The sequence below is a fragment of the Rugamonas brunnea genome, assembly GCF_014042345.1.
Lineage (GTDB): Bacteria > Pseudomonadota > Gammaproteobacteria > Burkholderiales > Burkholderiaceae_D > Rugamonas > Rugamonas brunnea.
In genome coordinates, this window is record NZ_JACEZT010000018.1 from 1 (window position 1) to 57,006 (window position 57,006).

49 protein-coding genes are annotated in these 57,006 nt (G+C 65.9%); 16 read left to right on the plus strand and 33 right to left on the minus strand.

All coding sequences use genetic code 11. The features are described 5' to 3' along the window. Window positions 1-207: 207 nt before the first annotated feature. The 9 genes from bamC to H3H37_RS21565 form a co-directional block, all read right to left on the minus strand. Window positions 208-1,305 carry an NlpB/DapX family lipoprotein gene (gene bamC, locus H3H37_RS21525; protein WP_182166370.1) on the minus strand — a complete coding sequence of 366 codons (1,098 nt, stop codon included), beginning with the start codon at window positions 1,303-1,305 and terminating at the stop codon, window positions 208-210. A gap of 152 nt (window positions 1,306-1,457) precedes the next feature. Beyond that, the gene (gene dapA / locus H3H37_RS21530; RefSeq protein WP_182166372.1) at window positions 1,458-2,336 is read right to left on the minus strand and encodes a 4-hydroxy-tetrahydrodipicolinate synthase; all 879 of its coding nucleotides are present in this window, start codon (window positions 2,334-2,336) and stop codon (window positions 1,458-1,460) included. A gap of 85 nt (window positions 2,337-2,421) precedes the next feature. Next, window positions 2,422-2,970: a class I SAM-dependent methyltransferase gene (locus tag H3H37_RS21535; protein WP_182166374.1), complete on the minus strand. Its 549-nt coding sequence runs from the start codon at window positions 2,968-2,970 to the stop codon at window positions 2,422-2,424. Then, the gene (locus tag H3H37_RS21540; protein WP_182166376.1) at window positions 2,967-4,169 is read right to left on the minus strand and encodes a tryptophan--tRNA ligase; all 1,203 of its coding nucleotides are present in this window, start codon (window positions 4,167-4,169) and stop codon (window positions 2,967-2,969) included. The genes H3H37_RS21535 and H3H37_RS21540 overlap by 4 nt, the downstream gene beginning before the upstream one ends. A 6-nt stretch (window positions 4,170-4,175) precedes the next feature. Continuing rightward, entirely contained in the window at window positions 4,176-4,832 is a 657-nt protein-coding gene (locus tag H3H37_RS21545; protein WP_182166378.1) for a site-2 protease family protein, read from the minus strand. Window positions 4,833-4,939: 107 nt separating this feature from the next. After that, window positions 4,940-5,566: an L-threonylcarbamoyladenylate synthase gene (locus H3H37_RS21550; RefSeq protein ID WP_182166380.1), complete on the minus strand. Its 627-nt coding sequence runs from the start codon at window positions 5,564-5,566 to the stop codon at window positions 4,940-4,942. 41 nt (window positions 5,567-5,607) lie between these two features. Further along, window positions 5,608-6,489, minus strand: a complete 882-nt coding sequence (gene htpX, locus H3H37_RS21555) for a protease HtpX (protein WP_182166382.1) — start codon at window positions 6,487-6,489, stop codon at window positions 5,608-5,610. A gap of 93 nt (window positions 6,490-6,582) precedes the next feature. Then, window positions 6,583-7,416: a 3',5'-nucleoside bisphosphate phosphatase gene (locus H3H37_RS21560; protein WP_182166384.1), complete on the minus strand. Its 834-nt coding sequence runs from the start codon at window positions 7,414-7,416 to the stop codon at window positions 6,583-6,585. 99 nt (window positions 7,417-7,515) lie between these two features. Continuing rightward, window positions 7,516-8,394 (minus strand): alpha/beta fold hydrolase, encoded by an 879-nt coding sequence (locus H3H37_RS21565; RefSeq protein WP_182166386.1) that lies wholly within the window; start codon window positions 8,392-8,394, stop codon window positions 7,516-7,518. A 192-nt stretch (window positions 8,395-8,586) separates the two neighbouring features. Here H3H37_RS21565 and H3H37_RS21570 point away from each other — a divergent pair, with 192 nt between their 5' ends. Continuing rightward, window positions 8,587-9,111 carry a gamma carbonic anhydrase family protein gene (locus H3H37_RS21570; protein WP_182166388.1) on the plus strand — a complete coding sequence of 175 codons (525 nt, stop codon included), beginning with the start codon at window positions 8,587-8,589 and terminating at the stop codon, window positions 9,109-9,111. Between the two features lie 3 nt (window positions 9,112-9,114). Then, complete coding sequence (gene hslO / locus H3H37_RS21575) at window positions 9,115-10,077, plus strand: Hsp33 family molecular chaperone HslO (protein WP_182166390.1); 963 nt, start codon at window positions 9,115-9,117, stop codon at window positions 10,075-10,077. 78 nt (window positions 10,078-10,155) lie between these two features. On the opposite strand, the gene H3H37_RS21580 is transcribed toward hslO, so the two are convergent. Beyond that, window positions 10,156-10,470 (minus strand): hypothetical protein, encoded by a 315-nt coding sequence (locus tag H3H37_RS21580; RefSeq protein ID WP_229218958.1) that lies wholly within the window; start codon window positions 10,468-10,470, stop codon window positions 10,156-10,158. A 182-nt stretch (window positions 10,471-10,652) separates the two neighbouring features. Here H3H37_RS21580 and H3H37_RS21585 point away from each other — a divergent pair, with 182 nt between their 5' ends. After that, a complete protein-coding gene (locus H3H37_RS21585; RefSeq protein ID WP_229218959.1) occupies window positions 10,653-13,088 on the plus strand; it encodes a TonB-dependent receptor in 2,436 nt (811 codons plus the stop codon). Beyond that, entirely contained in the window at window positions 13,088-14,221 is a 1,134-nt protein-coding gene (locus tag H3H37_RS21590; RefSeq protein ID WP_182166392.1) for a glycerophosphodiester phosphodiesterase family protein, read from the plus strand. The genes H3H37_RS21585 and H3H37_RS21590 overlap by 1 nt, the downstream gene beginning before the upstream one ends. A 76-nt stretch (window positions 14,222-14,297) precedes the next feature. On the opposite strand, the gene H3H37_RS21595 is transcribed toward H3H37_RS21590, so the two are convergent. The 8 genes from H3H37_RS21595 to pyrG form a co-directional block, all read right to left on the minus strand. After that, window positions 14,298-16,181, minus strand: a complete 1,884-nt coding sequence (locus tag H3H37_RS21595; RefSeq protein ID WP_182166394.1) for a methyl-accepting chemotaxis protein — start codon at window positions 16,179-16,181, stop codon at window positions 14,298-14,300. Window positions 16,182-16,339: 158 nt separating this feature from the next. Continuing rightward, on the minus strand, window positions 16,340-16,765 hold the full coding sequence (locus tag H3H37_RS21600) for a GFA family protein (RefSeq protein WP_182166396.1): 426 nt from the start codon (window positions 16,763-16,765) through the stop codon (window positions 16,340-16,342). An 81-nt stretch (window positions 16,766-16,846) separates the two neighbouring features. Continuing rightward, window positions 16,847-17,140, minus strand: a complete 294-nt coding sequence (locus tag H3H37_RS21605; RefSeq protein ID WP_182166398.1) for a type II toxin-antitoxin system RelE/ParE family toxin — start codon at window positions 17,138-17,140, stop codon at window positions 16,847-16,849. Next, a complete protein-coding gene (locus H3H37_RS21610) occupies window positions 17,137-17,364 on the minus strand; it encodes an addiction module protein (RefSeq protein WP_182166400.1) in 228 nt (75 codons plus the stop codon). Before H3H37_RS21610 ends, H3H37_RS21605 begins: the two co-directional genes overlap by 4 nt. A 130-nt stretch (window positions 17,365-17,494) precedes the next feature. Next, complete coding sequence (gene ftsB, locus H3H37_RS21615; RefSeq protein WP_182166402.1) at window positions 17,495-17,815, minus strand: cell division protein FtsB; 321 nt, start codon at window positions 17,813-17,815, stop codon at window positions 17,495-17,497. Between the two features lie 43 nt (window positions 17,816-17,858). Beyond that, window positions 17,859-19,142: a phosphopyruvate hydratase gene (eno, locus tag H3H37_RS21620; RefSeq protein ID WP_182166404.1), complete on the minus strand. Its 1,284-nt coding sequence runs from the start codon at window positions 19,140-19,142 to the stop codon at window positions 17,859-17,861. 123 nt (window positions 19,143-19,265) lie between these two features. Continuing rightward, complete coding sequence (gene kdsA, locus H3H37_RS21625) at window positions 19,266-20,120, minus strand: 3-deoxy-8-phosphooctulonate synthase (protein ID WP_182166406.1); 855 nt, start codon at window positions 20,118-20,120, stop codon at window positions 19,266-19,268. Next, on the minus strand, window positions 20,117-21,811 hold the full coding sequence (gene pyrG, locus H3H37_RS21630) for a CTP synthase (protein WP_182166408.1): 1,695 nt from the start codon (window positions 21,809-21,811) through the stop codon (window positions 20,117-20,119). Before pyrG ends, kdsA begins: the two co-directional genes overlap by 4 nt. 243 nt (window positions 21,812-22,054) lie before the next feature. On the opposite strand from pyrG, the gene H3H37_RS21635 reads away from it, so the two are divergent. Further along, the gene (locus tag H3H37_RS21635; RefSeq protein WP_182166410.1) at window positions 22,055-22,474 is read left to right on the plus strand and encodes a PRC-barrel domain-containing protein; all 420 of its coding nucleotides are present in this window, start codon (window positions 22,055-22,057) and stop codon (window positions 22,472-22,474) included. 106 nt (window positions 22,475-22,580) lie between these two features. Here H3H37_RS21635 and H3H37_RS21640 read toward each other — a convergent pair whose 3' ends face one another. Then, on the minus strand, window positions 22,581-23,051 hold the full coding sequence (locus tag H3H37_RS21640; RefSeq protein ID WP_229218960.1) for a GNAT family N-acetyltransferase: 471 nt from the start codon (window positions 23,049-23,051) through the stop codon (window positions 22,581-22,583). 51 nt (window positions 23,052-23,102) lie between these two features. Further along, window positions 23,103-26,276: an error-prone DNA polymerase gene (locus H3H37_RS21645; protein WP_182166412.1), complete on the minus strand. Its 3,174-nt coding sequence runs from the start codon at window positions 26,274-26,276 to the stop codon at window positions 23,103-23,105. A gap of 218 nt (window positions 26,277-26,494) precedes the next feature. Here H3H37_RS21645 and H3H37_RS21650 point away from each other — a divergent pair, with 218 nt between their 5' ends. The 3 genes from H3H37_RS21650 to H3H37_RS21660 all read left to right on the plus strand — a co-directional run bounded on the left by H3H37_RS21650 (window position 26,495) and on the right by H3H37_RS21660 (window position 31,425). After that, window positions 26,495-28,879 carry a TonB-dependent receptor plug domain-containing protein gene (locus H3H37_RS21650; RefSeq protein WP_182166414.1) on the plus strand — a complete coding sequence of 795 codons (2,385 nt, stop codon included), beginning with the start codon at window positions 26,495-26,497 and terminating at the stop codon, window positions 28,877-28,879. A 233-nt stretch (window positions 28,880-29,112) separates the two neighbouring features. Then, on the plus strand, window positions 29,113-29,586 hold the full coding sequence (locus H3H37_RS21655; RefSeq protein WP_182166416.1) for a DUF2844 domain-containing protein: 474 nt from the start codon (window positions 29,113-29,115) through the stop codon (window positions 29,584-29,586). Window positions 29,587-29,595: 9 nt separating this feature from the next. Further along, a complete protein-coding gene (locus H3H37_RS21660; protein WP_229218961.1) occupies window positions 29,596-31,425 on the plus strand; it encodes a DUF3443 family protein in 1,830 nt (609 codons plus the stop codon). Window positions 31,426-31,515: 90 nt separating this feature from the next. Here H3H37_RS21660 and H3H37_RS21665 read toward each other — a convergent pair whose 3' ends face one another. Together H3H37_RS21665 and H3H37_RS21670 are read right to left on the minus strand one after the other, a co-directional pair. Next, on the minus strand, window positions 31,516-32,895 hold the full coding sequence (locus tag H3H37_RS21665; protein ID WP_182166418.1) for a DUF4785 domain-containing protein: 1,380 nt from the start codon (window positions 32,893-32,895) through the stop codon (window positions 31,516-31,518). Window positions 32,896-32,914: 19 nt separating this feature from the next. Next, entirely contained in the window at window positions 32,915-33,784 is an 870-nt protein-coding gene (locus H3H37_RS21670; RefSeq protein ID WP_182166420.1) for a hypothetical protein, read from the minus strand. A 275-nt stretch (window positions 33,785-34,059) separates the two neighbouring features. Here H3H37_RS21670 and H3H37_RS21675 point away from each other — a divergent pair, with 275 nt between their 5' ends. Both H3H37_RS21675 and H3H37_RS21680 read left to right on the plus strand, forming a co-directional pair. Next, window positions 34,060-36,156 carry a bifunctional 2',3'-cyclic-nucleotide 2'-phosphodiesterase/3'-nucleotidase gene (locus H3H37_RS21675; protein WP_182166422.1) on the plus strand — a complete coding sequence of 699 codons (2,097 nt, stop codon included), beginning with the start codon at window positions 34,060-34,062 and terminating at the stop codon, window positions 36,154-36,156. Between the two features lie 69 nt (window positions 36,157-36,225). Next, entirely contained in the window at window positions 36,226-36,990 is a 765-nt protein-coding gene (locus H3H37_RS21680) for a tetratricopeptide repeat protein (protein ID WP_229218962.1), read from the plus strand. 22 nt (window positions 36,991-37,012) lie between these two features. Here the strand turns inward: H3H37_RS21680 and H3H37_RS21685 are convergent, their stop codons facing one another. From H3H37_RS21685 to H3H37_RS21710, 6 genes are all read right to left on the minus strand, one after another. Then, window positions 37,013-37,423: an SRPBCC domain-containing protein gene (locus tag H3H37_RS21685; protein WP_182166424.1), complete on the minus strand. Its 411-nt coding sequence runs from the start codon at window positions 37,421-37,423 to the stop codon at window positions 37,013-37,015. A 110-nt stretch (window positions 37,424-37,533) separates the two neighbouring features. Then, complete coding sequence (coaD, locus tag H3H37_RS21690; RefSeq protein WP_182166426.1) at window positions 37,534-38,673, minus strand: pantetheine-phosphate adenylyltransferase; 1,140 nt, start codon at window positions 38,671-38,673, stop codon at window positions 37,534-37,536. A 56-nt stretch (window positions 38,674-38,729) separates the two neighbouring features. Next, complete coding sequence (locus tag H3H37_RS21695; RefSeq protein WP_182166428.1) at window positions 38,730-40,079, minus strand: ATP-binding protein; 1,350 nt, start codon at window positions 40,077-40,079, stop codon at window positions 38,730-38,732. Beyond that, window positions 40,076-40,735, minus strand: a complete 660-nt coding sequence (locus H3H37_RS21700) for a response regulator (RefSeq protein ID WP_182152158.1) — start codon at window positions 40,733-40,735, stop codon at window positions 40,076-40,078. The genes H3H37_RS21695 and H3H37_RS21700 overlap by 4 nt, the downstream gene beginning before the upstream one ends. 18 nt (window positions 40,736-40,753) lie before the next feature. After that, window positions 40,754-42,271, minus strand: a complete 1,518-nt coding sequence (locus tag H3H37_RS21705; RefSeq protein ID WP_182166430.1) for a DegQ family serine endoprotease — start codon at window positions 42,269-42,271, stop codon at window positions 40,754-40,756. A 243-nt stretch (window positions 42,272-42,514) separates the two neighbouring features. Beyond that, window positions 42,515-42,973: an Hsp20 family protein gene (locus tag H3H37_RS21710; protein WP_182166432.1), complete on the minus strand. Its 459-nt coding sequence runs from the start codon at window positions 42,971-42,973 to the stop codon at window positions 42,515-42,517. 240 nt (window positions 42,974-43,213) lie between these two features. Between H3H37_RS21710 and H3H37_RS21715 the strand changes: the two genes are divergently transcribed. Beyond that, a complete protein-coding gene (locus H3H37_RS21715) occupies window positions 43,214-45,181 on the plus strand; it encodes a M61 family metallopeptidase (RefSeq protein ID WP_229218963.1) in 1,968 nt (655 codons plus the stop codon). A gap of 63 nt (window positions 45,182-45,244) precedes the next feature. After that, entirely contained in the window at window positions 45,245-45,595 is a 351-nt protein-coding gene (locus H3H37_RS21720; RefSeq protein ID WP_182166434.1) for a hypothetical protein, read from the plus strand. Window positions 45,596-45,686: 91 nt separating this feature from the next. Here H3H37_RS21720 and H3H37_RS21725 read toward each other — a convergent pair whose 3' ends face one another. Both H3H37_RS21725 and imuA read right to left on the minus strand, forming a co-directional pair. Next, the gene (locus tag H3H37_RS21725) at window positions 45,687-47,168 is read right to left on the minus strand and encodes a Y-family DNA polymerase (RefSeq protein WP_182166436.1); all 1,482 of its coding nucleotides are present in this window, start codon (window positions 47,166-47,168) and stop codon (window positions 45,687-45,689) included. After that, window positions 47,098-47,820 carry a translesion DNA synthesis-associated protein ImuA gene (imuA, locus tag H3H37_RS21730; protein WP_182166438.1) on the minus strand — a complete coding sequence of 241 codons (723 nt, stop codon included), beginning with the start codon at window positions 47,818-47,820 and terminating at the stop codon, window positions 47,098-47,100. The genes H3H37_RS21725 and imuA overlap by 71 nt, the downstream gene beginning before the upstream one ends. Before the next feature lie 158 nt (window positions 47,821-47,978). On the opposite strand from imuA, the gene H3H37_RS21735 reads away from it, so the two are divergent. Then, window positions 47,979-49,229: a putative Na+/H+ antiporter gene (locus H3H37_RS21735; RefSeq protein WP_182166440.1), complete on the plus strand. Its 1,251-nt coding sequence runs from the start codon at window positions 47,979-47,981 to the stop codon at window positions 49,227-49,229. A gap of 123 nt (window positions 49,230-49,352) precedes the next feature. After that, entirely contained in the window at window positions 49,353-49,766 is a 414-nt protein-coding gene (locus H3H37_RS21740; protein WP_182166442.1) for a PRC-barrel domain-containing protein, read from the plus strand. A gap of 45 nt (window positions 49,767-49,811) precedes the next feature. On the opposite strand, the gene hrpA is transcribed toward H3H37_RS21740, so the two are convergent. Then, window positions 49,812-54,104 (minus strand): ATP-dependent RNA helicase HrpA, encoded by a 4,293-nt coding sequence (gene hrpA / locus H3H37_RS21745; RefSeq protein WP_182166444.1) that lies wholly within the window; start codon window positions 54,102-54,104, stop codon window positions 49,812-49,814. 56 nt (window positions 54,105-54,160) lie between these two features. Between hrpA and argA the strand changes: the two genes are divergently transcribed. Both argA and H3H37_RS21755 read left to right on the plus strand, forming a co-directional pair. Beyond that, the gene (argA, locus tag H3H37_RS21750) at window positions 54,161-55,471 is read left to right on the plus strand and encodes an amino-acid N-acetyltransferase (protein WP_182166446.1); all 1,311 of its coding nucleotides are present in this window, start codon (window positions 54,161-54,163) and stop codon (window positions 55,469-55,471) included. A gap of 35 nt (window positions 55,472-55,506) precedes the next feature. Further along, window positions 55,507-55,779 carry an oxidative damage protection protein gene (locus H3H37_RS21755; protein ID WP_182166448.1) on the plus strand — a complete coding sequence of 91 codons (273 nt, stop codon included), beginning with the start codon at window positions 55,507-55,509 and terminating at the stop codon, window positions 55,777-55,779. Window positions 55,780-55,819: 40 nt separating this feature from the next. Here the strand turns inward: H3H37_RS21755 and H3H37_RS21760 are convergent, their stop codons facing one another. Both H3H37_RS21760 and rpiA read right to left on the minus strand, forming a co-directional pair. Beyond that, window positions 55,820-56,152 (minus strand): hypothetical protein, encoded by a 333-nt coding sequence (locus H3H37_RS21760; protein WP_311197574.1) that lies wholly within the window; start codon window positions 56,150-56,152, stop codon window positions 55,820-55,822. Between the two features lie 135 nt (window positions 56,153-56,287). Then, a complete protein-coding gene (rpiA, locus tag H3H37_RS21765; protein ID WP_182166452.1) occupies window positions 56,288-56,965 on the minus strand; it encodes a ribose-5-phosphate isomerase RpiA in 678 nt (225 codons plus the stop codon). Window positions 56,966-57,006 lie beyond the last annotated feature (41 nt).

The following is a 57,006-nucleotide window of genomic DNA, read 5'->3' on the forward strand; positions in this document are numbered from 1 at the left end:
TTGCCAAGGTCGATACCGATCAACGTTACGCTGTCCATGATGGCGCCCTCCAGAAATGAAAACACCCTATAAGATTAGGACTTATAGGGTGAGGGTGACCATCTCATTAACCGGGGTCAGGTCATGCGATTATGCAAGATACGTGACCGCATCTTGCATAATCGCATGACCTGACCCCGGTTTGGTGTTGGCCGGGGGAACTGGCCGTTATTTCAGTTGCTCGTGCAGCAGGGTCAGGATCTTTTCCGCCACCGGGCCCGTTTCCGGCTTGCCGGCGTTGTTGAGCACCGTGACCAGGCTGTCGTTGCCGGCGCCAGCCTTGACGGCGATGCGGTAGCGCTGCGCTTCCTTGTCCGCCTCGGAATCGCCCCAGCTGAACAGCTTGCTGAAGAAGCCCTTGGTCTCGCCCGCTTCCTGGCTCACATAGCGCACGAAGTACATGCCCTGGGTACGGTCGCGGTCTTCCACCGTGAAGCCGGCGCGGTCCAGCGCAAGGCCCACGCGGCGCCAGGCGCGGTCGAAGCCCTCGTCCACCGACACGGCACGGTCGGCGCCCGCGCCCACCAGCGTGGCGTGCTGCGGCTGGACGATGGCGTTGGAGACGGCCGTCTTGGCCTGCGCGTCTTCCGTGCTGCCCAGCTTGGTCATCAGGCGCGCCAGGAATTGCGCTTCCAGGCCGGGATCGTTGGGACGGGCCGTCCACATCGTCGTTTCCTTCTGGGCGCCCGTCACCACTTCCTGGGCGCCGCGGTGGCTGATGTAGATCTCGGTGCTGCCGTCGGCGGCACGTTCGAGGCGGGTGCGGAACTTGTCGCGCTCACCGCTCGAATACAGCGAATCGAACACCTTGCCCACCGTGTTGCGGATGAAGTCCTGTGGAATCTTGGCCCGGTTCTCGTTCCATTCCGTTTCCATGATGCCGGCCGTCGGCATGTCCAGCGCCAGCGTGAAGCCCGAATCCTCCCAGAACTGTTTCAGTTGCGGCCACAGTTGCTCCGGCGTCTGCTTGACGACCAGCCAGCGCTGGTTGCCGGCGCGTTCCACGCGGATGTCGTTCATCGCCGTCGGCGCCACGGCCGTGCCAGCCTGCACCGAGGCGACCGGGCCATTGCCCTTCTGCGCGTTGTAGCCGGACGCGGTGGCCACGCCGTTGGCCGAATCGGGCAGCGCGTAGCGGTTATCTTTCTGCAATTGCGTCAAATCCGGCGGCACGTCGAGCGTACTGGCCTTTTTGGCGGACTTGTAGTCCACCTTGTCATTGCCGACGACGGAACCGATCATGCCGCAACCGGTCAAACTGGCCATCAAAGCACCCACGATCAGGGCGCGCTGCGAGGAAATAGAGGCTGTCTTGCGAATAGTCATGTCGTTACTGGTTAAGAAGCTGGATGACAGCTGGTATCAGGGTGGAGAGCGAACCGCGTGCGGCACGCGGTTCGCTGACGGTGAACAGCCAGTTACGGCAGGATGCCCGCTTCGCGCAGCGCCCCGCGCACGGCGTTGTGGTACTCGCCAGCCAGCGGCACCAGCGGCAGGCGTATGCCGGCCGGCATCATGCCCATTTCGGCCAGCGCCCACTTGACGGGCACCGGGTTCGGCTCGATGAACAGCTTCTGGTGCAGCGGGAACACCTTGTTGTTGATTTCCACGGCCTTGGCGATGTCGCCTTCCATGGCGGCCTTGCACATCTCGTGCATGGCGCGCGGGGCCACGTTGGCCGTCACGGAGATATTGCCCTTGCCGCCGGCCAGCATCAGGGCCATGGCCGAAGGATCGTCGCCCGAGTAGACGGCGAACGACTTCGGCGCCAGGCGCAGCAGGTCCAGGCCACGGCCGATGTTGCCGGTCGCGTCCTTGACGCCAACGATGTTGGGGATGGCGGCCAGGCGCAGGATGGTCTCGTTGCTCATGTCGGCAACGGTGCGGCCTGGCACGTTGTACAGGATGATGGGCAGGTCCACGGCTTCGGCGATGGCCTTGAAGTGCTGGTACATGCCTTCCTGGGTAGGACGGTTGTAGTACGGCACCACCAGCAGCGCGGCGTCCGCGCCCGCTTCCTTGGCGTAGCGGGTCAGCTCGATCGCCTCGGCGGTCGAGTTGCCGCCGGTGCCGGCGATGATGGGGATGCGGCCGTTGGTGTGCTCGACCGCGGCCTTGATCAGCGCGCAGTGCTCTTCCACGGTGACGGTGGCCGATTCACCGGTGGTGCCGACGATCACGATGCCGTCCGTACCTTCGGCGATGTGCCAGTCGATCAGCTTGTTCAAACCCGGGAAGTCCAGACTGCCGTCTGCGTGCATCGGGGTGACGATTGCTACTATGCTGCCCTTAATCATAGGAAACCAATTGCATAAAGGATTAAAACAACGATTGTAGACGATAGCCCGCGCCTGTGGTGCATCGCCACCTACAAATCACTGTTCAAAATGGCGGCAACAGGGCCGCCACGCGGGGAAAGTCCTGCTTGACGGCGCACAAGCGTTGCACCATCGCAGGTTTAGGCGCTTCAACCACGCCATCCTCGAACGCGACGACGCGCAACTCGTGGTCGCGCGCCAGCTCCAGCAGCTCGCCCGCCTGCAGCAAAAAGGCGGGATTGGATGGCTTGCCGAACTGGGCGTTCCCGTCGGCGAAGGTCTCGTAAATCAGCACACCGTTGGCCGCCAGGCTGTCCACCATGGACGCCAGCAGCGGGCGGTGCAAATAATTGGTCACGACGATGCCGGCGAAGCGGCCGGGGCCGAACGGCCACACGGCGTCTTCGGCCTCCAGGTCCACCTCCGAGGTGACGATGCCGGGACCGGCCGCGGCGGCCAGCGCAGCCGGATCGCGGTCGACGGCGATCACGGCATGGTCGAGCGCGGCCAGGTGGCGCGCATGGCGGCCGCTGCCGCAGGCCAGGTCCAACACTTCGCCGCCCGGTATCAGCGGGGCGTAGCGGCGCACCCAGGAGGAAATCAGTTCGCTCATGCGTAGGCCAGGCCCATCGCTTCACGCACGTCGCGCATGGTTTCCTGGGCCAGCTTGCGGGCCACGTCGTTGCCGTCGGCCACGATGGCGCGCACCAGCGAGGGGTCGTCCAGGTACTGCTGGGCACGCTCGTGCATCGGTTCCTGTTCCTTGACGATGGCGTCGATCACGGGCTGCTTGCACTCGATGCAACCGATGCCGGCCGACTTGCAGCCCTTGACCACCCATTCCTTGGTGGCCGTGTCGGAATAGACTTCGTGGAATTGCCACACCGGGCACTTGGCCGGGTCGCCCACGTCCGTGCGGCGCACACGGGCCGGGTCGGTGGGCATGGTGCGCACTTTTTTCGTGACCACGTCCTTGTCCTCGCGCAAGGCGATGGCGTTGCCGTAGCTCTTGGACATCTTGCGGCCGTCCAGCCCCGGCAGGCGCGAGGCGGCCGTCAGGCGGGCCTGCGGCTCGACCAGGATCAGCTTGCGGCTGCCTTCGAGGTAGCCGAACAGGCGCTCGCGGTCGATCATGGACAGGCTCTGGGCGTCGTCCAGCATGGCCTTGGCCTGCTCCAGCGCATCGTCCTTGCCGTCCTGCTGGTATTCGGTGCGCAGCTCGTTGTACAGCTTGGCGCGCTTGCTGCCCAGCTTCTTCACGGCTTCCTGCGCCTTTTCCTCGAAACCCTTCTCTTTGCCGTACAAATGGTTAAAACGGCGCGCAATTTCGCGCATCATCTCGATGTGCGGCACCTGGTCCTCGCCCACCGGCACCTGGCTGGCGCGGTAGATCAGCACGTCGGCCGCCTGCAGCAGCGGATAGCCGAGGAAGCCGTAGGTGGCCAGGTCGCGGTTGGACAGGTTGTCGATCTGGTCCTTGTAGGTGGGCACGCGCTCCAGCCAGCCCAGCGGCGTGGCCATCGACAGCAGCAGGTGCAGCTCGGCATGCTCGGGCACCTTGGACTGGATGAACAGCGTCGACTGCGACGGGTCGATGCCGGCCGCCAGCCAGTCCACCAGCATGTCCCAGGTGCTGCGCTCGATGATGGACGGATCGTCGTAATGGGTGGTCAGCGCATGCCAGTCCGCCACGAAGAACAGGCAAGGCAGTTCGGACTGCATCTTGATCCAGTTTTTCAGTGCACCGTGGTAGTGGCCAAGGTGCATGGCGCCAGTGGGGCGCATGCCGGAAACGACGCGATCAGGATACATAATGGGTCAACTTAAAAGAAGGGAAAGCGGCGTGAGCAGCGTACGCAGGACGAATTCCGTCAGCATGGCCAGCGGCACGACGAAGAAATTGAGAATTTTGAAGTATATCAAGGCCAATACGATGTAAAAACCATACGGCTCAATCCGGGCGAACTTGTAGGCCATCGCGTGCGGCAGCGCGCTGGTGAGGATGCGGCCGCCATCGAGCGGCGGAATCGGCACCAGGTTGAAGGCGAACATCAGGATATTGGTCAGGATGCCGGCCTGCGCCATGCGCACGAAGAACGGCTCCGTCACGCCGGCGGCCGCCTCCAGCAAGGCCAGGATCATCCAGCCCAGCGCCATCACGAAGTTGGCGGCCGGCCCGGCCAGGGCCACCCAGGCCATCTGCTTTTTCGGGTTGCGCAAGGCGGAAAAGTCCACCGGCACCGGCTTGGCGTAGCCGAACACGAATTTACCGTCGGTGGCCAGGTACAGCATGATGGGGATGATGATGGTGCCCAGCAAATCGATGTGCTTGATGGGGTTCATGCTCATGCGCCCGGCCAGGTAGGCCGTGCTGTCGCCGAAATAGCGGGCCGCGTAGGCGTGGGCCGCTTCGTGCAGCGTGATGGCGAACAGCACCGGCAACGCATACACCAGGATGGTTTGGTAATCGTTCATGGGATGGATTTTATCAGAGCGGCAAAACCGCCATTGGAGCGGGCGCCCCTTAAGGTGGGGTTAAGCCCGGCGCGGTGGCTGGGGTGGCTGTCCACTGGCTGGCCGGACTACAGGCCGAACACGGCCGCATCGCCCCTGCCCTGGCGCACCAGTTCAGGCTCGTTGCCGCTCAGGTCGATCACGGTGGTCGGCTCCAGGCTGCAGGCGCCGCCATCGACGATCAGCTCGATCTGCTTTTCCAGCTTCTCGCGGATGTGGTCGGCGTCCGTCAGCGGCGTATCGTCGTCGCCGGGCAGGATCAGCGTGGTGCCCAGCAGCGGCTGCTTGAGCTCCTCCAGCAGCGCCTGCACGATGGCGTTTTCCGGCACCCGCAGGCCGATGGTCTTGCGCGACGGGTGGCTCAGGCGGCGCGGCACGCACTTGGTCGCTTCCAGGATGAAGGTGAACGGGCCCGGCGTGGCGGCCTTGAGCAAGCGGAACTGGCGGTTGTCCACCCGGGCGTAGACGCCGATCTCGCTCAGGTCGCGGCACAGCAAGGTCAGGTGGTGCTTCTCGTCGATGCCGCGGATGCGGCGCAGCCGCTCCACGGCCGACTTGTCATCCAGATGGCACACCAGCGCGTAGCACGAATCCGTGGGCAGCGCGACGATGCCGCCGCCGTGGATGATCTGGGCGGCCTGCTTGATCAGGCGCTGCTGCGGGTTGTCGGGGTGGATCTGGAAGAATTGACTCATAAGCCGGTACGGGGACGCTCAGGCGCCACGCTGTTGATTTCTCACAATTGTACGCTACGCAAGGCCGCGATCCGCTGCTCCAGCGGCGGATGGGTGGAAAACAGCGCGCCCCAGCCGCCGCCGGCCGTGATGCCGGACGCCGACAGCGACTGCGGCAGCGCACCCGGCGCCATGCCGCCCAGGCGGGCCAGCGCGTGCTGCATGGGCAGGCTGCTGCCCAGCAGGCGGGCCGAGCCGGCGTCGGCGCGGAATTCGCGCTGGCGCGAGAACCAGGCCACGATCAGCGAGGCGGCCAGGCCGAACACGATTTCGCACACGAACACGGTGACCGTGTAGCCGATGCCGGGGCCGCGCCGCTCGTCATCGCCCTTGAGCACCACGCGGTCGACGAAATAGCCGACCACGCGCGCCAGGAACACGACGAAGGTGTTGACCACGCCCTGGATCAGGGTCATGGTCACCATGTCGCCATTGGCCACGTGGGCCATCTCGTGGCCCAGGACGGCTTCCACCTCATCGCGGTTCATGCTTTCCAGCAGGCCGGTGGAGACGGCCACCAGCGCCGAATTTTTGAATGCGCCCGTGGCGAAGGCGTTCGCTTCGCCCTCGTAGATCGCCACTTCCGGCATGGCCACGCCGGCCCGCTCGGCCAGCGCCTTGACCGTGTTGACCAGCCACAGTTCGGTGGAATTGGATGGCGTGTCGATCACGCGCGCGCCCGTGGTCCACTTGGCCATGGGCTTGCTGATCAACAGGGAGAAAATGGCGCCCGTGAAGCCCACCACCAGCGAGAACGCCAGCAGGTTGCCCATGTCCAGTCCGCCGCTAACGCCCGGACGGCCGATGCCCAGCACGGACAACACGATGGACAACACCAACATCACGGCGAGGTTGGTGGCGATAAACAGAACGATGCGTTTCATAGAGGTTTCCCCAGTGCCAATGCCGAAATCATAACGAACTTATAAAATACGGGCGATCACCGGGAAAAACAAGCTAATAGTTACAAGCTGCCGTCAGAACCAGTCATGCCAGACCGGCGTCACATTGGCCGGCAGCGGCGGCAGCAGCGCAAAATCGATGCGCGCCTCGCCCGGCGCGTGGAAGTCCGTGCCGCGCGAGGCCAGGAAGCCGTACTGGTTGGCCAGTTGGGCGTAGACGGCGTACTGGTCCGGCGTGTGGCTGCCCGTCACCACCTCAATGGCGGTGCCGCCCAACTGCTTGAACTCGTCGAACAATACGCCCTGCGCCATCTGGTTGAACTTGTAGCGGCCCGGGTGGGCGATGACGGCGATGCCGCCCGCGCCCTGGATCCAGGCCATGGCATCGGCCAGGCTGGCCCAGCTGTGCGGCACATAGCCGGGCTTGCCTTCGGTCAGGTATTTCTTGAACACGTCGGGCACGTTGGCGCACGCGCCGATTTCGATCAGGTAGCGGGCGAAATGGGTGCGCGACATCAGGTCCGGGTTGCCGACATATTTGAGCGCGCCCTCGTACGCATCCGGAATCCCGACAGCGGCCAACTGGGCCGCCATCTCGCGCCCGCGCGCGTCGCGCCCGGAGCGGGTGCGGGCCAGGCCGGCCAGCAGGGCCGGATTGGTTTCGTCCACCTGCAGGCCGACGATATGCACCGTCTCCCTGGCCCAGGTGATGGAAATCTCGACGCCGGACACGAAGCGCATGCCAAGGTCCTGCGCCGCGACGCGGGCGGCGGCCACGCCGTCCACCTCGTCATGGTCGGTCAGCGCCCAGACGTCCACCCCCGCCTTGCGGGCATGGGCCGCCACGGCGGACGGCGCGAGCACGCCGTCGGAGACGTTGGAATGGCAGTGCAGATCGACTTTTAACATACGAAAATCAGGCCTTGCTGGGGCAGTATCGAAAGGTTCATTGTACGCTGCTTGTCACCCAGCCGTTAGAGCTGGCGTAAGGCCTGCGCATCCGTATTATCAGGCCAGGAAGTCCTCGATCATGCGGGCCAGCACTTCGGGCTGGTCATGGTGCAGCATGTGGCCGGCATCGTCCATCATCTTGCACTGAACGTCGGCCAGGTGACCAAGGCGGCGATCGATCTCGAGGCGCGCCTCGGGCTTCGGCCCCATCCAGTCCCACATATTGGTGTGCACGGCTTCCACCCACAGCACGGGCGCCGTGATGGCCTTCCAGCACGCCATCACCTCGTCCACGTGGTAGAGCAGCGGCCCCATGCGCTTGTGGGCCGGGTCGCCGAGGATCTCCCACTGCCCGTCCGCGTTTTGCGCCGACCAGTGCTGGGCCAGGAAAACGGCTCGCGCATCCGTCAGGCGCGGGTTGGTCTTTTGCAGGCGGGCCGCCACGGCCTCCAGCGAGGCATAGCCGCGCATGGTGGGCGGCTCCAGCATTTCGTCCATCCACTTGGCGTAGCGCTTGGGCGCCTGCTCGGGCCGGTTGGCCTTCAGGCCGAAGCCCTCCAGGTTGATCAGGCGCCGGATGCGCTCGGGCCGCGCGCCCGCGTACAGGCCCACCACGTTGCCGCCCATGCTGTGGCCGAGCAGGTTGATGGCTTCGTCGGGCGCGTAGTGGCGCAAGATGGCGTCCAGGTCGGCCAGGTAGTCGGGGAACCAGTAGGTGTCGGCGCCGGAACGCTCGGACAGGCCGAAACCGCGCCAGTCCGGCGCGATCACGTGCCAGTCGCCCTGCAACGCATCGACCACGAACTGGAACGAGGCCGACACGTCCATCCAGCCGTGCACCATGACGATCTTGGGCGCGCCCACCCGGCCCCAGTGGCGCACGTGGTAGCGCAGGCCGCGCACATTCAGGAACTCGGAACGGGAAGCTGTATGCATGATGGTCTGCCTTGAAATGGGTGCGCATGGCGCAATATAGGCGGCTTGCCGCCCGGAAAGCAAAATAATAGCACGACCGTTCGCTCAGCGTGTACGACCACCACGCGGAGGCGACAACGACCGTTTTTTAGCGGGAACGGGTGACCACAGCGTAAAATAGCGCCATCCCGTTGCTCTCAACCAAGGTATCCCATGACTATCTACCAGCTGGGCGAACACACGCCTGACATCGCCGCCTCCGCCTTCATCGCCGACACCGCCAGCGTGATCGGCAAGGTCACCGTGCATGACAACGCCTCCGTCTGGTTCGGCGTGACGATACGCGGCGACAACGAGCGCATCACGATCGGCGAGAACAGCAATGTACAGGAATCGACCATCATGCACACGGACATGGGCTACCCGCTGACGGTGGGGCGCAACGTCACCATCGGCCACCAGGCCATGCTGCACGGCTGCACCATCGGCGACGGCGCGCTGATCGGCATCCAGGCCGTGGTGCTGAACGGCGCCGTGATCGGCAAGGGTTGCCTGGTGGGCGCCGGCGCGCTGGTTACCGAGGGCAAGCAATTCCCGGATTACTCGCTGATCATCGGCGCCCCGGCCAAGGCCGTGCGCACGCTGACGGCGGAAGAAATCGAGCGTCTGCAAGGCAACGCGGACAACTATGTCCAGCGCGGCCAGATGTTCAAGACGCAACTTAAGAAGATTGGATAAGCAATGAGCGTTACCCCGATGAGTCCGTCCCCGGACACCCTGCAGAAATTCATCTTTGACAACGCCGCCGTGCGCGGCGAGTTCATCGATATTTCGGCCACCTGGCGCGAGGTGCTGTCGCGTCATCACTACCCGGCGCCCGTCAAGCGCGTGCTGGGCGACATGGTGGCCGCCGCCGCGCTGCTGTCGGCCAACCTGAAGTTCAACGGCTCCATCGTCATGCAGATCCATGGCGACGGCCCGGTGCGCCTGCTGGTGGTCGAGTGCGACGCGGAACTGCGGCTGCGCGCCACGGCCAAGCTGGCGCCGGACGCGGCCATCGCCGATGACGCCGGCCTGACGGCGCTGCTCAACGCCAGCGGCAAGGGCCGCTTCGCCATCACGCTCGATCCGGCCGACAAGGTGCCGGGCCAGCAACCGTACCAGGGCATCGTGCCGCTGGACGGCGGCGACGTGGCGACCGTGATCGAAAACTACATGCTGCGCTCGGAACAGCTCGACACCAAGCTGTGGCTGGCCACCAGCGACGACGCGGCGCGCGGCCTGCTGCTGCAAAAGCTGCCCTACCACGGCGGCAAGGCTGAAGCCGTGCCGCTGTCGCAGGAAGACGCGTTGGAAACGTGGAACCGCGCCGTGATCCTGGGTTCCACGCTCAAGCGCGAGGAATTGCTGGAAGCGCCCATCGACGTACTGATGCAGCGCCTGTTCTGGGAAGAGACGATCCGCGTGTTCGACCCCGTGCATCCCACCTTCCACTGCTCGTGCACGCGCGAAAAAGTGGGCAATATGCTCAAGATGCTGGGCCGCGAGGAAGTCGACGGCGTGCTCGCCGAACTGGACTTTGTCGGCGTGCACTGCGACTTCTGCGGCCAGCACTACCAATACGACAAGGTCGATTGCGCCCAGCTGTTCACCAGCGACGCCCCGGTCGAGGTGCTGATCCCGGCCGGCGAAGCCAAGCACTAAGACCGCAAAAAAAAACCGGGGTCAGGTCATACCATCGCGCATCTTGCGCAATGGTATGACCTGACCCCGGTTTGTCGTTTACCAGCGCGAACACTTGATGGGCGCGACGTCGACCGCGCCCAGGACCTTGCCTGAGCCGGCGTGGCTCAGGTTCACCTGCTCGATGCAGCTGCCAAGTGGCAGGCGCTGCTGGCTGCGCGTGCAGACGATAGCCGGCGGCGCCGTCTTGGCGTCGCAATAGAATCCCTCCGCCGTCATGCGCACCAGCGCTTGCTCCATGGACATGCCGGGCGTAACCGTGCCGGCCACAAAAGTGGAAAAACGGTTCTGGTCCACCGTGTAGCAACCCGTCAGTCCCACCGCCACCGCCAGCATCCACATTGCGCGCATCATTCCCCCGCCTTGCCTGAAAGTTATTGGGCGCAGTGTACGAGCGCCCCGCCCGCTTGTCCAGCCGCGCGGCGGGCCGGTGCGAGTGCGCACTCCAGCGCGCGTCATCATGGCGTCACACTGACTGCCTATCATCCGCCGCGTTGCTGTTCCCCCAATATTGGCATTCACGACAAGGCACTACGATGACTCGCACGACTCCCCGCGCCCGCGCCGGCGCCATGGCCACCTGCCTGGCGGCCCTCAGTTTCCCCATGCTGGCGATGGCCGCCAACGTGGCCGCCGCCATGGCCGACATGGGCGACAGCGCCGCGCTGATGATGGCCGACAGCACAGCGGCGGCAGCCGACTTCGCCACCGAGGCCGCCGCCGCCGTCGGCCCCATCACTACGGTGGAAATCGCCACCCGCAAGACCCGCTCGTCCGTCGCGCTGGGCAAGGCCGACATGCAGAAAATCCTGCCCGGCATTAATCCGCTGAAAGCGCTGCACACGCTGCCCGGGGTGAGCTTCCAGACGGCCGACCCGTGGGGCAACAACGAACAGAACCTGTCGCTGTTCGTGCACGGCTTCTCGGGCCAGCAGCTGGGCTACACGCTGGATGGCGTGCCGCTGGGCGACCAGCAGTACGGCAATTACAACGGCCTGTCGCCGCAGCGCGCCGTCATCAGCGAGAACGTCAGCAGCGTAATCCTGTCGTCGGGCGCGGGCGACCTGGCCACGGCCTCGACCAGCAACCTGGGCGGCACCATCGAAACCTTCTCGGCCGATCCGCTGGCCACGCGCGGCGCCACCGTCCAGCAGACCGTAGGCAGCAACCATACCTCGCGCAGCTACGCCCGCTTCGACACCGGCAGCTTCGGCGACGGCAGCAGCGCCTATCTGTCGGCCATCCACCACGAGGCACGGGCCTGGGACTTCGAGGGCCGCCAGGGCGGCAACCAGCTCAACGCCAAGTATGTCAACCGCGCCGACGCGGGCAAGCTGACCGTGTTCTTCAACTATTCGGACAAGATCGAACCGAACGAGGACAGCACAGTCCACGTGGCCGGCGAAAAGAGCGCGCCCTACACCCGCCCCTTCCTGTACCCGGACTTCGCCGCCGCGCTGGCCTATTTGTCGCCCACCGGCGCCACCCCGGCCGCCGACGGCAACAACTACAGCAACTACTACAGCGACGCCCAGCGCACCGACTACCTGACCTACGCCAAATACGAAGCCAACCTGAGCGACGCCGCCACCTGGTCCAACCAGGTCTACTACCACCACGACGACGGGGTGGGCGTGGTAGCCGGCCCAATCGGCGTGGCCGGTTTGCCGGGCCTGTTCAGCGTCTACTACCCGAACCAGAACCTCAAGCAAGTGTTCGGCAATTCCGGTTATGCCACCCGCACCACGGAATATGCGATCAACCGGGCCGGCCTGCTGTCGACCGTGCGCTTGGAACTGGGCGAGCATCAAGTGCAGGCCGGCCTGTGGCTGGAGCACAACCGCTCGGAAGCCTACCGCCGCTGGTACGCGCTGGACGTGAACCACCCGAGCTCGCCATACGACCGCCCCAGTAATCCGCTGATCACCCAGTACGGCAGCGAGATCAACAACAAGGTGGCCCAGTTGCACCTGCAGGACGAGTGGCGCGTGCGGCCCGACTTGGCGCTGCAGGCCGGCTTCAAGTCCAGCCTGCAATTCGCCGACGGCAGCTTCCCCGTGCAACCGGCCAAGGGCGCCATCGCCAACGGTTCGCCGGCCTTGCCAGTGGGCGAGATCATCACCAAGAAATGGTTCCTGCCGCAAGCGGGCGCGCGCTGGGACATCAGCGCCCAGAACCAGTTGTTCGTCAACGTGCAGAAGAACCTGCGCCAGTTCGTCACCTACGGCGGCGGTGGCGCCTCGCCGTGGAGCTTGGCCAGCCAGCAGGCGTTCGACCTGTTCAAGGCCACGGCCAAGCCGGAAACCTCGGTCACCTACGAAGCGGGCCTGCGCAGCAACCGCGCCCTGCCGACCGGCCCCGTGACGGCCATCGACAGCCAGATCAGCCTGTACCACGTGGACTTCAAGGACCGCCTGCTGCAGATCAGCCCCACGCCCGTGCTGCTGGCCATCATCGGCGGCAATCCCGTGCTGGCCAACGTCGGCAGCGTGAAGACGGACGGCATCGACCTGTCGGCCACGCTGCACTTCGGCCGCGGCTTCTCGTTCTACGACGCGCTGTCCTACAACCACTCGACCTACTCGGACAACTACAGCAACGGCGCCGCCATCGTGCCCACGGCCGGCAAGTCGGTTCCGGGCAGCCCCGAGTGGATGAACAAATTCGTCGCCACGGCCACCGTGGCCGACACGGAATTCCAGCTGATGGGCGACTACGTGGGCAAGCGCTACGCCACCTACACCAACGACCTGAGCGTGCCCAGCTACTTCCTGCTGGGCCTGGGCGTCTCGGGCAAGCTGCCGTTCCTGAATGGCGGCGTGGTCAAGAACGCGCGCTACCGCGTCAACGTGAGCAACCTGCTGGACCGCGAAGGCAGCCTGAACGTAGTGGTGGGTGCGGCCGACAAGACCTACAATACTTTCCCGATCGCCCCGCGCCAGGCTTTCTTCACCGTGATGGCGGACTTCTGATGAGCACGATCTTCTTCCCCAACCGATTGTCGCGCCGCCACTTCCTCCACGCGGCGGTGGCCACCACCGGCTGCGCACTGCTGGCGCCGGCCGCCGCGCTGGCCGCGTCCGCGCCAGCGCCTGCCAAACCGCTGGTGTTCGGCCACCGTGGCGCCAGCGCGCTGCGGCCCGAACACACGCTGGCCTCGTATGCGCGCGCCATTGCCGACGGCGCCGACTACGTGGAACCCGACCTCGTGTGCACCAGGGATGGCGTGCTGGTCGCACGCCACGAGGCGAACCTGACAGAAACGACGGACGTGGCCGCGCGCGCCGAATTCGCCAGCCGCCGCGCGCGCAAGACCATCGATGGCGAAACCCACGAAGGCTGGTTCGTGGACGACTTCACGTTCGCGGAACTGAAAACACTGCGCGCCGTCGAGCGCCTGTCCGAGGTTCGCCCCGGCAGCGCCGGCTACAACGGCATGTTCCAGGTGGTGAGCTGGGAAGAGATCATCGACTTCGTGGCGGCCGAATCGGCCGCGCGCGGGCGCGTGATCGGGCTGGTGCCGGAACTAAAAAGCTCGACCTATTTCGCCAGCGTCGGCTTGCCGCTGGAGGAGCGCTTCCTCGCCATCCTGGCCGGGCACGACTACACGCGCCGCAACCCGGTCGAGATCCAGTCGTTCGAAGTGGCCAACCTGAAATACCTGCGTGGCAAGCTGGGCCGGCGCGCCAACCTGCGCCTGATGCAACTGGTGGTGCCCGACGCCGTGCGTCCCAGCGACGTGGCGGCGGCCGGCGGCACGCTCACCTTCGCCCGCATGTGCACGCCCGAAGGCCTGCACGACATCGCCACCTATGCCGACGTGGTGGCGCCGCCAACGCGCGCCATCATCCCGCTGGCCAAGGACGGCAAGCTGGCCCAGCCCACGTCGCTGGTGGACGATGCGCACCGCGTGGGCTTGCGCGTGGAGCCGTGGACCTTCCGTCCCGAAAACCGCTTCCTGGCGGCCGACTTCCGCGACGGCGCGGGCGAGAACGCGCGCAACGAAGCAGGCTCGGTGGCCGAAATGCAGCGCTACCTGGCCACCGGCATCGACGGCTTCTTCACCGACGACCCGGCGCTGGGCCGGCGCGCCGTCGACGCCTGAAAAAAACCGGGGTCAGGTCATGCTGTCACGCATTTTGCGTGATGGCATGACCTGACCCCGGTTTGTATGTCTTGCGCTAGAAGCGGACGAAGTTGCTCTCGTCCGGTTCTGTCACCAGCGCGACCTTGCCGCCACGGCCGCCGACATTGCTGGACGGCCTGCGCTCCGGCTTGCCGCTGCGGCGCGGTGCTGTGCGCCCGGTCTGGCCACCGCCCAGTTTGAAGAACGACATGGTCTGCTGCAACATCTCGGCCTGCCCGCTCATCTCCTCCGACGTGGCAGCCAGTTCCTCCGAACTCGACGCGTTCTGCTGCGTGGTCTGGCTCAGCTGGCCCACGGCGCTGTTGATCTGTCCCACACCCGATGATTGCTCCTCCGACGCGGCGGTGATTTCCTGCACCAGGTCGGATGTCTTGCGGATATTGGGCACCATCTGGTCGAGCAACCGCCCCGCCTTCTCGGCCAGGTCCACACTGCCGGTGGCCACCTGCTCGATTTCCTGCGCCGCCAGCTGGCTGCGTTCTGCCAGCTTGCGCACCTCGGCCGCCACCACGGCGAAACCCTTGCCGTGCTGGCCGGCGCGCGCCGCCTCAATGGCCGCGTTCAACGCCAGCAAGTTGGTCTGGTAGGCGATGTCGTCGATAATCTGGATTTTCTTGGCGATCTGTTTCATGGCCGCCACGGTCGAGCGCACGGCCTCGCCGCCCTCCACCGCCTCGCGTGCGGCCTGGCTGGCCATGCCGTCGGTGACCTTGGCGTTCTCCGTGTTGGCGGAAATGGAGGCCGTCATCTGCTCGATGGCGGCGCTGGTTTCCTCGGCGCCGGCGGCCTGTTCGCTGGCCGCCTGCGACAGGGTCTGCGCGGTGGCGCTGATTTCCTCGGAGGCGCTGGCCAACGCCTCGGCGCTGCTGTTGACCTCCGCCACCACCTGGGCCAGCTTCTGCACCGTGTTGTTGCAGTATTCCTTGAGCTCGCCAAAAGCGCCCTCGTAATGCTTGTCGATCGCGCAGTCCAGGTCGCCTTCAGCAACGGCTCCCATCATGCGCACCACGTCGGCAATGCTGGCGCCGGTGGTGGTGACGAGGTTGTTCAAGCCCTCGCCCATCTCCTTCTGGAAGCCCTGCAAGCCGGCCAGGTCCACGCGGGTGTCGAAGTTGCCGTGGTTGGCCGCGTTCACCACCCGGGCCTGGCTGTCGATCACCTGGCGCAGGCTGGCGATCATGTGCTGCATGGCCGCCAGCAGCTTGCCCGTTTCATCGCGCGCATCGCTCGCCACATCGATCGCCAGGTCGCCCCGCGCCAGCGTCTCGGCCACCGAAACGGCGCGGCGGATGGGGCGCGTGATGCTGAGCGTGATCAGCACGCCGGAGGCGATCGTCAGCAGCACCGTCACCGCCAGCGTGACCAGCACGCGCTGCTGGGCTTCCGCGCTCACTTCCGTCATCTTGACGTCGGCCTGCTTGAGGGTCTCGTCGGTCCGTTGCGTCAGGCTGGCCAGCGCGGCCGAGATGGGTTTGTCGGCGCCGGCCACGGCCTTGTCCAGCTCGTTTGGCTTGTCGGTCTTGGCGCGCATGGTGACCAGGGTTTGCATGTCGCCACGGTAGGCGGCCGCCCCTTCGCGCAACTGGTTCAGCAACTTTTCCTCATCCGGATGCAGCGCGCCGATGGACTTGTACTCGTCGGCGACGCGCTCCACGGCCGCCATGTCGTTACTGAATTTCTGCGCGTAATCGCCGCCGCGCAGGATGAAGTTCTTGAAGTGGTGGATGCCGTCACCGAGCGCGATGTTGCCGCGGTTGACGGCGTTGCGCTTGGCCAGCGCGTCCTGCTTGATGGATTTCCACTGGTCGTTCATGGCCGTCGTTTCCTGGATGGCGATCCAGCCCAGGAACAAGGATAGCAAGGTCAGCAAAAAGAAGGCCATACCCAAGCGGGTACCGATGCGTACATTCGACAACATTGACGTCTCCTCGTAGAGTAGGTTTTATTGCGTCAACTGCAGTTTCTTGCTTCTTGTCAAATGTAATACTACCTTTGTTTAAGCTAATTTAATACTTGCCATTTGCACTTCACCGGTGAATACGACAGGCGGGCCGGGGCGGCTTGCTGCCGTCATGCTCAGGCGCCTGGGAAGGAGACGTTGGCGATCCAGTTGCGCTTGCGCCGGTCCAGGCGGGCGCCCTCGCCTTCGCCATCGAAGGAAGCGCTGCCGTGTTGCAGCAGCGCGCGGTCCACGTCATCGAAGGCGTTGACGCTGACAACGGCGTACAGGTGATCGTCGATGCGGCTGGTCACCACCGGCACCACGCCGCATTGCGTACACAGGTGAAATTGGGCCGTCCTGGTGCCGAAGCTGTAGGGCGACACCTTGGCCGGTTCACGCACCGTCACCGCCAGCGCACCGGTCGGGCAGGAAGTCCACACGCCGCCATGCTTGACGCAAAAGCTGCACGTACAGGCGCGCGCTGGAATGAAGGCCGGTTCAGGCGCCCAGTCGAGCGTGAAGGAGATATTGCCGCAATGGCAGCTTCCGTGGATGAGCATAATTTCCCTACAATGATGTGGTCGCGACAGCGGCGCCGTCACGGTAAAGGGGGGGTGATTGGCGCGTACGCTGCCCGCGCCTCATTTTCGACCACGGCCGTAGTTCGGCCGCCGGTGCTGATGGCGCACCACGAGGATACGTATGCTGGCATCAAGAGTTTGATAAATGACCGAGTAAGGAAATATCCGCAGCGGGAATTCCCTGCGGCCTTTTGCCGTCGGCGTTCCGGCCCCCGGACGTTCAGACAGGAGTTGAGCGACGCGCTCAAACTCATCCAGAAACCGTCCCGCCACTGTTGGTCCCGCTTTGCGCACGTAAAAGTCGATGACGTCGGCAATATCCTGCTCCGCTGCCGGATGCAGGGAATAAGTCACTTCACCAATCTCGCGCGTAAGCGGGCGATCGCTTCGTGTCCGGGGATTTCGCTGACTGTACCGTCCGTCAATTGCGCTTCGCGGCGCGCCGCTTCGCGTTCCCAGGCAACGTCAATGGCCGGGTCGGCGTCAAGGCTGGCGATCAGGCGCTCCAGCAGACGTGCGCGATCCGCCGATGGCAGTTTCATCACTTCTGCTTCGAGAAATTCAAGATTGGCGTTCATGGCACTTCCCCAGCGCATTTGCTGTACAACCAATAGCTTGCCACAACTTCGCTCCCCTTGGCGCGGAGCGGTTCATTAGTCGATCAGCAAAAATTGTATTCGGCAGGATGACTCGCAAGGTACCTGCGTGCTAATGCAACGGCGCGGCAGTGGCAGCGGCTGGCGCGGCGGTGGCCTGGCCCTTGCCGACGATCTGGATGAAGATTTCGTTCTGTTTGATCATGCTGAGCTCGTAGCGAGCCCGTTCTTCGACCGCGCCCGTGCCATCCTTGAGGTCGCGCACTTCGGAGTCGAGCTTGGCATTGCGGGCGATCAGTTCCGCGTTTTTCTTGTGCGCCGCTTCCACCTGCGCCTCGTAATCGGCCACGCGCAGCCAGCCCCCTTTGCCCAGCCATAACGGGTACTGTATCAGCAGCAGCAAGGCCGCCAGTGCGAGGGTGATCAGACGCATGGTGTGAAAAAGCGGCCGGATCGCTCCGGCCGCAGTATGACAATTACTTCAGATTATAGAACGCATCGCGGCCAGGGTAGGAAGCGATATCGCCCAGGTCTTCTTCGATACGCAGCAGCTGGTTGTACTTGGCCATGCGGTCCGAACGGGACATGGAGCCGGTCTTGATCTGCAGCGCGTTCAGGCCCACGGCGATGTCGGCGATGGTCGAATCTTCGGTCTCGCCCGAACGGTGCGAGATCACGGCCGTGTAACCGGCGCGCTTGGCCATTTCGATGGCGGCGAAGGTTTCGGTCAGGGTGCCGATCTGGTTGATCTTGATCAGGATCGAGTTGGCGATGCCCTTCTGGATGCCTTCCTTCAGGATCTTGGTGTTGGTGACGTACAGGTCGTCGCCGACCAGCTGCACCTTCTTGCCCAGTTCCTTGGTCAGGATCGCCCAGCCATCCCAGTCGCCTTCAGCCATCGCGTCTTCGATGGAGATGATCGGGTACTTGTCGCACCAGGTGGCCAGCAGGTTGGTGAACTCGGTGGCGGTCAGGCTCAGGCCTTCGCCTTCCAGCTGGTACTTGCCATCCTTGTAGAACTCGGAAGCGGCGCAGTCCAGGCCCAGCGCGATCTGGGTGCCTGGCTCGTAGCCGGCTTCTTCGATCGCCTGGATGATCAGCTTGATCGCTTCTTCGTGGTTGGTGACGGACGGTGCGAAGCCGCCTTCATCGCCCACGGCCGTGGTCAGGCCCTTCTTGTGCAGGATCTTCTTCAGCGTGTGGAACACTTCGGCGCCGTAGCGGATCGCTTCCTTGAACGACGGTGCGCCCACGGGGATGATCATGAATTCCTGGATGTCCAGGTTGTTGTCGGCGTGCGCGCCGCCGTTGATCACGTTCATCATCGGCACTGGCAGTTGCATCGCGCCCGAACCGCCGAAGTAGCGGTACAGCGGCAGGCCGGCTTCTTCAGCGGCAGCCTTGGCCACGGCCATCGACACGGCCAGCATGGCGTTGGCGCCCAGGCGGCTCTTGTTCTCGGTGCCGTCCAGGTCGATCAGGGTGCGGTCCAGGAAGGCTTGCTCATTGGCGTCCAGGCCCATGATGGCTTCCGAGATTTCGGTGTTGATGTTCTCGCAGGCTTGCAGCACGCCCTTGCCGAAGTAGCGCTTGGGGTCGCCGTCGCGCAGTTCGATCGCTTCGCGCGAGCCGGTCGATGCACCCGACGGCACGGCGGCGCGGCCCATCACGCCCGATTCCAGCAGCACGTCGCATTCCACGGTCGGATTGCCGCGCGAATCGATGATTTCACGGCCGATAATATCAACAATAGCACTCATGTCTTTCTCCAAAGGTTAAAAGCGTAACGGTTCGCGCGTTGCGTCTGATGCGCAATCCACGGCAGGTGCGCAGCGGGACCGGGTTCGGCGCCGCTGCGCCGGACCCGGTCCCGCTAGCTGCGATTAATTGAAGCTGGTTTCCAGGAAGCCCGCTTTCTTGGTGATGCGATCGAGGTCGATCAGCGTCGACAGCAGTTCCTTCATGCGGCCCAGCGGCACGGCGTTGGGGCCGTCCGACAGCGCGGTGGCCGGCGTCGGGTGGGTTTCCATGAACAGGCCCGACACGCCCACGGCCACGGCCGCGCGCGCCAGCACCGGCACGAACTCGCGCTGGCCGCCCGACGACGTGCCCTGGCCACCGGGCAGTTGCACCGAGTGGGTGGCGTCGAACACCACCGGGCAGTTGGTCTCGCGCATGATGGCCAGCGAGCGCATGTCCGACACCAGGTTGTTGTAGCCGAACGAGACGCCACGTTCGCACGCCATGAACACGTCGTCCGGCAGGCCGGCGGCCTGGGCCGCGGCGCGCGCCTTGTCGATCACGTTCTTCATGTCGGTCGGCGCCAGGAACTGGCCCTTCTTGATGTTGACCGGCTTGCCCGACTGGGCGCAGGCCGTGATGAAGTCGGTCTGGCGGCACAGGAAGGCCGGCGTCTGCAGCACGTCCACCACCGACGACACGGCCGCGATCTCCTCGATCGTGTGCACGTCCGTCAGCACCGGCACGCCCAGCTCGCGTTTGACGTCGCCCAGGATTTCCAGGCCCTTGTCCATGCCGGGACCGCGATACGAGGTGCCCGAGGAGCGGTTGGCCTTGTCGAACGAGGACTTGTAGATGAAGGGGATGCCCAGCTCGGCCGTCATTTCCTTCAGCGCGCCGGCCGTGTCGAACGCCATCTGGCGCGACTCGATCACGCAGGTGCCGGCGATCAGGAAGAACGGCTGGTCGAGGCCGACGTCAAATCCGCACAGTTTCATGCTGCGTCTCCTTGCAGCTCGCCCTCTTTCACGGCGTGCAAGCGGGGCTTGCCGCTGGCGGCCTGGTGCGCGAGGGCGGCCTTGATGTAGGACGTGAACAGCGGATGGCCGTCACGCGGGGTCGATTTGAACTCGGGGTGGTACTGCACGCCCATGTACCATGGGTGCGAGTTTTCGCCGGTGCGCGGCAGTTCCATGATTTCGCACAGGTCTTCGGTCGGGGTGCGGGCCGCCACGATCAGGCCGGCCGCTTCCACGCGTGGCAGGTAGTGGTTGTTGGCCTCGTAACGGTGGCGGTGACGCTCGGTCACCACGCCGCCGTAGATCTCGGCTGCCAGCGTGCCCGGCTTGACGGCGCAGGTCTGCGCGCCCAGGCGCATGGTGCCGCCCAGGTCGGAATTCTCGTCGCGCTTCTCGACCTTGCCATCCTGGCCTTGCCATTCGTCGATCAGGGCGACGACGGGCTGGTCGGTGTTCAGGTCGAACTCGGTCGAGTTGGCGTTGGTCAGGCCGGCCTTGTGGCGCGCGTATTCGATCAGCGCCACCTGCATGCCCAGGCAGATGCCCAGGTAAGGGATCTTGTGTTCACGGGCGAACTGGGCCGCCATGATCTTGCCTTCCACGCCGCGCTTGCCGAAGCCGCCCGGCACCAGGATGGCGTCGTACTTGGCCAGCTCGGCGCAGCCGCGCGTTTCGATCTCTTCCGAGTCGATGTACTCGATGTTGACGCGCGCTTCGTTGTGGATGCCGGCGTGGCGCAGCGCTTCGGTCAGCGACTTGTACGATTCCGTCAATTCCACGTACTTGCCGACCATGCCGATCGACACTTCCGCTTTCGGATGCTCGAGGGTGTAGATCAGCTTGCTCCACACGGACAGGTCGGCCGGGGCCGGGTCCAGGTCCAGCGCGTCGCAGATGATGGCGTCCAGGCCCTGGTCGTGCAGCATCTGCGGCACTTTGTAGATGGTGTCCACGTCCCACACGGAGATCACGGCCTGCTCTTCGATGTTGGAGAACAGCGAGATCTTGGCGCGCTCATCCTCAGGGATGCGGCGGTCGGCGCGGCACAGTAGCGCGTTGGGCGAGATGCCGATTTCGCGCAGCTTCTGCACCGAGTGCTGGGTGGGCTTGGTTTTCAGTTCGCCGGCCGAGGCGATGTAAGGCACCAGCGTCAGGTGCACGAAGGCCGTGTTCTTGCGGCCAGCGCGCAGGCTCAGCTGACGGGCCGCTTCCAGGAACGGCAGCGATTCGATGTCGCCCACCGTGCCGCCGATTTCGCACAAGGCCACGTCGTAGCCTTCCGCGCCGCGGCGGATATAGTCCTGGATTTCGTTGGTGATGTGGGGAATCACTTGCACCGTCTTGCCCAGGTACTCGCCGCGGCGTTCCTTGCGGATCACGGATTCGTAGATCTGGCCGGTGGTGAAATTGTTCACCTTTTTCATCCGGGTGGAAATGAAGCGCTCGTAGTGGCCCAGGTCGAGGTCGGTTTCCGCCCCGTCGTCGGTGACGAACACTTCACCGTGTTGCATGGGGCTCATCGTGCCCGGGTCGACGTTGATGTACGGGTCGAGCTTGAGCATGGTGACTTTGAGGCCGCGCGATTCGAGGATCGCGGCGAGAGAGGCGGCGGCAATCCCTTTACCGAGGGAAGACACGACGCCGCCAGTGACGAAGACAAATTTGGTCATTGCAGATGGTGCCGAACGGCACGTGCGGGAAATTGAAATTATAGCCTAAACTGAGTCATTCTTCATCCTTCCCGCCGGAAAAATCCCATTCCGGGCGTAGAATCGGGGCAGGAAAGTAGTGAAAAATAGCAGGTTTTTTAATTTCTTTTCGACATCATTGCCTTTCCGGCAGCAGTGTGAAGCAACGAACCGACCGGCATGCCGGACGGGGCCAGACTGGCAACTTTCTCCTGGGAGGTCACCATGGACTACCAAGACCGCGATGCCGACGGCGTCTATGTGGACACGGGCCACCACGGCCCCGGCCCCGACCTGATGGGGGCCGGCACCGTGATCGGCGACCCGGTGCGCAACCTCAAGGGCGAACACCTGGGCCAGATCCGCGAAATCATGCTCGACATGCGCAGCGGCGCCATCGCCTACGCCGTCATGGCGCACGGCGGCGTGTTCCACCTGGGCGCCAAGCTGTTCGCCGTGCCGTGGCAAGCCCTGACGCTGGACCCGGCCCACAAGGGCTTCACGCTCAACATCGACAAACAGCGGCTGGACGAGGCGCCCGGCTTCGACCCGGACCACTGGCCCAACATGGCCAATCCCGCGTGGGCGGCGCAAATCCACCGCTACTACGACCATTCCACAGAGCAAGGTTCCGGCCTCAGCTGACCGCAGGCAACAAGCGGCAGGCAACGAGCGCCATTGTGGCCGGCGCCGGCCGAGGCCGGCTATGGCCGCGCATATACCTGCTATGCGCCGCCACCGGCTAGCGACACTAGGCGCACGGCGGCAGGTGCATGGGCACCCACGCCACGCCGCCCTCCTCCACGCGCGGCCCGGTGGGCAGGAAACCCCAGCGCTGGTACATGGGGAACGCATAATCCGAGGAATTGACGGTGAAGCCCACGGTGTTGCCCGCCACCAAAGCGGCGGTGCGCGCGGCCAGCCACAACTGGCGGCCCAGGCCGCAGCCGTGGAACTCGCGGGCCACGAACAGGTGGAACAAATGGCTGCGGTCGCGGATGGCCACGGCGCCGGCCAGCATCGAACCGATGAAGCCCAACTGGTAGTGGTAACGGGGCTGGGACAGGTAGCCGGCGATGGCCGGTTCGGCCATGCTGGCCATGAATTGTTCGGCGCCGGCGCCATCGGCGTCCAGCGTCATGTAAGGCATCAAATCGGCGATCAGTTCGCTGATCGCGGCGGCATCGTCAGGCGCCGCCGCGCGCAATGTTAAAGTTTTCATATTATTATTTTGCCATCTTTGCGCCGCTTTTTGGGAAAAATCGCGCGCGGCTCAACAGAAATTGCGGCTGATCGTGGGCAAACGGCCCAATAAATGCGACATGTCGACCAGCCGCTTGGCCACCAGGTGGCATACCGTGCCCTCGCGCTGCCAGACCCCGTACACCCCCAGCAAGGCCGCACTCAGCACTTCGCGCCGCTGCTGCTCGACCAGCGCCGGCCACACGATCACGTTCACATTGCCGGTCTCATCCTCGATGGTGATGAACAGCACGCCCTTGGCCGTGCCGGGGCGCTGGCGCACGGTGACGATGCCGCAGCCGCGCGCCAGCTGGCCGTTGCGGAAACCCTGCAAGGTGGACGCGGGCAGGAAACGCTGCTCCAGCAATTGCGGGCGCAGCAAGGCCAGCGGATGGCGTCCCAGCGTCAAGCCCTGGGCCCGGTAATCACCGAGGATGTTCTCCCCTTCCGACGGCGCGGCCAGCGCCGGCGTTTCCTCGTCCGGCGTGGTCGGGCGCAGCAAATCCTTGTCCGGCACGGCGCCCACGGCTTGCCACAGCGCCTGGCGGCGGTGGCCGGCCAGCTGGCGCAGCGCGTTGCCGCCGGCCAGCACCTGCAAGTCGTGCCGGTCCAGCCCGGCGCGCCGGGCCAGGTCGACCACCGAGGCGAACGGACGCACGGCGCGCGCGTCCTCGATGCGCAGTGCCGGCTCGGCCCGCATGCCGCGCAGCAGCGACAGGCCCAGCCGCACCGCCGGCTGGCCGCGCGCGCCGGCCACCTCCTCCAGCGTCGATTCCCAGCCGCTCACGGCCACGTCCACCGGCCGCACCACCACGCCGTGCCGCTTGGCGTCCTGCACCAATTGCGACGGGCCGTAGAAGCCCATGGGCTGGCTGTTGAGCAAGGCGCACAGGAAGGCGGCCGGTTCGTGGCACTTGAGCCAGGAACTGGCGTAGGTCAGCAAGGCGAAGCTGGCCGCGTGCGATTCGGGGAAACCGTATTCGCCAAACCCCTGGATCTGGCTGCAGATGGCTTCGGCAAATTCCAGCGCGTAGCCGCGTTCCAGCATGCCGCTGATGATGCGGTCGTGGTATTTGTCCATGCCGCCCTTGCGCTTCCAGGCCGCCATCGCGCGCCGCAACTGGTCGGCCTCGCCGGGCGAGAAGCCGGCCGCCAGGATGGCCACCTGCATCACCTGCTCCTGGAAGATGGGCACGCCCAGCGTGCGGCCCAGCGCCGTTTCCAGGCCGGGCGGAAATTGCACCAGCGACGAATCCATGCGCCGCTGCAGATACGGATGGACCATGCCACCCTGGATGGGGCCGGGCCGCACCAGCGCCACTTCGATCACCAGGTCGTAGAACTGGCGCGGCCGCAGGCGCGGCAGCATGCTCATCTGCGCGCGCGATTCGATCTGGAACACGCCGATGGTGTCGGCCTCGCACATCATGTCGTAGGTGGCCGGGTCTTCGGGCGGCACGTCCTGCATGCTGAACACGGAGTCGCGCTGCTGGCCCACCAGGTCGAACGCGCGCCGCAGCGCCGACAGCATGCCCAGCGCCAGCACGTCCACCTTCAGCAAGCCCAGCTCCTCCAGGTCGTCCTTGTCCCACTGGATTACACTACGGTCTTCCATGGTCGCGTTCTCCACCGGCACCAGGCGCGACAGCTTGCCCTGGGCGATCACGAAGCCGCCCGGGTGCTGCGACAAGTGGCGCGGGAAGCCCAGCAGGCTCTGGGCCAGCGTGGCCCATTGACGGGCCAGCAGCGAGGTCGGGTCGAGGCCGCATTCGGCCAGCCGGTTCAGCAGGTCGCGCTTGCTGTCGAACCAGTGGTGCGAACGCGCCACTTTTTCCACGATGGCCAGGTCCACGCCCAGCGCCTTGCCGCTGTCGCGCAGCGCGCTTTTGGGCCGGTAGCTGATCACCACGGCCGCCAGCGCGGCGCGCGTGCGGCCGTATTTCCGGTAGATGTACTGGATCACTTCCTCGCGCCGCTGGTGCTCGAAATCGACGTCGATGTCGGGCGGCTCGGCCCGCTCGCGCGAGATGAAACGCTCGACCAGCAGGTTGCCGCGCGCCGGGTCCACCTCCGTGATGTGCAGGCAGTAGCACACGGCCGAATTGGCGGCCGAGCCGCGCCCCTGGCACAGGATGCCGTTGGCGCGCGCGTAACGGACGATGTCGTAGACGGTGAGGAAGTACGGCTCGTAGCGCAGCGCCGCGATCAGTTCCAGCTCGTGCTCGATCTGCTGCTGCACCTTGGCCGGGATGCCGTCCACGAAGCGCTGGTGGGCGCCGATATAGGTTTCCTGGCGCAGATACGTGGTCGGCGTGTGGCCCGGCGGCACCAGCTCGTCCGGGTATTCATAGCGCAGCGTATCGAGTGAAAAGTCGCACAGGCCGGCGATGCGCACCGTCTCGGCCAGCGCCGCCGCCGGATACAAATTGGCCAGCCGCAAACGCGGGCGCAGATGCTGCTCGGCGTTCTGCGCCAGCGCGTAGCCGCACTCGGCCACCGGCTTGCCGATGCGCACGGCGCACAGCGTGTCGTGCAGCGGCTTGCGCGAGCGCACATGCATGCACACGTGGCCCACGGCCACCACGGGCAAGCCGTGCTGGCTGGCCACCTCGGCCACGCTGATGCGGTGCGCCTCGTCGAACGCCCGTTGCAACAGGTTCAAGCCCACCCAGGCCCGGCCGGGAAAGGTGGCCGCCATCCACGCCGCCTGCGTGTGCAGCCGGTCCACGTCGCCGGGCTGGTGGGCCGGGTATTGGGGCAGCAGGATCAGCAGGCAGTCGGGCAAGCCTTGCAGGTGGGCGTACTCCGGCGGCGGCGCGGCCAGATCGTCCAGCGTCAGCAGATACGTGCCCTTGGCGGCCCGCGTGCGGCCGATGGTGATCAGTTCGGACAGGTTGCCGTAGCCATTGCGGTTCTGCGCCAGCGCCACCAGCGACAGCGCCACCTGCCCGTCCGCGCCGCGCAACTGGAACGAGGCGCCGATCAGCAGCGGCAGGCCGGCCCGTTTCGCCTCCGCATGGGCGCGCACCACCCCGGCCAGCGAGCATTCGTCTGTCAGGGCCAGCGCCGCATAGTCGAGCTGGGCCGCACGCGCGACCAGTTCCTCCGCATGGGACGCGCCCTGCAGGAACGAGAAATTCGACAGGCAATACAGCTCGGCATAGGCCGGCAGGCCGGCGGTCAGCGGGGGTGTGGTGGAGGACATGGCAGAGATACTGTGTTTATATACAGTATTTTACGCTATCTGGCCGCTCCCATGCGCTTGTTGATTTCTACACGATCTTGACGACGCGCACCGTTGCGCGCCCCGGTTTGTATGCAAAACAGCACAGTTGGCATTTATTTGTTGTAGCGCTACCAATATTTGATGTGTACCTATGGATATCTTGTCTAGAATCATGCTTTTCATAGGGAGACGCCAACGTGTTCGCTACTTCAACTTTACGTAAAGCCGTCTTGCTGAGCCTGTACGGCAGTGCCGCGCTGGCCATGCTGGCGCCAGAAACCCACGCCCAGACCACCGATGGCGAGATCCAGACCGTGAACGTGGTCGGCTCGCGCCGCGCCGTCAGTTCCGCCACCGACACCACCGTGCCCGTGGACGTGATCCCGATGAACAAGGCGGCCGAATCGGGCGGCAATTTTGACCTGGCCCAGACCCTGACCAACATCTCCCCTTCGTTCAACTCGACCCGCCAGACCGGTGCCGACGGCGCCGACCTGATCGACTCGGCCGCCCTGCGCGGCCTCGGCTCCGACCAGACCCTGGTGCTGGTGAACGGCAAGCGCCGCCACACGACGGCCCTGGTCAACCTGTTCGGCGCGCGCAACCGCGGCAACACCGGCACCGACATGAACGCCATCCCGATGCTGGCCATCAAGGACGTGCAGGTGCTGCGCGACGGCGCCGCCGCCCAGTACGGCTCGGACGCCATCGCCGGCGTGATGGACATCGGCCTGAAGAAAAGCCTCGGTTGCGAAGCCGTGGCCGGCTACAGCCAGTACTCGGTGGGCGACGGCAAAAATTACCTGGCCTCGGCCTACTGCGGCGTGCGCCTGGGCGAAAAAGGCGTGATCGGCATCACCGGCGAATACCTGGACCGGGGCCGCTCCAACCGCGCCGAGCCGGGCAACCCGCGCATCATCGGCGACACCAAGGCCGAGAACCAGACCCTGTACGTGAACGGCGAACTGCCGACCCCGGCCGGCAAGCTGTACTTCACGGCCGGCGCCCAGTCGCGTGACGCGTCCAGCGCCGCCTGGGCCCGCGGCGGCGTGGGCACCGACGACATCCCGTCGCGCAACTCGGCCGCCATGTACCCGAACGGCTTCGTACCCTTCATCAACGGCAAGATCGACGACCAGTACGCCACCATCGGCCACCGTGGCCTGATCGGCGAATGGAACGCCGACTTCTCGCAGACCTACGGCTACAACAAGATGATGTACGACATCAGCCACACGCTGAACGCGTCCATCGCCAACGCCGACCTGCTGGCCGGCGGCAAGGGCATCAGCCCCGACAACTTCAAGGCCGGCGGCTTCTCGTTCCAGCAGCTGACCACCAACGTCGACTTCACCCGCTTCTACGACACCGTGATGAGCGGCCTGAACGTGGCCTTCGGCGCCGAGTACCGCAGCGAGACCTATAAAATCTTCGCCGGCGAACCCGGTTCCTACAGCGACGCCGACGGCGTGGGCTTCGGCGGCAACGCCGGCAGCCAGGGTTTCCCCGGCTTCCGCCCCAGCGACCAGACCAACGCCAAGCGCCACAGCTCGGCCGGCTACGTGGACCTGGAACTGGACCTGAACCCTATCGTCAAGACCCAGGCCGCCGTCCGTTACGAGAACTACAGCGACTTCGGCTCCACCGTCACCGGCAAGCTGGCCGGCAGCGTGCGCGCGGCCGACACCGTGCTGCTGCGCGGTTCGGCCTCGACCGGCTTCCGCGCCCCGTCGCTGCAGCAGAAGTACTTCTCGTCCACCTTCACCGACTTCGTGGCCGGCGTGCCGACCGACGTGGTGCTGGCGCCCAACGGCGGCCCGGTGGCCAACCTGGCCGGCATCCCCAAGCTGAAGGAAGAAAAGTCGACCAGCTTCACGCTGGGCACCACCTGGACGCCTAGCAACAACGCGTCCGTGACGGCCGACCTGTACCAGATCAAGATCAAGGACCGCATCGTGCTGTCGGGCCGCTTCGACTCGACCAACTACCCTGACCTGGCGGCCAAGCTGGCCACGCTGGGCGTGGGCCAGGCCCAGTTCTTCGTCAACTCGGTCGACACCAAGACCAGCGGCCTGGACCTGACGGCCTCGCACAAGACCAACTTTGGCCCCAACAAGATGACCACCTACCTGGCGGCCAACTTCAGCAAGACCGAAGTGACGGGCATCCACGCCCCCGCCTCGCTCAAAGGCTATGAGGACGTGCTGCTGTCCGAGCGCGAGCGCCTGTTCATCGAACAGGGCGGCCCCCGTTCCAAGTTCACGCTGGGCTTCGACTACGTGGCCGGCGCGCTGGAATCGGACCTGAAAGTGATCCACTACGGCCCGCAGACGCTGGGCACCTTCGACGGCACCGCCGCCGGCGTGCCAAACGCGCACTACGAGTCCAAGACCTCGGCCGACCTGGCGTTCACCTACACCATCAACAAGAACACCAAGTTCACCTTCGGCGGCACCAACATCTTCAACGTCAAGCCGACCCCGCAGGACCCGAACGAAACCGACAACGGCTTCAAGTACGACAGCGTGCAGTTCGGCCTGAACGGCGCTTCCTACTTCGGCCGCCTCTGGGTCAAGTTCTAAGCTCAAGTTCTGATGATGTGAGTTCGTGTCACGGCCGCCTTCCCGGCGGCCGGCCAGTGGTTTCGGACCACCCGCGGCACCCCGCGCAGCCATGCGCCGGGTGCCGTTTCCACTTGCAGGGGTGGTAACATTTGCTTACATCTTCCTAACTCAAGGCAACGCCGGGCCGTCATACACTCGGCGCATGCCGGGGTCGCCTCGTACCCCAGCCCCCTGGAATACCTGGAGTTGTCATGCGCCGTTCCCTGCTACCGCTATTGTTATCGCTGCTGCCGCTGCTGGCCTGCGGCTACGCTTATGCCGCCCTGGGCGGCGCCCCTTCCCATTTCGGCACCACGCCGGCCAGGCTCACGGCGCGCAGCCTGGCCGCCACGGCCGCTACAGCAGGCGCACCGGCCGCGTGGACCGTCAGCACCACCACGCTCGATAGCGGCACCGTGGTGCGTGAATACGTGAACCCGGCCGGCGCCGTGTTCGCCGTCAGCTGGAACGGCCCCTTCCTGCCCGACCTGCGCACCCTGCTGGGCCAGCACTTCGGCACCATGACGGGCGCGGCCGCCCAGCGGCCCAAGGCCGGCCACTCGCAACTGGCGGTCGAGCGGCCCGACGTGGTGATCATCTCGAACGGCCACATGCGCGCCTTCAGCGGCCGCGCGTGGATACCCGGCGAACTGCCGGCCAGCTTCAGCCCGGACAACATCGAATAAGGAAGCGCGATGACGACACCATCGAAGCTGGCTGCGCATCCATCGCTCCCATCGTTCACCGTGCAGACCTTGCAGACCTTGCGCCCCCTGCCAGCCATGCGCCGCTGGCGCGCACGCGCGGCCGCCCTGCTGGGCGCCGCCGGCTGCGCCCTGGCGCTGGCCGCCTGCGGCGGCGGAGGCGGCGGCACGAGCGCCGCGCAGGTCACGCCCACGCCGACGCCCACACCCACCCCGGCCGTGGTCAGCATCAGCGCCTCGCCCAGCACCGTCACGCTGGGCCAGGTGGTCAGCGTGACGTGGAGCGCCACCAACACCACCAGCAGTGACTGCACCGCGTCCGGCGCATGGAGCGGCACCCTGCCCACCAGCGGCACGGACGCCGTCACGCCATCGGCCGTGGGCACGGCCAGCTACACCATCACCTGCAGCGGCGTGTCCAACACCACCAACGTGACGGTCAACCCTGCGCCGCTGCAACCGACGGTGAGCCTGGCGCTGACGCCGGCCAGCGTGAGCAGCGGCCAGAGCGCGCAGCTGAACTGGTCGGCCACCAACGCCACGGCCTGCACGGCCGGCGGCGCCTGGAGCGGCAGCAAGGCCACCAGCGGCGCCGTGGCCGTGGCGCCGTCGGCGGCGGGCAGCTATCAGTACACGCTCAGTTGCAGCGGCGACGGCGGCAGCGCCACCGGCAGCGCCACCCTCACCGTGGCCGCCGCGTCCGGCGGCAACAACAGCACCGCGCTGCTGATCGATAACGGCCCGCCCGGCGCCGGCGGCGCCATCAACATCCCCTACGTGAACGTGACCGTGTGCCGCCCCGGCACCAGCGTGTGCCAGACCATCGACCACGTGCTGGTCGACACCGGCTCCTACGGCCTGCGCCTGCTGGCGCCGCTCGATCCGGCGCTGGCGCTGCCGCAGGTGACGACCGCGTCCGGCGCCAACGCGGGCGAATGCAGCAAATTCGTCAGCGGCTATGCGTGGGGCGCGGTGCGCCAGGCCGACGTCAAGCTGGGCGACGAGACCGCGTCCGCCATCTCGATCCAGGTGATCGGCGACAGCGCGGCCAGCTTCGCCACCGTGCCCGCCGACTGCACCAGCAGCGGCAACAACCTCGGCACCCTGTCGGCGCTGGGCGCCAAAGGCATCCTCGGGGTGGGCCTGTTCAAGCAGGACTGCGGCGCGGCCTGCACCCGCTCCACGGCTGGCGGCATGTACTACGCCTGCACGGCGGCCGGCTGCACGGCCAGCACCATGGCGCTGGCGCGCCAGGTGAGCAACCCGGTGGCCGCGTTGGCCGCCAACAACAACGGCGTGCTGCTGGTGCTGCCGGCCGTGGGCGCGAACGGCGCCACCTCGATCAACGGCACCCTCGTCTTCGGCGTGGGCACCCAGGCCAACAACGCCATCGCCGGCGAGAGCATCTACCGCGCCGACAGCAGCACCGGGGATTTCAACACCACCTACAAGGGCAAGACCTACAGTGCCAGCTTCATCGACAGCGGCTCGAACGCCTACTTCTTCGCCGACACCGGCATCCCCAGCTGCACCACCAGCACCGGCTTCTACTGCCCACTGGGCACCCTGAGCCTGACGGCCACCAACGCCTCGTTTGACGGCAGCAACGCCGGCGCCGTCAGCTTCATCGTGGTCAACATGGACGGCCTGTCGAACAGCATCACGGCCGCCTCCATCGGCGGCACGGTCGACAACCGCAGCAGCGTCTCAATCAGCAACGGCTTCGACTGGGGCCTGCCGTTCTTCTTCGGCCGCCGCGTGTTCGTCGTGTTCGAAGGCAGCAGCGCCACGGCCGGCAACGGGCCCTACTGGGCCTACTGACGGCTCTGCAAAAAACCGGGGTCAGGTCATGCTGTCACGCAATTGCGCGGCAGCATGACCTGACCCCGGTTTTTTTTCGCGACGACGGTGTTAGCGGTTAGCGCCCGCGTCCGGTGCGCGCTTCACGCGCGGCGCCGCCTGCGCCAGCGCGCCTGCGCGCGCGGTGCGGCCGCCGGCCCGCACCACCTCGTCCTCCGTGAGCACCAGCGCGCGCTGCTGATGCTGCAGCACGCCCATGCGGCCCTGGTCGAGCAGGAACAGGTCACGCAACTCGAACGGGCCGGTGGCGCCCGCGATCAGCTCCGGCGCGAAGGTCAGCGCGATGCTGCCGCCGCCCGCTTCCAGCCACTGCGCCGCGTCGGCCAGGCCCAGCGGCGCCAGCGCGCCATTGACGATTCCGTACAGCAGGCCGCGCACTTCATAGCGGCCGGCCGCCGCCGTCTGCACGCCCACGTTCAGGCGCACGCCGCCCGTGCCGTCCACCAGCGTCACGTTGCGGTCCAGCTTCGCCACCGGCATCGCCACCGGGAACGCCAGCCGCAGCGAGCGGTCCACGGCCTGTCCCTGGACCGTCGCTTGCGCGTCGGCGCGCACTTCCCACAGGCCGGGTGCGGGCGCCTCGTCGGCGTCCAGCGCCAGCGTGGCGCGCAGGCGGCCGCCGGCGCCGGGCCGGAACGTGACGGGGAACTGGCGCCCGGCCGGCGACACCACCACGCCCGTCAGCTTGCTGACCGGATGGCGGGTGGGCGCGCCGGCGTCGCCTTCGCGCAGGTCTGCCTGCAGCGTCAGGGTCTGGCCGTGCAGGTAGTGCGTGGCGCCGGCCTGCATGGTCAGCGTGTAGGGACTGTCCGGCTCGACCACGTTGATCAGGTAGCGCTGCTCGCCCGCCACGCCGTCGGCGCTCAGCTTGAACGTACCCTTGCCCAGCGATGGATGCAGCCGGAACGCGGAGGTGCCGGGCGCGAACGGCAGCTCGGCCTTGTTCAGCTTATCGTCCGTGACCAGTTGCTCCATGCCGGCGCCGGCTTCGTAGCGCTTGCCGGCGTTGTCCGTCAGCGTCATCGACAGCGGATGGATGGCCAGCGCTTCGCGCGGGCTGGCCGCGTCCAGCGCCTGCACCCGCACCAGCGCGCGCGGCGAGGTGGTATGCAGCGCCACGCCGGCCGCCAGCTGGGCGCCCGTCACGCTGACATAGGACTGGCGGCTTTGCGCCAGGTGCGGCGCGGGCAGCGGCGCCACGGCGTCGGTGGAGGCCCAGCTCAGGGCCACCGCTTCATGCGAGGGCTGGGGTGCGCCGGCCAGCGATGGCGCGGCAGCGGCGGTGGGCGCCAGCACGGCGGCCGGCGACAGGTCGCCCGCCTGTTCGGGCAGCAGTTCGCGCGGCGCGGCACCGGCGCTGCCGGCAGTGGCCACGGCGGCCAGGGCCGACAGATTCAGCAGGATGGTCTTCAGTTTATTGGTGCGTTTCATGGTGTGGTTTCCTCGGCGTTCACAGGTCGTTGCGCAGGATGACGTCCAGGCCGAAGCACTGGCGCCGGCTCTGGTTGTGCGACAGCGTCTCGGCGCCGTTGGTGCGGTCCTTGTCGGAGAACCAGTGGATGCCGGCGCCCTGCTGGCTGGTGCAGTTGAGGAAGCCATCGGAGCAGCTGTCGAGCCAGGCCTGGGTGATCTCCAGGCCCAGGTTCAGCGTGTAGCCGCCGCAGTAGCTGTCGCTGGCGAACGGGTTGCTGTGTACGTCCGTGCCCACCACGTTGTAGAAACCCTTGGGCAGAGCCGGCCGGCCCGGCGTGCCGTACAGCCAGGCCGCGTTGTAGCTGGCCATCCAGCTGGTCTGCTGCTGGCGCACGGCGTCCGTCTGGTAGCCCAGCAGCCAGCCGACGGCATTCTCGAAGATGTTGCCGCTGATGGCCGCATCGGCCAGCGGCGTGCCCAGCGACGATGGCGCCAGCGCGTTGGCCCAGCGGATGGCGCTGATGATGGTGGGGTAGCGGCTGTCCTGGGTGGGATTGGACAGCATCCAGCGCAGCACGTTGCCGCCGTTCGAGTGCGTCTCCACCACCAGGTCGGTGATGTTGTTGTTGACGATGAAGGGATACAGCTGGTCGGCCAGGCAGCCCACGGCGCCGGCCGTCCACATGTACTGGTCGAAATCGCAGTTGATCACGACGTACAGGTTGGGGTTGGGCAGCCCCTGGCGCACCGAGTTGATCATGTCCCAGGTCCAGTAGTTGGTGGCGGCGTCGGTCTGGTGTCCGGTGCCGTGCACAAACGCGACGCCCGTGTTGCCCGCCATCGCCGGCAGCGCCGCCGACAGCGCCAGCGCGCTGCCCAGGGCAGCCCATCGCTTCGATATTTTCATACCTTTGTCTCCATGTTTGGCTTGTTATAGGAAAGGCGCGCTGCCATGCGCGCCGGCGGGATCACCCCGGAACGCAGCGACCAGACTAAGGAAGGTGCGCCCCGCCGGTATTGATCGAACATGACAGGGGCATTGTTAAATCGCGCCAACGAGCAGGCCCCGCGAGCCAAGGCGCCACGCGGCGGATTGTGTCTTGCAAGTGATCGGGGCGGCTGTCATCACCTTGTCATTTCGGCTAGTTACAGTCGCCACCTTTCTATCCCAGTGAGGTAACGATGAAAACGAATCTGGTCCTGTTGGCTGCCCTGACCGCAGCCGGTCTGGTGGCATGCGGCGGCTCGTCGGCACCGGACAACGCCATCCCGGAAGGCACCACCGTCACGCTGGCGCTGCTGGAGACGACCGACCTGCACTCGAACGTGATGAGCTATAACTACTACGCGCTGGCCGACGACACCAGCCTGGGCCTGGAGCGCACCTCCACCCTGGTGCAGGCCGCGCGCGCGGAGAACCCCAACAACGTGCTGCTCGACGATGGCGACGTCATTCAAGGCACGCTGCTGGCCGACCTGCAGGCCGTGGCCAAGCCGGTGGCCTGCGCCGACACGCTGGCCATCCACAAGGCCATGAACGCGCTCAAGTACGACGGCGGCGGCATGGGCAACCACGAATTCAACTACGGCCTGCCGTTCCTGAGCCAGATCACCAACACCGACTTCGGCATCCAAGGCGTGAGCAAGCCGGCCGGCACCTGCGGCGCGCCGACCTTCCCGCTGGTGCTGACCAACGTCACGGGCGTGGCCAGCCAGAAGCCCATCCTGCCGCCGTACGCCCTGCTGCCGCGCGACTTCGCGGCCGTGGCGCCGGACGGCAGCAAGCTGACCGTCAAACTGAACATCGGCATCATGAGCTTCGTGCCGCCGCAAATCCTGGAATGGGACCAGAAGAACCTGGCCGGCAAGGTCGCCGTGACGGGCGTGCAGGAAGCGGCCAGGCAGTATGTGCCCGAGCTGCGCAGCAAGGGCGCCGACCTGGTGGTGGCGCTGTCGCACGGTGGCCTGGACACCAGCGCCTACAGCCCGAAAATGGAAAACGGCAGCTACCACCTGAGCACCACCGGCATCGACGCGCTGATGATCGGCCACTCGCACCTGGTGTTCCCGAAAGGTAAAGAGAGCAACGCGCCGGCACTGGACGCCTCGTTCGCCGCCATCCCCGCCAGCGCCAACGTGGACGCGATCAATGGCTTCGTGAACGGCGTGCCGACCGTGATGGCGCAGAGCTGGGGCCGGCGCCTGGGCATCATCAGAATGACGCTGGCCCGCCAGGGCGGCAAGTGGGTGGTGCAACCAGCAAAAACAACGGTGGAATCGCGCGGCTTCAAGTACACCGACGGCAGCACTGTGGTGAAAGCCGATCCGGCCATCGCACCGCTGGTGGCCACCGAACACGCGGCGACCATCGCCTACGCCAAACAGCCGCTGGGCGTGGCGACCGACTTCGAAATGTCGGCCTACTTCGCGCTGGCCGGCGACGTGAGCGCGATCCAGCTGGTGAACCAGGCGCAGATCGACTACGTGAAGAAATTCATCGCCGCCAGCACCGACACCACCATCGCCAGCTACAAGAACATCCCCGTGATCTCGTGCAGCGCGCCGTTCAAGGCGGGCCGCAACGGCTCGTCCGACTTCACGGACGTGGCGCCGGGCGCCAGCGCGGCCGCGCCGGTGGGCTTGCAGGTGCGCAATCCGGGCGACCTTTACCTGTACAGCAATAACAACCTGCAGGCCGTGAAGATCAAGGGTTCCGACCTGAAGGCCTGGCTGGAGACGGCCGCCAAACAGTTCGGCCAGATCGATCCCACCAAGACCACGGAGCAGGACCTGGTGCCCAGCTACGGCACCATCTACAACTATGACGTGTTCTACGCCGAGAACAACGCCCTCACCTACCAGATCGACGTGACCAAGCCGGTGGGCAGCCGCATCGCCAACCTCAGCTACCTGGGCAAGGCGGTGGCCGATGGCGATGACTTCATCGTGGCCACCAACGACTACCGCGCCGGCGGTGGCGGCAACGTGCCCGGCATCGACGGCAGCAAGACCATCATCAAGTCGCCGGACGCCAACCAGGCCGTGGTCAGCAACTACCTGATGGCGCAAGGCCAGGCCGGCGGCAAGGTCACGCTGGCCAACAACGGCAGCGCGCGCAGCTGGAGCTTTGTGAAGGTGGCCACGGCCGGTCCGGTGATCCTGCGTTCGGCGCCGGGCCACCTGGCGCTGGCGCAAAGCAGCGGCATTACCAACATCGTGGCGGAAGGCGCGCAGGATGCGAACGGCTTTGCCAAGTACAAGGTGGACTTGAGCAAGTAAGCGCGCCATGTGTTCAGGGTCAGGCCCCGCGGGTCTGGCCCTTTTTCAACGATACGGACTAAGCCCGCCATGAAAAACCAACCCCGCAATCCAGGCAGGGGCAGCCGCAAGGGACTGCCCCTTTCCGCATTGGCGCTGATGCTGTCGCTGTCGGCGTGCCAGCTGAACAAACCCGTGCCGGCGCCGGCACAGATCGAAAGCATGTCCATGCGCGCCGCCCAGCAAGGCGATGTGGTGGCGGAGAGCCGCTTGCGCGATTGGGCGCAGCGCCAGGTGCCGGTGGCCCAGCGCGAACTGGGGCTGCTCTACCTGACCCGCCCGGAGCAACGCGCCGAGGCGCAGCGCCTGTTCATGCAGGCCGCCCGCGCCGGCGACACGGAGGCGGCATTCCAGCTGGCCCAGATGCTGCGCAATGGCGCGCCCGGCATCGCTGCTGCGCCGGAGCAGGCCATCCCCTGGTATCGCCAGGCGGCGCAGCAGAAGCACGCCAGGGCTGCGTTGATGCTCGGTATGCTGTTCAATAACGGCGAAGGTGTCGCCGTCGATCACGCGCAAGGCGCGCGGTGGTTGAGCGTGTCCAGCGACCTGGGCAACGCGCACGCCATGTTCCTGCTGTCGAACGCGTACAGTGAAGGGCGCGGCGTGGAGCGGAACGAGGCATACGCCCGCCGGTTACTGGAAGAAGCGGCCGAGCACGAATATCCGCCTGCAATCCAGGAACTGGCGATGACCGTGCAAATGGGCGATGCGCTCAGCGCGAAAGACGAATTGCGGGCCGCGCACTTGCTCAAGGAAGCGAACGAGCACCGGCACAACAACTGGAACCGCTTCTGAGGTTCACCGTCCGGCCCGCAGCCTACATCCCGCCTTGCACATACCCCGCGAAATTCTGCATGATCGTTAGCGCGAGTTGTTGCTCATCCGGGATAGTCTCTTCAGACTCGGCATTGAACACAACCGTCACGGTCACATTTTCGGCCCACGGGTCGAACTGCGCGGAGGCCGTGCGGCCACCATACGAGAGTTCCAGCCGGTTCTGGGGAACGACCAGCGTGAATGTTCCTTCGACATTCGAACCGGAGCCGTCCTGCGTCTCCCTGCGCAGATGGAAGTGGCCGCCCTCGCGCAAATCGACAGTACATTCGGTCGTACGCGCATCGTCAGAAACCGTGCTCCAGCGCTTGATCTCGCCAGCTGTCGTGAAAGCGCGCCAGACCGCGTCGATAGGCGCGGTGATCACGACCGCAGTGGTAATGGTGGTATCCATGTTGTGCCCTCATTATTAGTCATTAAACAATGGTTGAGGCACTGTACCGGACTTTGGGGGCGTGAAAATACGCACTTTGTAACGCCCGCGCTTGCACTTTCTTCGCGGCATCAGCCGGCCAGCTGCGCCAGCTCCCGCGTCATGTTCTCGATCGCCCGCTCGTTGTACTGGTCGGCGAAGTAGGCGTTGCCGAACAAGCGGCCCTGCTCTGCCTTGCGCCGCAGGTGGGCCAGCGCGCCGCCGCGCTGCTCGCGGTACTTCGCCTCCGTCAGGTGGATGTATTCCTGCCGGATGCCGCGCGCATAGTTCTGGTACACCTCCTCGTCCTGGCCCAGGATGGCCAGGTCCACGCTGAGCATGATGTCCTTCAGCCGGTGTTCGACGGCCGCTTCCTGGAAATGGTCGGTAGCCCGTATCAGTTCAGCCGCGTCGCCCATGTCGTGACACAGGCTGCTGCCCAGCCATAGCTGCACGCTGGCTTCCTCGTTCGACACGTCGCCATGCACGGCGCCGTATTCGGCATCATGGAACCAGAACGCCTGCTTGATGATGTCCACGTCGCGCGGGTCGGGCTGGGTGTTGGCGGCCCACACGCGGATCTCGCACAGGCCGTGCACCAGGTGATCGAGGTTGTGGTAGTGGCGCGCCGGGCCTCCATAGGCCGTGCTGCCCGTCAGCCGCACGAACCACTGGTCGGCGTGGGCGATCGATGGCGCGTCCGCGTGCGCGTAATCCCACAGGGTTTCCCATTCCTTGCGCAGCCAGCTCAGTACCCAAGCGTGATAGGCCGGGCCGGGAACGAATTTTTTCATGATCCAGTTCCAGCCGATCGGCCCTTCCAGCGCCTTGACGAAGCTGGAACTGACCGAACCAAGGTCACGCGGCGGCATCACGAAGATGGTCTTGGCGCCTTGCAGCACGTCGACGTTGGTTTGCTGGATCAGGTTTTCGTAGTCGAAATCGGCGGTGGTGCGGATGCCGCGGATCAGGCACTCGGCGCCGTGCTTCTTGGCCGCGCGCGCCGTGTAGTCGCCCTTGACGATCACCACCTGCACGTTGTCCCAGCCCTGCTCGGCGCAACTGAGGGCGATGATGCTCTTGCGCTCCTCGGCGGAGAACTTGGGCTTCTTGGCCGGATTCTCGGACAGGAACACCAGCACCTCGTCCGCCAGCGAACGCGCTTCGCCGATCACCCACATGTGGCCGTTGGTGATCGGGTCCAGGGTCCCGGAAAATCCGATTTTCTTCATTCGCCGCTCCGCCGCATGTCGCGTATCAAAAGCGACATTCTAGCCGGAGCGGTGACTCAGGTTGCAGGAAATTCTATCCGCACCCGCAAGCCGCCCAGGCGCTCCGATTGTTCCAGCGCCAGCGTGGCGCCATGCCGTTCGGCGATGGCCTTGATGATGGCCAGCCCCAAGCCGCTGCCGCCGGCGCTGGCGCCGGGCACGCGGTAGAAGCGGTCGAACACGCGTTCGCGTTCTTCGGGCGAGATGCCGGGGCCACTGTCGTCCACGCACAACGTCACGGCGCCGTTATCGGCGCGCCGGACTTCCACGTCCACCGTGCCGCCGGCCGGCGTGTATTTGATGGCGTTGTCCACCAGGTTGCGCAGCAGGATCACCAGCGCGTCCGGATGGCCGGCCACGCTGGCCTGGTCCGCGTGGTGCAGGCCCAGGTCGATCTGGCGCGCCTGCGCCAAGCCGGCCATGTCGCCCAAGGTGCGGCGCGCCAGTTCCGCCAGGTCCAGCGGCGCCAGCTTGCTGTCGTCCGCCTCCTGGCGGGCCAGCACCAGCAATTGTTCGACCAGCCGCGTGGCACGTTCGATGCCGGCCGTCAGCCGGCCCACGGCCACGGCGCGGGCGCTGTCGTCGGCGGCCCGCTCCAGGCTCAATACCTGCAGCTTGAGCGCGGCCAGCGGCGAGCGCAGTTCATGCGCGGCGTCGGCCACGAAGTGCTGCTGGGCGTCGAACGCCGTCTTCACGCGACCGAACAGCAGGTTCAGTTCCTGCACCAGCGGCCGCACCTCGTCCGGCAGATCGGCGTCGGACACGGGCGACAGATCGTCGGCCCGGCGCGCCGCCACCTGGCGCCGCACGCGCGCCACCGGCGCCAGCGAACCGCTCACCACCCACCACACCACCAGCATCAGCATCGGCGCCATGACGGCGATCGGCCCCACCGTGCGCAGCGCCAGCGTGCCGGCCATGCGCTGGCGCACGGCCATGTCCTGCGCCACCTGCACCGTCTGGTTGCTGGTGGCCACGGAGAAGATGCGGTAGGTGGTACCGTTGGCGCGCACGTTGGAGAAGCCCAGCACGGCGCGCTGCGGCAGCTCGGCGTGCGACTGGGAGCGGAACAACTGCACCCCGTCCGGGGTCCACACCTGCACCACCAGGTCGTCGTTGTCCGATTCCGGATCGGACGCGCCGGCGCCGTTGGCCAGCGGCACGCTGGAACGCAGCGACAGCGCCATCTGCTGCATGTGGTAGTCGAAGATCTGATCGGCGTCGTACAGCGCGCTGCGGTAGGCGATCATGGCCTGGGCCACGGCCGCCATGGTGATGGCCGCCAGCAGGAACCACAGCAGGCGGCCGCGCAGCGAGTGCGTGACGGGGACGCGCGGCACTTTCACCTTCGGCACTTTCACCTTCATTCCTTGGGCACCATGTAACCGAGGCCGCGCACGTTCTGTATCAGTTCGCTGCCCAGTTTCTTGCGCAAGCCGTGGATGTACACCTCCACGGCGTTGCTGTTGACTTCATCCTTCCAGCTGTACAGCTTCTCCTCCAGCTGGTGGCGCGACAGCACGATGCCGGGGCGGGCGATCAGCGCTTCCAGCACGGCCCATTCACGGGCCGACAGGTTCACCAGTTTGCCCTCCACCGTCACTTCGCGCGTTTGCGGGTTGACCGTCACGCCCTTGTGCTCGAACACGGGTTCGGCCCGCCCGGCCGAGCGGCGCAGCAGCGCGCGGATGCGGGCCAGCAGCTCGTCCAGGTCGTAGGGTTTGAGCACGTAGTCGTCGGCGCCCGCGTCCAGGCCGGCGATGCGCTGCTCCTTGGCGTCGCGCGCCGTGGCCACCAGCACCGGGGTCAGCTCCTTGCGCGCGCGCATCGAGCGCAGCACTTCCAGTCCATCCTTGCGCGGCAGGCCCAGGTCCAGCAGCACCAGGTCGTAGGTCTGGGTCTGCAGGGCCGTGTCGGCCATGTCGCCATCCTTGACCCAGTCCACGGCGTAGTGCTCGGCCCGCAGCAGGTCGAGCACCACTTCGCCGATCATCGTGTCGTCTTCCACCAGCAGAAGTCGCATGTGTTTCCTTTCTGGGCATTACCCCAATCGCACGGGAATGAAGATCTTCTCATCCCCGCGCTGGATCAGCAAGGCCACCGACTTGTCGGACTTGGCCACCACCTCGCGCACCTGCTCGATGCTGTTGACCGGTTTGCCGTTCACGGACAACAGCACGTCGCCCGGCTGCACGCCCGCGTTGGCGGCCGCGCCGGCGGCGTCCTCGATCACCAGGCCACCGGCCACGCCCGCTTCACGCTTCTCCTGCGGGTCCAGCGGACGCAGGGCCAGGCCCAGTTTCAGCTTGCCGCTGGCGCCATGGGCAGGCTGGTCGGCGTCGGCCGTCTTGTCGGCGGCGTTGGCCAGGGTGGCCGTCAGGTCCACGGATTTACCCTGGCGCCAGACTTGCAGCGTCACTTTTTCGCCCGGCGTGGCCATGCCCACCACGGCCGGCAAATCGCCGGAGCTGACCACGGTCTGGCCATTGAGCTTGCGGATCACGTCGCCCGGCTTGAGGCCGGCCTTCTCGGCCGCGCTGCCGCGCTCCACGTTCGACACCAGCGCGCCTTCCGGCGTGGGCAGGCCGAACGAATCGGCGAAGCCCTGGTTCACTTCCTGCACCGTCACGCCCAGCTTGGCGTGCACCACCTTGCCGGTGGACACGATCTGGTCCTTGACCTTGTTGGCCACGTCGATCGGGATCGCGAACGACAGGCCCTGGTAGCCGCCCGTCTGGCTGTAGATCTGCGAGTTGATGCCCACCACTTCGCCGCGCGTGTTGAACAGCGGGCCGCCCGAGTTGCCGGGGTTGACGGCCACGTCGGTCTGGATGAAGGGCACGTTACCATCGGGCAGCGAGCGGCCCTTGGCGCTGACCACGCCGGCCGTCACCGTGCTCTCCAGGCCGTATGGCGAGCCGATGGCCAGCACCCACTCGCCCACTTTCAGGTCGTTGGCCTTGGCCAGCGGCACCACGGGCAGGTTCCTTGCGTCGATCTTCAGCACGGCCACGTCGGTCTTGGGATCAGAACCGAGCACCTTGGCGCGGAACTCGCGGCGGTCCGTCAGCTTGACGGTCACTTCGCTCGCATCGCGCACCACGTGGGCGTTGGTGAGGATCACGCCGTCCGGGCTGATGATGAAGCCGGAACCGACGCCATGGGTGGGCACTTCGCGCATGCCGCGCTGCTGGCCCTGGAAGCGGCGGAAGAATTCGAAGAACGGGTCGTCGCCGAACGGGTCGCCGCCACGGCGGCTGGCCTGGTCGCCCATGTCCATGGCCGTCCTGGTGCTGCCGGTGACGCTGATGTTGACCACGGCCGGCCCGTTATGGGCGGCGATGACGCTGAAGTCGGGCAGCGTCATGAGCGGCGCCGGCACCGGGGCGGCGGCCACGGGCGCAGCGGCGGACGCCACGGTCAGGCCGGGCGCGGCGGCGGCCACGGCATTGTTTTGATGGACTGCGATGGCACCTCCCGCGGCAAGCACGCCCGCGGCGGCCACTGCCAGGGTAAGACGCTTGACGGTCATCGATCCGAACAGAGTAGTTTGAGACATTGCGGCACTCCTGAATTGAATGAGGTTGTTGACGTATCCAATATGGAGCACAAGACTTAGGCGCCGCTTAACCTTGGGCATCGTCTGTTGCGGCTGCGCAGGCGGGCGAAGCCAGGGCGCTACGACACGCTGCGCACAAACGGCGCTGGCCGGACGAGCCGGCCAGAGTCTTGCTGCGAATTGTATTGCGCGGGGCGCGGCGGGCCGTGCCCGGTCCGCGCCTTTGCTACCGTGTTGGCTACCTTATGCGGCCTGGCGTGGCTGTTCCAGCGAGGTCACGTTGTCGCCGCCGATGACGATCTTGCGGGGCTTGTGCGCCTCGGGCACTTCACGCACCAGCTCGATGGTCAGCATGCCGTTCTCGAACGCGGCGCCGGTCACCTTGACGTGGTTGGCCAGCTGGAAGCGCTGCTCGAAGTCGCGCGCCGCGATGCCGCGGTGCAGATAGGTGCGCTCCACGCCGTCGCGCTGCTTGCGGCCCACGATGTGCAGGGTGTCGCGTTCGGCCGTGATGTCGATCTCGCTGCGGTCGAAGCCGGCCAGCGCCATCACGATACGGTACTTGTCTTCCGACACCAGCTCGATGTTGTAGGGCGGATAGCTGGGCTGGCTGTCGCCGCGCTGTGCGTCGTTGAGCAACTGGGCCAGACGGTCGAAGCCAATGGCGGAACGGTACAGGGGGGTCAGGTCGAAAGTACGCATGGTGGATATCCTTTTCAAGTTAAGCGATATAAGGGTGCGGTCCCCTTCTGGGCAACCGCTGAGTCCCATATACGGCGTGCGGCGGCGCTTTCAAGATCTTGAAAAACGATGCCTCCATCCCCAGACGGCGAAAAATTTTCAAAAATTTTTATCTGGCCTGGCGGCCGGCATGATGGCGAGATTTATCAGTTTCCCCCGTGCTACACTCGCCAGCTTCCTGACATCGCCACCGCAACAACCATGACCGCGACCAAGACAGCAACCCCGTCCCGTCTGCCCCGCCTGCGCGCCACCGCGCTGCTGGCGACCCTGATGGCCACCGGCCCCGGCGCGTACGCCGATACAACGGCTGCGAACGCCGACCCGGCTGCGCGCGCCGCCACCATCGCGGCGCCCGGCGACCAGCCCTATCCGGGCACCATCGTCCTGAAAGTGGACGCCAGCAATACGGCCCAACAATTTTTCCGCATCCACGAAAGCATCCCGGTCCAGCCCGGCAAGCTGACGCTGCTCTATCCGCAGTGGGTGCCGGGCAACCACGGCCCCAGCGGCCCGCTCAACCAGTTCGCCGGCCTCAAGCTGACGGTGGACGGCAAGCCGCTGGACTGGCAGCGCGACACGGTCAATGTGTACGCCTTCCACGTCGAGGTGCCGGCCGGCGCCACCACGCTGGAAGCGGAGTACCAGTACCTGTCGCCGGTAGAAGCCAACCAGGGCCGCACCACCATGACCGGCGACATCCTCGGCGTGCAATGGCACGCGATGGTGCTGTACCCGGCCGGCTACCGCACGCGCGCCATCCCGGTCCAGCCCAACCTGACCCTGCCGGCCGGCTGGCAATACGGCACGGCGCTGGAGACGGATCGGCGCAGTGGCGACGACGTGGCCTTCAAGCCGCTGGACCTGGAAAAACTGGTCGACTCGCCCCTGTTCGCGGGCCGCTATTTCCGCCGCTTCGACCTGGCGCCGGGCGCCAGCGTGCCGGTGCACCTGGACGTGGTAGCCGACTCGGCCGAGGCGCTGGAAGCCAGGCCGGAGCAGATCGAACTGCACCGCGCCATGGTCACCCAGGCGCTCAAGCTGTTCAATTCGCAGCACTACGCGCACTACGATTTCCTGTTCGCGCTCAGCGACGAGTTCGGCGGTATCGGCCGTGAGCACCATCAGTCCAGCGAGAACGGATTAAAGACCGGCTACTTCACGGACTGGGCCAAGAACGAGGGCGAGCGCAGCTTGCTGCCCCATGAATTCACCCACTCGTGGAACGGCAAGTTCCGCCGCCCGGCCGGCCAGGATGTGCCCGACTTCAACACGCCGCTGCAAAATGCCCTGCTGTGGGTGTACGAGGGCCAGACCCAGTACTGGGGCGAGGTGTTGTCGGCCCGTTCCGGCCTGATCAAGCTGGAACACATGCGCGAGCTGTTCGCGGCAATGGCCGCCCGTTACGATATGGTGCAGGGCCGCAGCTGGCGCGCCGTGCAGGACACGACCAACGACCCCATCATCAACGCCCGTCGTCCGCAGCCGTGGAACAACTGGCAGCGCGCCGAGGACTACTACTCGGAAGGGGCCCTGATCTGGCTCGACGTCGATACCAAGATCCGCGAAATGTCGAACGAGCGCCGCTCGCTCAACGATTTCGCGCGCAGCTTCTTCGGCGTGGACGATGGCGCCAGCGTGGCGAACTACTACACGTTCGAGGATGTGGTGCAGGCGCTCAATGCCGTCCAGCCATACGACTGGGCCAGCTTCCTGCGCACGCGGCTCGACGGCCACGGCCCCGGCGCCCCGCTCGATGGCCTGGCCCGCGCGGGCTGGAAACTGGTGTACACGGACAAGCCAACCGATTTCCTGAAGGCCCAGGAAGACTTGAGCAAGTGGGCCAACTTCCAGTACTCGCTGGGCTTCTCGGTCAGCGCGGACGGCAAGATCGACGCGCTGCGCTGGGATGGTCCGGGCTTCCGGGCCGGCCTGTCGGGCAGCACCACGCTGCTGGCCGTCAATGGTCGCGCCTACAAGGCCGAGGTGCTGCGCGCCGCCATCACGGCCGCCAGGGATGGCAAGCATCCCATCGAATTGCTGGTCAAGAAGGGTAATCTGTACCGCACCGTGGCGCTCGACTATCGCGACGGCCTGAAATATCCGCGCCTGGAACGCCTCCCCGGCACGCCCGATCGTTTGACCACCATTTTGCAGCCGCTCAAGTAAGCCGGCCCCAGGTCGGCGCGGCGGCGCAGCCTGCGCCGCCGCCGGATGGTGTATGCTAACAACATGAACAAAGACACCGACATCCAGCTCAGCGGCCCGTTCAAGGCCACCGACGGCTCCGGCCGTGCCCACGACATCAAGGCCATCCGCATTTTCGACGAAGGCTATGGCGCCATCGACGTGTACGTGGATTTCGCCGGCTCCATCGCCGGCCTGTACAAGGACAAGACGCTGATCGCGGCCATCGTGGCCCAGTTGCGCACCACCGGCTACAAGGGTCCCGTGCTCACGCCGGGCGACCCCGTGCTGCAGGAAAACAAGCTGATGGTGCTGGAAGCGCCCGACGAATTCAACGCGTATGCTGCCGGCAAGGGCTGGAAAGACCTGGCCGAAGAATTCGACGACGACGAATAAGTAGTCATTTCAAGAAACCCGCGGCGTCGCTTGTGCCACGCCGCGCGGCGTAGCGTCCCTGCCCTGCCGGCACCTGCTCTCCCAACCACCGCTAGCCAAACAAGCCGTGCAAGTACCAGCGCGGCTCGGCCTGCCCGTCCGCGCTGGCCAGGCGTTCCCGATATACCCAGTAGTGCGCATGGTCCTGGCCTTCGGCGATGAAATAGTCGCGGGTCTGGGTCTGGCTCCACCAGCCGGCCTCGATGCGCTCGCCACTCGACATCATTTTCAACGGTGAACCGTAGAACGGCCGGTGGTCGCGCATCAGCAGCGCGACCGGCTTGGCCAGCAGCCATGCCGGCCGGGGCAGGCTGGGCATGTCCGGCGGCAGCTGGGCGCGGGCGTCGGCGGGACGGATCTTTTCCTGCACACTGACCCACTGGTTGGCCAGCTCCGGCCGGTAGTCGGCCAGCGGCACGGCCTGCAGCACATTGTCCGGCCCCAGCCGCGCCACCAGCAATTCGAACAGCCGCTGCCGGTCCTCCTTGCTGCCGCCCGGTTCGGGAAACAGCGACGCGTTGGGCGGGATCATGGGCCGCACTTGCGGCGCTTCCAGGCACAGGCCGATCACGGGCGCTTCCAGCACCAGCTTGGCCAGCCGCTCCTTGAGCAGGCGCAGCAGGTGCTCGGCGCGCCAGGTCGGTTCGGCCAGCACGATCTCCAGCATCGTGGGCGGGCGCGCCACCCTGCCCCGCTCATGCTCCAGCGCCAGGCTGACGCGCTCGACGGCGAACTGGCGCGCGCACAGCCAGCCCGTCATTTGCAGCAGCAGCCGGTGCGCGCCAAACAGCAGCGCCTCCGCATGCTCGACCCGGTCGAACAGCTCCACTTTGGCCCGGAAACTTTCGGGCGCGGCCAGCCATTCGAACAGCTCGGCCGTCTGCCCGTGCGCGCCATCGAGCATGTCGAGCAAGGCCCGGCCGCAGCGGCGTTGCAGGCCGGGACGCGGCAGACGGCGCAGCTCGCCCACGGTCAGGCAACCGATGCCTTCGAGCCAGCTCAGGTAGGGCCGTGCGGGCGGCAGCAAGCTGCACGGCAGGCGCGCCACGCGCCGTTCCAGCGTCGCCATGGTTAAACTGCGACCGCCGCCGCTACGGGCCAGCAACCAGGCGCCGCGCGCCGTGGGCGCGCAGCCCAGCGCGGCCGTGAAGCCCAGCGCCTGCAGGCTGGCCAGCACTTGCCGGCACAAGGTCCGCACGCCGCCGAACAAGCGCAAGCTGGCGCCCACATCCATCAATAGTGTCGCCTCCTCGCCTTCGGCCACCTGGGGCGTGAATTGCAGCAGCGCCATGGCCACCGCCTGCAAGGCCTCCGCCTCCAGCGCGGGCGCGCGCTGGTGCAACTGGGCCTGCGGCGCCAGCATCAGCGCGCCGCCGCGCCGCATACCCGGCTGCACGCCGGCGGCCTGCGCCTGCGGCGATGCGACCAGCACGCGCTCCTGTTCCAGCACCACGCTGCCCTGGTCAACCGACCAGCGCGGGCAAAACACTTCGAGCGGGAGCCGGGGCAGGTAAAGGCCGATCCAGAGACGCATGACGCTGCAACAAAGAAGGGGTGAGGGGCAGGAACAGCGGCGCATCGCGCTGCGGTCCCCGGCGCTTGACGAAGCCGAGCTCGATGCCGCCGGCCACCGGCCGCAGCGACAGGCGCAACGGCGCCGGCGACGCATCCTGCGCGGCCGCCAGCGGACGCAGCATGCAGAACAACGTGTCGCCGCTCTGGGCCGCCAGGTGCAGCCGGCGCAGCGTCTCGCCGCGCGCGTGAGCCTGCCACAGCAACAGCGCGCCGCAGCAGCCGCTGCGCAACACCTGTTCCGCCGCCCATAGCGCGTCGGCACTTTTGGCGCCGCTGCGTATCCAGATCAGCTGCGATGGCGGCAAGCCCAGCGCGGCCAGCGCCAGCGCCTGCGGCACATGGGGCGGCTGCAGCAGCACGATGGGACGCTGGCCCAGGCTGGCCAGGGCCGGCCGCAACAGCCTCAGTTCGCCACTGCCGGGTTGCTGCACCAGCAAGTCGATCAAGGTGCCCAGCGGCCAGCCGCCGCCCGGCAACTGCGCCGACAGGGCGGCATAGCCTGTGTCGACGCAACGGGTGCTGCTGTGCGCCAGTTGCGAAGCGAGCCATAGCGACGGATGCACGGCTTCGGGCGCGGCAATGGGGGCAGCAATGGGGACAGAACAGGGCATGGGAGGTGAACCACTCAAAGGCAAAAATACTGTATAAATACACAGTACTATCTGCACCCGATTTTGGCAAGGACTATCTGCGGCCGGGTGCGCTTCGATATAGGAAACCTTGCCCATGCTGTAACATGCTGGCGATACACTCAACCAAGCAATCGCCCATGCAAACCATGCAAATGATCGGCGCCGCCCTGTTCGGCCTGGCACTGCTGCACACTTTCGCCGCCAAGTCCTTCGACGTGCTGGCCCACCGCCACCCGCGCCATGCGGGCCTGTTCCACCTGCTGGGCGAAGTGGAGGTGGTGTTCGGCTTCTGGGCCTTCGTGCTGGTGGTGACGATGGCGCTGCTGCAGGGCGGCCACGCCGCCATCGAGTATGCCGAAACGCGCCAGTACACGGAGCCGCTGTTCGTGTTCGTGGTGATGGTGGTGGCCGCCTCGCGGCCCGTGCTCGACATCGTGCAGCGCACGCTGCGGCTGCTGGCCCGGCTGCTGCCGCTGCGCGCGGAACTGGCGCTGGTCTGGCTCGGCCTGGCGCTGGTGCCACTGATGGGTTCGCTGATCACGGAGCCGGCCGCCATGACGCTGGCCGCGCTGATGCTGGCGCCGCAAGTGTTCCGCCAGGGGATGCCGGAATGGCTGAAGTACGGCGCGCTGGGCGTGTTGTTCGTCAACGTTTCGATCGGCGGCACGCTGACGGCCTATGCCGCGCCGCCGGTGCTGATGGTGGCCACCACCTGGCAGTGGGACAGCGCTTACATGGCCAGCCACTTCGGCTGGAAGGCCGCCATGGCCGTGCTGTGCAATGCCACCGTCATCACCTTCCTGCTGCGCAGCCACGTGCGCGCCGCCGCCGCGCAAACGAACGAAGCGGCCGGGCCGCCGGTGCCGCTGGCCGTGGCCGCCGTGCACCTGGCCATCCTGGCCGCCGTGGTGGTGCTGGGCCACCACCCCGTGCTGTTCCTCGGCATCTTCCTGCTGTTCCTCGGCTTCACCCAGGCGTATGAACGCTACCAGCAGCCGCTGATCATCAAGGAAGGCTTGCTGGTGGGCTTCTTCCTGGCGGGACTGGTGGTGCTGGGCGGGATGCAGCAATGGTGGTTGCAACCGATCGTCTCCGGCCTGCCGCCCGTCGCGCTGTTCTTCAGCGCGCTGGGCCTGACGGCGATTACCGATAACGCGGCACTGACCTACCTCGGCTCGCTGATCGAAGGCATCTCCGCCCAGTCGCAGTACATGCTGGTGGCCGGCGCCGTGGCAGGCGGTGGCCTGACCGTGATCGCCAACGCGCCCAACCCGGCCGGTGTATCGCTGCTGCGGCGCGGCTTCCAGGATGAGTCGATCGGCGCCGTGGGCCTGCTGCTGGGCGCGCTCGCGCCAACGACCATGGCGGCGCTGGCATTTTTGATCTGAGCAGTCAAGCCCGCTGGACCAGAACACGATTGACGCAAATTAAACGTTGTCCATTTTCCTGTCCTATTATGGGTAAATGCCGTTCACAAGGAACGGCGCGTACTGACACACAGGGAGATCAACATGAGCTATCTGGATCGTGACATTTTCGGTATCTACAAACACTCGGACAAAAGCGGCCCCGGCCCGCGCCTGATGGGGGCGGACACACTGATCGGCGAAGACGTGTATAACCAGAACGACGAGGACCTGGGCGACATCAAGGAAATCATGCTCGACATGCAGACCGGTGAAGTGGCATACGCCGTGCTGTCGTTTGGCGGCATCGCGGGCATCGGCGAAAAACTGTTCGCCGTACCATGGGAACGGCTGTCGCTCGACACCGTCAACAAGCGCTTCGTGCTGGACGTGGACAAGGAAGCGTTGAAGAACGCCCCCGGCTTCGACAAGGACGACTGGCCCGACATGACCATGGATGACTGGGCCAACCAGGTGCACACGTTCTACGGCACGGGCCCCGGCACCAGCCACCACTGACCATCCAACCCGCCACTGGTCCTGCGCACCAGTGGCGCCGCCCGATCAGCGCAGCATGGATTCCCACACCTTCTGCAAGCGCTTGACGGACACCGGCATCGGCGTGCGCAGTTCCTGCGCGAACAGCGACACGCGCAACTCCTCCAGCATCCAGCGGAACTCGACCATTTTCGGGTCCGTGTTCTTGCCCGCATGGCGGTCCTTGCTGGCGCGCAGATACGGCGTGGCGGCTTGCTGCCATTCCGCCATCAGCTTGGTATCGCGGGCCGGATCGCCGCGCAGTTTTTCGATGCGCACGTTGATGGCCTTCAGGTAGCGCGGGAAATGCGCGAGCTGGCTGTAGTCGTTCTCGGACAGGAAGCGTTTGTGGACCAGGCCCTGCAACTGGCTCTGCATGTCGGCCGCCGCTTGTTGCGGCAAGCCTTGCAGGCGCTTGGGCAGGCCGTGGAATTCCGTCAGCACTTGCGACAGCAGGCGGGCGATCTCGTTCACCAGCAGCACCAGCCGTGACTTGCCCTCGTCCTTGCGCTTGGCGAACGAGGCGGCATCGATGGGCAGCGGGTCCTGCAGGCAGGCGATGTCGAGCGCCTTGTTGATGATCTCGTCGCGCAACTCCTCCTGCGTGCCCATGGCCATGTACTGCATGCCCATCTGCTGCAGGCCGGGGATGCTCTTTTCGATGAACTTGATCTGGTCCTTGAGCTGCAAGGCGAACAGGCGGCGCAAGCCCACGCGATGGGTGCGCGCGGCCACGGTTGGGTCGTCGAACACTTCCAGGTCGCAATGGGTGCGCTTGTCCACCAGCGCCGGGAAACCGATCAGCGTCAGCTTGCCCTGCGCGATTTCCAGCAGCTCCGGCAGTTCGCCAAAGGTCCAGCTGGTGAGGCCAGTCAACGTGATGCCATCGGTGGACGTGCCCTGTCCAGCCGCATCCGCCGCGCCAGCGGACGCGCCGCCCTTGCCCTTGGCCGCGTCCTGGGCGGACGCGCCGCCATGCGCCTGTTTGCCAGCGCCAGCCACACCAGCGCCCGCGCCCTGCCCTGCCGCCGGCGCGGCGCCACCCGTGCTCAGTGCGCGCATGCTCACGCCCTGCGCGCCCGACACTTCGGCCATCTTCTGGAAACTCTCGCGCGCCTGCGTGCCGAACTCGGCCTGCAGCGTGGCCAGGTTGCGGCCCATCTCCAGCTGGCGGCCATGCTCGTCGATCACCTTGAAATTCATGAAGTGGTGGGCGGGCAGCGTTTCCGGCTTGAAGTCCGTGGTCAGCACCGAAATCGTGATCTGGGCGCGGATGTCGGCGATGATGGCGTCGATCAGATCACCCCGCCCGAACGTGCCGGCCACCTGCACGCGTTCGCAGAACTTGGCCGCGTACTCGGGCAGCGGCACGCAATGGCGGCGCAGCTTTTGCGGCAGCGACTTCAGCAGCAGGTGCACTTTTTCCTTCAACATGCCCGGCACCAGCCACTCGCAACGCTCGCGCGGCAACTGGTTGAGCGCGTACAGCGGCACGGCCATGGTCACGCCGTCGCGCACGCTGCCGGGCTCGAAGTGATAGGTCAGTTGCATTTCCAGGCCCGTCACCGCCATTGTTTTCGGGAACAGGTCGGTGGTCACGCCGGCCGCCTCATGGCGCATCAGCTCGTCGCGGTTCAGATACAGCAGCTTCGGTTCGGCCGCCGTCGCTTCCTTGTGCCACTTTTCGAAACCGGCACCGTTGACCACCTCGGCCGGGATCAGCTTGTCGTAGAACGCGGCGATCAGTTCATCGTCCACCAGCACGTCGAGCCGGCGCGACTTGTGCTCCAGGTTCTCGATCTCCTTGACCAGCTTGTGGTTGTGGGCGAAGAACGGCGCGCGCGTATCGTAGTCGCCGCCGACCAGCGCATCGCGGATGAAGATTTCGCGCGCTTCGGCCGGGTTGAACTGGCCGTAATTGATGCGGCGCTGGCTGTACACCACCAGCCCGTACAGCGTGGCACGTTCGGACGCCGTCACCTGCGCGGAACGCTTTTCCCAGCGCGGCTCGCCCCACGATTTCTTCAGCAGGTGGCCGCCCACCTTCTCCAGCCACTCGGGCTGGATCTGCGCCACGCAGCGCGCGTACAGGCGCGTGGTGTCGACCAGCTCGGCGGCCATGATCCACTTGCCCGGCTTTTTCAGCAGCGAGGAACCGGGCCAGATGTGGAACTTGATGCCGCGCGCACCGAGGAAGCCGGCGCCCGGCTCGTCCTCGGACTTGAAGCCGATGTTGCCCAGCAAGCCGGTCAGCAAGGCCAGGTGCAGGTTCTCGTAGGTGGCCGGGGTGTCGTTCAGGCGCCAGCCCTGCTCCTTGACGATGGTCAGCAGTTGCGAGTGCACGTCGCGCCACTCGCGCAGGCGCAGCTGGGACAGGAAGTTGCTGCGGCAATTGTCCTGCAACTGGCGGTTGGTCTTCTTGTGCTCGATGGCCGACTCGAACCACTTCCAGATCTTGATGTAGCTGAGGAATTCAGATTTCTCGTCGGCGAATTTTTTGTGCGCCTCGTCGGCCGCCTGCTGGTATTCGAGCGGCCGGTCGCGCGGGTCCTGCACCGACAGGGCCGAGGCCACGATCAGCACTTCGTTCAGGCACACGTTGTCGAGCGCGGCCAGGATCATGCGGCCCACGCGGGGGTCCAGCGGCAGCTTGGCCAGCTTGCGGCCCAGCGGCGTCAGCTGGTTGTACTCATCCACCGCGCCCAGTTCCTGCAGCAACTGGTAGCCGTCAGCGATGGCGCGCGCCAGCGGCGGTTCGATAAACGGGAAAGTCTCCACGTCCGTCAGGTGCAGCGTCTTCATGCGCAGGATGACGGAGGCCAGCGACGAGCGCAGAATCTCCGGTTCCGTGAACTTGGGGCGCTGCAGGAAGTCCTGCTCCTCGTACAAACGGATGCAGACACCGTCGGCCACACGGCCGCAACGGCCGGCGCGCTGATTGGCGGCCGACTGCGCGATCGGTTCGATCTGCAACTGCTCGACCTTGTTGCGGTAGCTGTAGCGCTTCACGCGCGCCAGGCCCGCGTCCACCACGTAGCGGATGCCGGGCACGGTCAGCGACGTTTCCGCCACGTTGGTGGCCAGCACGATGCGGCGCGCGTTGGTCCGCTTGAACACGCGCTCCTGCTCCTCGGCCGACAGGCGGGCGAACAGCGGCAGGATTTCCACGTGCGGTGGATGGTGCTTGCGCAGCGCCTCGGCCGCGTCGCGGATTTCGCGCTCGCCCGGCAGGAACACCAGTACGTCGCCGGAACCGATGCGGCACAGCTCGTCCACGCCATCGACCACGGCATCCATCAGGTCGCGCTTGTCTCTGGCATTGTCGCGTGCCGGTGCCCCCTTGGCCGCCGGCTTGGGCGCATCGCCCGTCACCAGGTCGCGGTCCACGGGGCGGTAGCGCACTTCCACCTGGTACAGGCGGCCCGACACTTCGATCACCGGCGCCGGCTTTTCCGGCGTGCCGAAGTGGCGCGCGAAACGCTCGGCGTCGATGGTGGCCGAGGTGATGATCACTTTCAGGTCCGGCCGGCGCGGCAGCAACTGCTTCAGGTAGCCCAGCAGGAAGTCGATGTTGAGGCTGCGTTCGTGGGCCTCGTCGATGATGATGGTGTCGTAGCCCTTGAGCAGCGGGTCGGTCTGGGTTTCGGCCAGCAGGATACCGTCCGTCATCAGCTTGACGGAGGCGCCCCGGTTCAGCGTGTCGGCGAAGCGCACCTTGAAGCCCACGTGTTCGCCCAGCGGCGAACCGAGCTCCTGGGCGATGCGCTTGGCGGTGGACGAGGCGGCGATCCGGCGCGGCTGGGTGTGGCCGATCAGGCCGGCCTGGCCTCGGCCCAGTTCCAGGCAAATCTTGGGCAATTGGGTGGTCTTGCCCGAGCCCGTCTCACCGGACACGATGATGACCTGGTTATTCTGCAACGCCTCGGCGATCTCGTGGCGCCGGCCCGAGACGGGCAAGTCTTCCGGATAGGTGATGGGCGGAAGTGGATTGCGGAACGCCGCCTCGGCCGCCTTGGCCGCCTGCTCCTCGGGCGTCAGGCGCGCACGGCGCCCGTCACGCCCCTGCCCGCCCTCGCGCGCGGACACCTGCGCGCGCGGCGGCGGCGCGCCATCCCAGCGCGACTGCCCTTGGGCACGCGGCATGCCCTCGCCCCGCGGCTGTCCTTGCGGACGTGGCGCACCCTCGCCTTGCGAACGCGCCTGCCCCTGCGGGCGCGACTGTCCCTGCGCTGACTGGTTGCGGGGCGCTTGGGCTGGACGGGAAGGCGCGGTTTGCTGGCTGTTGGGCGAGGTTTTGGGCTTGTTGCTGGCTTCTGACATTGTTTTTTACAAAGGTATTTGGCGCGGAAGTCGCGCACCGAATTATAATGCGCCTAATGGAAAACCCTACCCAATTCGTCCAATGGCTGCGCTCCGTCGCGCCCTACATCCACGCTTTCCGCGGTAAGACTTTCGTGGTCGCCTTCCCAGGTGAACTGGTGGCCGCCGGCGCCCTGCAGGTGCTGGCGCACGACTTGTCGTTATTGCACGCGCTGGATATCAACGTCACCGTCGTCTACGGCTCGCGCCCGCAGGTGGCCGAACAACTGGCTTTGCGCAATGTGGAAGGCCGCTTCCACAACGGCGTGCGCATCACCGACCCTGCCGCCATGGAATGCGCCAAGGAAGCCGCCGGCGAGTTGCGCCTGGACATCGAGGCCGCGTTCAGCCAGGGCTTGCCCAACACGCCGATGGCGCACGCGGCCATCCGCATCATTTCGGGCAACTTCATCACGGCCCGCCCGCTGGGCGTGATCGATGGCGTCGATCTGGAAATGACGGGCATCACCCGCAAGGTCGATGCCGAGACCATCCATTCCATCCTCGGCTCGGACGGCCTGGTGCTGCTGTCGCCGCTGGGCTTCTCGCCCACCGGCGAAGCATTCAACCTGACCATGGAAGACGTCGCCTGCAGCGCCGCCATCGCCCTGCACGCCGACAAGCTGATCTTCATCACGGAAACGGACATGATGACCGACGCCGGCGGCGCGGAAATCCGCGAACTGTCGTCGCACCAGGCCCAGGCCGTCTTGCAGGCCGGTTTCCTGCCCGACGCCACCGCCTTCTACCTCAAGCACTGCGTCAAGGCGTGCGAGAACGGCGTCGAACGCTCGCACATCGTGCCGTTCGCCATGGACGGCTCGACCCTGCTGGAACTGTTCACCCACGACGGCGTGGGCACCATGATCAGCCACGAGAACCTGGAAAGCCTGCGCCAGGCCACCATCGAGGACGTGGGCGGCATCATCAAGCTGATCGAACCGCTGGAGGCGGACGGCACGCTGGTCAAGCGCGGCCGCGAGCTGATCGAACGCGAAATCGACTACTTCTCCGTCATCGAGCACGATGGCGTGATCTTCGGCTGCGCCGCGCTGTACCCGTTCCCGGAACAAAAGATGGCCGAAATGGCATGCCTGACGGTCAACCCCGAAGTGCAGGCCCAGGGCGACGGCGAGCGCATCCTCAAGCACATGGAGAACCGCGCGCGCGCCATCGGCCTGACCAAGCTGTTCGTACTCACCACCCGCACCTCGCACTGGTTCCAGAAGCGCGGCTTCGTGCCAGCCACCGTGGACGCGCTGCCCAAGGACCGCCAGCGCATGTACAACTGGCAACGCAAATCCCAGGTCCTGATTAAGTCTTTATAATTCGTATTTTCCTTACCGCTTTAGGAGTAACTCAGATGGCCCGCACCGTGCATTGCATCAAACTCAACAAAGAAGCCGAAGGGCTGGATTTCCCACCGTATCCTGGCGAGTTGGGCAAGAAGATTTACGAGTCCGTCTCCAAGGAAGCGTGGGCGGCCTGGCTCAAGCACCAGACCATGCTGGTCAATGAAAACCGCCTGAACCTGGCCGACCAGCGCGCGCGCAAATACCTGGCCACGCAAATGGAAAAGCATTTCTTCGGCGACGGCGCCGACACGGCCCAGGGCTACGTGCCACCAACCGAGTAAGCAACACCCACGCCGGACCCGGACGCGGGTCCGGCCGGCATCACATGGCCTTGCACTGGCGCAGTTCGCAGCGGGCCATGAAGACCTTGCCGTTATCGCAAGCCATGCGGTAGATTTCCACCGGTCCCGGCGCGCTGACCAGCCCCGCCCCCAGGCCGCCCACGCAGTCGTGCTGGCGCGCCATCCGTTCCACCGTCACCGACGACACGCCGGCCTGGAACGGCACTTTCTCGATTTCCACCCCATCGAAACGCACCAGCGGCGTGCCATCGGCCGCCACCGTGCGCGGCGCCGGCTGGCGCGCGGCCTCGACCCGGGCAGCTGCCTCGGCCTCGTCGCGCGCGCGCGACGGCAGCCAGGAACAGGCGCTCAACAACAAACTGCTCAGCAAACTGCAAGACAACGGCACAGCTAACGATAGCTTCATGGACGGACTCGGCAAAACTGCAGGGTAGAAAGATGTCGGCAGCGCACCGCCGCGCACTGGGGCGCGGCGGCGGCGCATGCCTTAGAACGCCAGCTTGCGCACGCCTTCAGGCGTGCCGAGCAGGCAGACGTTGGCGCCGCGGGCGGCGAACAGGCCGTTGGTCAGCACACCCACGATCTGGTTGATCTGCAGTTCCAGCGCCAGCGGATCGGCGATCGACAGGCCCAGCACGTCGATGATCTCGCAGCAGTTGTCAGTGATGAAGGCCTGGTCGGTGCCGGCCTGCAGGCGCAGGCGCGGTTCGCCGCCGAGCGCGGCCAGGCGGCGCATGACGGCCGCGCGGGCCATCGGCAGCACTTCCACCGGCAGCGGGAACTTGCCCAGCACCTCGACCAGCTTGGAGCCGTCGGCGATGCACACGAACTGGCGCGCCACGGAGGCGACGATCTTCTCGCGCGTCAGGGCCGCGCCGCCGCCCTTGATCATGGCGCCGGCGGCCGTGATCTCGTCGGCGCCGTCCACGTAGACGGAAATCTCGGGCACGTGGTTCAGGTCGTACACGGCGATGCCGTGGCCGGCCAGGCGCGCCGCCGTCGCCTCGGACGAGGCCACAGCGCCCTTGATGCGGTGCTTGATCTTGGCCAGTTCGTCAATGAAGAAATTGGCCGTGGAACCGGTGCCCACACCGATGATTTCGCCGTCGACCACGTAGTCGATGGCGGCGCGGGCGACCGCCTGTTTCAGTTCGTCTTGAGTCATGATTGCTTCTAAGTGGGTAGGAAAATGGCGCTATTTTAACG

Excerpts from the sequence above, each read along its gene's own strand:
- H3H37_RS21705 (WP_182166430.1), bottom strand. The coding sequence starts at position 42,271 with ATGTCTCAAACTACTCTGTTCGGATCGATGACCGTCAAGCGTCTTACC.
- pyrG (WP_182166408.1), bottom strand. The coding sequence starts at position 21,811 with ATGACCAAATTTGTCTTCGTCACTGGCGGCGTCGTGTCTTCCCTCGGT.
- H3H37_RS21735 (WP_182166440.1), top strand. The coding sequence starts at position 47,979 with ATGCAAACCATGCAAATGATCGGCGCCGCCCTGTTCGGCCTGGCACTG.
- H3H37_RS21540 (WP_182166376.1), bottom strand. The coding sequence starts at position 4,169 with ATGTATCCTGATCGCGTCGTTTCCGGCATGCGCCCCACTGGCGCCATG.
- H3H37_RS21715 (WP_229218963.1), top strand. The coding sequence starts at position 43,214 with ATGACCGCGACCAAGACAGCAACCCCGTCCCGTCTGCCCCGCCTGCGC.
- H3H37_RS21535 (WP_182166374.1), bottom strand. The coding sequence starts at position 2,970 with ATGAGCGAACTGATTTCCTCCTGGGTGCGCCGCTACGCCCCGCTGATA.
- rpiA (WP_182166452.1), bottom strand. The coding sequence starts at position 56,965 with ATGACTCAAGACGAACTGAAACAGGCGGTCGCCCGCGCCGCCATCGAC.
- ftsB (WP_182166402.1), bottom strand. The coding sequence starts at position 17,815 with ATGCGTCTGATCACCCTCGCACTGGCGGCCTTGCTGCTGCTGATACAG.
- H3H37_RS21640 (WP_229218960.1), bottom strand. The coding sequence starts at position 23,051 with ATGAAAACTTTAACATTGCGCGCGGCGGCGCCTGACGATGCCGCCGCG.
- bamC (WP_182166370.1), bottom strand. The coding sequence starts at position 1,305 with ATGGCCAGTTTGACCGGTTGCGGCATGATCGGTTCCGTCGTCGGCAAT.
- hrpA (WP_182166444.1), bottom strand. The coding sequence starts at position 54,104 with ATGTCAGAAGCCAGCAACAAGCCCAAAACCTCGCCCAACAGCCAGCAA.
- H3H37_RS21550 (WP_182166380.1), bottom strand. The coding sequence starts at position 5,566 with ATGAGTCAATTCTTCCAGATCCACCCCGACAACCCGCAGCAGCGCCTG.
- H3H37_RS21585 (WP_229218959.1), top strand. The coding sequence starts at position 10,653 with ATGACTCGCACGACTCCCCGCGCCCGCGCCGGCGCCATGGCCACCTGC.
- H3H37_RS21655 (WP_182166416.1), top strand. The coding sequence starts at position 29,113 with ATGCGCCGTTCCCTGCTACCGCTATTGTTATCGCTGCTGCCGCTGCTG.
- kdsA (WP_182166406.1), bottom strand. The coding sequence starts at position 20,120 with ATGAAACTGTGCGGATTTGACGTCGGCCTCGACCAGCCGTTCTTCCTG.
- H3H37_RS21675 (WP_182166422.1), top strand. The coding sequence starts at position 34,060 with ATGAAAACGAATCTGGTCCTGTTGGCTGCCCTGACCGCAGCCGGTCTG.
- hslO (WP_182166390.1), top strand. The coding sequence starts at position 9,115 with ATGAGCGTTACCCCGATGAGTCCGTCCCCGGACACCCTGCAGAAATTC.
- H3H37_RS21695 (WP_182166428.1), bottom strand. The coding sequence starts at position 40,079 with ATGAAGGTGAAAGTGCCGAAGGTGAAAGTGCCGCGCGTCCCCGTCACG.
- H3H37_RS21645 (WP_182166412.1), bottom strand. The coding sequence starts at position 26,276 with ATGTCCTCCACCACACCCCCGCTGACCGCCGGCCTGCCGGCCTATGCC.
- H3H37_RS21685 (WP_182166424.1), bottom strand. The coding sequence starts at position 37,423 with ATGGATACCACCATTACCACTGCGGTCGTGATCACCGCGCCTATCGAC.
- H3H37_RS21660 (WP_229218961.1), top strand. The coding sequence starts at position 29,596 with ATGACGACACCATCGAAGCTGGCTGCGCATCCATCGCTCCCATCGTTC.
- htpX (WP_182166382.1), bottom strand. The coding sequence starts at position 6,489 with ATGAAACGCATCGTTCTGTTTATCGCCACCAACCTCGCCGTGATGTTG.
- H3H37_RS21565 (WP_182166386.1), bottom strand. The coding sequence starts at position 8,394 with ATGCATACAGCTTCCCGTTCCGAGTTCCTGAATGTGCGCGGCCTGCGC.
- H3H37_RS21725 (WP_182166436.1), bottom strand. The coding sequence starts at position 47,168 with ATGCGTCTCTGGATCGGCCTTTACCTGCCCCGGCTCCCGCTCGAAGTG.
- H3H37_RS21670 (WP_182166420.1), bottom strand. The coding sequence starts at position 33,784 with ATGAAAATATCGAAGCGATGGGCTGCCCTGGGCAGCGCGCTGGCGCTG.
- H3H37_RS21570 (WP_182166388.1), top strand. The coding sequence starts at position 8,587 with ATGACTATCTACCAGCTGGGCGAACACACGCCTGACATCGCCGCCTCC.
- H3H37_RS21610 (WP_182166400.1), bottom strand. The coding sequence starts at position 17,364 with ATGAACGCCAATCTTGAATTTCTCGAAGCAGAAGTGATGAAACTGCCA.
- H3H37_RS21595 (WP_182166394.1), bottom strand. The coding sequence starts at position 16,181 with ATGTTGTCGAATGTACGCATCGGTACCCGCTTGGGTATGGCCTTCTTT.
- H3H37_RS21600 (WP_182166396.1), bottom strand. The coding sequence starts at position 16,765 with ATGCTCATCCACGGAAGCTGCCATTGCGGCAATATCTCCTTCACGCTC.
- eno (WP_182166404.1), bottom strand. The coding sequence starts at position 19,142 with ATGAGTGCTATTGTTGATATTATCGGCCGTGAAATCATCGATTCGCGC.
- imuA (WP_182166438.1), bottom strand. The coding sequence starts at position 47,820 with ATGCCCTGTTCTGTCCCCATTGCTGCCCCCATTGCCGCGCCCGAAGCC.
- dapA (WP_182166372.1), bottom strand. The coding sequence starts at position 2,336 with ATGATTAAGGGCAGCATAGTAGCAATCGTCACCCCGATGCACGCAGAC.
- H3H37_RS21590 (WP_182166392.1), top strand. The coding sequence starts at position 13,088 with ATGAGCACGATCTTCTTCCCCAACCGATTGTCGCGCCGCCACTTCCTC.
- H3H37_RS21740 (WP_182166442.1), top strand. The coding sequence starts at position 49,353 with ATGAGCTATCTGGATCGTGACATTTTCGGTATCTACAAACACTCGGAC.
- H3H37_RS21580 (WP_229218958.1), bottom strand. The coding sequence starts at position 10,470 with ATGATGCGCGCAATGTGGATGCTGGCGGTGGCGGTGGGACTGACGGGT.
- H3H37_RS21710 (WP_182166432.1), bottom strand. The coding sequence starts at position 42,973 with ATGCGTACTTTCGACCTGACCCCCCTGTACCGTTCCGCCATTGGCTTC.
- argA (WP_182166446.1), top strand. The coding sequence starts at position 54,161 with ATGGAAAACCCTACCCAATTCGTCCAATGGCTGCGCTCCGTCGCGCCC.
- H3H37_RS21700 (WP_182152158.1), bottom strand. The coding sequence starts at position 40,735 with ATGCGACTTCTGCTGGTGGAAGACGACACGATGATCGGCGAAGTGGTG.
- H3H37_RS21560 (WP_182166384.1), bottom strand. The coding sequence starts at position 7,416 with ATGTTAAAAGTCGATCTGCACTGCCATTCCAACGTCTCCGACGGCGTG.
- H3H37_RS21720 (WP_182166434.1), top strand. The coding sequence starts at position 45,245 with ATGAACAAAGACACCGACATCCAGCTCAGCGGCCCGTTCAAGGCCACC.
- H3H37_RS21545 (WP_182166378.1), bottom strand. The coding sequence starts at position 4,832 with ATGAACGATTACCAAACCATCCTGGTGTATGCGTTGCCGGTGCTGTTC.
- H3H37_RS21680 (WP_229218962.1), top strand. The coding sequence starts at position 36,226 with ATGAAAAACCAACCCCGCAATCCAGGCAGGGGCAGCCGCAAGGGACTG.
- H3H37_RS21635 (WP_182166410.1), top strand. The coding sequence starts at position 22,055 with ATGGACTACCAAGACCGCGATGCCGACGGCGTCTATGTGGACACGGGC.
- coaD (WP_182166426.1), bottom strand. The coding sequence starts at position 38,673 with ATGAAGAAAATCGGATTTTCCGGGACCCTGGACCCGATCACCAACGGC.
- H3H37_RS21665 (WP_182166418.1), bottom strand. The coding sequence starts at position 32,895 with ATGAAACGCACCAATAAACTGAAGACCATCCTGCTGAATCTGTCGGCC.
- H3H37_RS21755 (WP_182166448.1), top strand. The coding sequence starts at position 55,507 with ATGGCCCGCACCGTGCATTGCATCAAACTCAACAAAGAAGCCGAAGGG.